The sequence below is a fragment of the Caballeronia glebae genome (assembly GCF_001545035.1).
In the GTDB taxonomy this organism is placed as follows: domain Bacteria; phylum Pseudomonadota; class Gammaproteobacteria; order Burkholderiales; family Burkholderiaceae; genus Caballeronia; species Caballeronia glebae.
Genome location: NZ_FCOJ02000007.1, coordinates 56930 through 114600, shown reverse-complemented (window position 1 = coordinate 114600; position 57671 = coordinate 56930). Strand labels below are relative to the sequence as shown.

Genomic DNA, 57671 nt, shown 5'->3' with positions numbered 1-57671 from the left:
TTATTCGCATATCCTGGCTCCGGCTACCGCTTACGGTAAGAACATTGCACCGCGTATCGCGGCGCATCTGGATGTCGCGCAAATCAGCGACATCACCGCCGTGGATTCCGCCGATACCTTCGAGCGCCCGATCTATGCGGGCAACGCAATCGCCATCGTGCAATCGAGCGATCCGATCAAGGTGATCACCGTGCGCGCGACGGGTTTCGATCCCGTTGCGGCAGAGGGCGGCAGCGCATCCGTGGAAAGGATCGAAGCCGCTGCCGACGCCGGCATTTCGCGATTCGTCAGCCGCGAGTTGACCAAGCTGGACCGTCCGGAATTGACATCGGCGAAAGTTATCGTGTCGGGCGGCCGAGGTCTCGGCAACGGCGAGAACTACACGAAAGTACTCGAACCGCTGGCAGACAAGCTTGGTGCAGCGCTGGGCGCATCGCGCGCAGCAGTCGATGCCGGTTTCGTCCCGAACGATTACCAGGTCGGACAAACCGGAAAGATCGTTGCGCCGCAGTTGTACCTCGCAGTCGGCATCTCGGGCGCGATCCAGCATCTGGCCGGGATGAAGGACTCGAAGGTCATCGTCGCGATCAACAAGGACCCCGAAGCGCCGATTTTTAGCGTCGCGGATTACGGACTGGCTCAGGACCTTTTTCAGGCCGTTCCAGAATTGACCGCGATAATCTGACCTCTCTCCAAGGACGTGCCGATGCGAAAGACACGAATCGCGATTGTCGGGGCCGGGCTGGCGGCCACGCCTCATGCGCTTGCCCTGAACGAACTGAATGACGAAGTGGACGTGGTGGGCGTGGTCGGGCGTTCACCGGAACGGCTGAAGCAGTTTGCCAGCACGCACGGCTTTCCGGTTAGCGAGTCGTTCGACGCAGTATTGAACGATCAAAGCGTCGATGCCGTTCTGGTGCTCACGCCGCCCAACACACATCTTGAGCTGGTTCAGCGGGCCGCTGCCGCAGGCAAGCACGTGCTGCTCGAAAAGCCGCTGGACATATCGATGGTTCGCGCGGAACGTGCCGTCCAGGCCTGCCGGGATGCCGGCGTAAAACTTGGGGTGGTCTTCCAGAACCGCTTCCGTCCGGCTGTCCAGCGGCTTGCAGCGTTGACCGAAAGTGGCGCACTCGGGCCGCTCGCCTATGCGGGTGTCGACTTGCGCTGGTGGCGGCCGCAGTCCTACTACGACGAGCCCGGCCGCGGCACGTATGCGCGCGACGGTGGCGGCGTGTTGATGACGCAGGCCATTCACTCGCTCGACATCCTGATGTGGCTGGCAGGCGAGGTGTCATCGGTCGTGGCGGCAACCGCAACAACCCATCTCCATTCAATGGAGGCGGAAGATTTCGCGAGCGCCGCACTCACATTCGAAAGTGGCGCCGCCGGCCAGATACTCGCGACGACGGCGGCGTTCCCCGGCTTTCCTGAGCGCGTTGAACTGATTGGCGCAAACGGGACGGCGGTGCTCGAAGGCGGACATCTGCGCGTGTTCTTCCATGATGGCCGTGTCGATGAGTTCAATGACCCATCGTCGTCCGGCTTCGGTGCGAAGCCGATGGACTTCTCTCACACGGCCCATCGTGATCTGTTGAAGGACTTTTGCGCCGCCATCCGCGAGGATCGTGCTCCATTGGTAACGGGCGATGACGCGCTGCGCGTGCAGCGACTGATCGAGCGCATCACTAACCGCAAAGGACAATGCCCGTGACGCACATAGACGGAGAAACACGAGTCGTCGCCATTCTGGGCGATCCCATCGCGCAGGCAAAGTCTCCGCAACTTTTCAACGCGCTTTTCAACCGGCACGGAGTGAATGCGGTACTCGTGCCGTTTCTTGTTCCGTCTGCGAACCTCGGGCGTGTCCTTGAGGGACTGCGCGGCGTAGCCAACCTCGCCGGCGTGATCGTGACGGTGCCGCACAAGTTGCAGGCGAGCGCTTACGCCACGCAATTATCGGAAGCCGCGCAGCAAACGGGCGCGGTCAATTGTCTGCGCCGCGAAGCCGATGGATCGTGGACAGGCGCCATGTTCGATGGCACGGGCTTCATCAAGGGTTTGCAAGGCCGCCAGCATGTCGTGCGCGGAAAATCCGCACTCATTGTCGGTACGGGCGGAGCGGGCGTGGCGGTGGCACATGCATTGATCGATGCAGGCATCGCGTCGCTCGATCTCTTCGATAAAGATACGGCGTCGTTGCAGCGGCTCGTCGGGGCGTTGCGGGCGCGTGAGAGCGGAACGGTCATCCGCGAGAGCGAGGCGTGCGCTCAGGCGACGCATGATCTTGTCGTCAATGCAACGCCTTGCGGAATGCGCGCCGACGACCCCGTGCCGATCGATCTTTCCAACGCGGGTCCACGCGCCGTCGTCGCGGATCTGATCATGAAGCCAGCAGAAACGCGCCTTTTGGCTGACGCGAAAGTGCGCAATCTGACCTCGCATCCTGGGCATCACTTGCTCGAAAACGCGGTTGAAGCGATGGCGTCGTTTCTGGGCGTCTTTCCGTCGTCGCCTGAGTACGCGATCCCGCCAGGAAGCGAAGGGCGCGAGTCAGCGGGAAGTAGCGAGATCTCGGGAAAACCCTCTTTTGATCGGTCGCGTAGCGAGGCATAGTAAACGCTATTATGTAACTATCCGGTGCGTTACAAAGGCGATCTCAATACCTGAACACGATCGCCATCGCATCAGCCATACGCACTACTAACGTCACATCGCGATCACGCTGACCATCTCCCAGCAAGCTGGCGATGGTATGGCAAAGCGCGCCTATCATCTCGGAGACACGCATGGCCAACCCAAAGACTAACGAGCCGAAAGGCAGGCATCAGTCGAAGAAAGCCGCCGCGAGTGGCTGGATCGGCTCGATGCTGGAGTACTACGACTTCTTCATCTACGCCACGGCGGCATCGTTGATTTTCCCGCAGATCTTTTTTTCGAAGAGCGATCCCAAGATCGCCATCATCGCGTCGCTGGCGACCTATGGTGTCGGCTATGTGGCGCGTCCTATCGGCGCGCTCGTGCTGGGCCATTTGGGCGACACCCACGGCCGCAAGTACGTGCTGATTCTTTGCATGTTCATGATGGGCTTTTCGACCATGGCCGTCGGCTTGCTGCCCACTTACGAGCAGGTGGGCCTTTGGGCGCCGATCGGATTGGTCGCCATGCGCCTGATTCAGGGCTTCGCGGTGGCCGGAGAAATCGCGGGTGCAAGCTCGATGGTTCTCGAACACGCCCCGTTCGGCCGGCGTGGCTTTTTCGCGAGCTTCACGCTGCAGGGCGTGCAGGCGGGCCAGCTTCTGGCTGCGGCGGTATTCTTGCCGCTCGCGCACTACATACCGACGGACGCGTTCACTTCCTGGGGCTGGCGCATACCCTTCATCCTGAGTGTTTTTATCATCGTCGCGGGCTACTTCATTCGACGCGATGTCGATGAAACTCCGGCCTTTGTCGAAGAAGATGAGCAGGGCGAGATTGCCAGGTCGCCGATCGTCCATGCCTTCACCGACAGTTGGGCCGATATTTTGCGCGTTGCCTGCATGTCGTTGACGACCGTCATTCCCGTGGTGGCGACAATCTTCGGTGCGGCGTATGCGGTGCAGCCGGCCTACGGCATCGGCTTCCATGCGGACGTCTATCTGTGGATTCCGGTGCTCGGCAACATCCTGGCGGTGTTCCTGATTCCCTATGTCGGCAATCTGTCGGACAGAATCGGCCGTAGACTCCCGGCGGTCGTCGGTGCACTCGCCTCCGGTCTGCTTTCATTCGGCTATCTCTATTCCATCAGCATCCATAGCACGCCTTTGGCGATCGTCATGGCGTTGTTGATGTGGGGCGTTGCCTACCAGGGCTTCAATGCTATCTTCCCGAGCTTTTATCCCGAGTTGTTCCGCACTCGCAATCGAGTCACGGGGGTAGCGATCGGGCATAACATCGGAATCACCATCGCGGCGCTGCTGCCTGCGCTGTTTGTCGCCGTGGCGCCCCCGGGAGGGTCGGCCAACGTTCCGCTCACAGTCGGGGCCATCACGCTCGTGGCGACGATCATCGCGGCGGTTGCGGCGCTAACTGCACGGGAAACCTACCGCATCCACCTGAACGATCTGGGCAAGCCGGGCGCCGTGCCGGTCGATCAGCGGGAATACCGGCGGATAAGAGCGCAGACGCTGGCCGGTGCGAGACTGGCCAAAGCGGAGCGATCAATAGTGCCGGTCGGAAATTCAAACTCAGCAAGAGATTGAAGCAACATGGGCGGCTTACCTTCGGCCGCCCTGGCGTGAGCTGAGCGCCTGCGCCATCTAGCCGAATACGGGCTGGTGGCGCTGACGGCAGTGCCCGAATTGCACGACCTGATGCTTCGATCCATCCATGCACGGACTCAAGCGAAGGCACAAGGTTAACGGTTGCAGCGATAAGCAGCGCGCACGCGATACATGCCCGAAATCGGTGCACCCATGACACCTTCGAGTGCGCAACATCCCCGCCGAAGGGCGCAAAAGCGCGCATCATAAGGCCCAAAGCCTCGATAACCCCCTGGCACATTTCCCGCTTAAGGAGACGGGCAAGGAGCCGGCGCATCATCCGGTTCGAGACAATCTGGAAAATGGACGGCTAGGGTTCCGGTCTGCATCGCGCAGACGCTGGTCCGAGAGCTGTCGACCTCAGGCGAGGTTACACGGCGGGATAAAAGCCCGGGAGAGAACGCGATGTGTCGCGCTGCTCCCTGCCGTCGATAACCGCCCCTTCCGAGGTCAACCTCATGCGCAAGTTTGCTCGCTGTCTTGGCATCGCCGCTCTCTCCCTCGCCGCACTTGCCTCCCAGTCCGCCATCGCCGCGGGCCGCACCGACTTCAAGGTCTGCTGGACCATCTACGCGGGCTGGATGCCGTGGGGTCAGGCCAAGACTCAAGGCATCGTCTCCAAGTGGGCGAAGAAGTACGGCATCAATGTCGATGTCGTGCAACTGAACGATTACGTCGAGTCCATCAATCAGTACACGGCCGGCAAGTTCGACGGCTGCGCGATGACCAACATGGACGCGCTCACCATTCCCGCCTCGGGCGGCGTGGATTCGACGGCGCTCATCGTGAGCGATTATTCGAACGGCAACGACGGCGTGCTGATGAAGGGCAAGGGCAAGCAGATCGCCGATCTGAAGGGCCAGCAGATCAACCTCGTGCAGTTCTCCGTCTCGCACTATCTACTCGCGCGCGCGCTCGACAGCGCGCATATGAGCGAGCGCGACCTGAAAGTCGTGAATACGTCGGACGCCGATATCTCCGGCGCATTCGCCGCGCCTGCCGTGCATAACGCCGTCACGTGGAACCCGATGCTCGCCGACCTCAAGGCGCAACCGAACGTCACCGAAGTCTTCGATTCGAGCAAGATCCCCGGCGAGATCATGGACATGATGGTCGTCAACACGAAGACCCTGCAGGAGAATCCGGCGCTCGGCAAGGCACTGACCGGCGCATGGTTCGAGATGGTCGCGCTGATGCACGGCGACTCGCCCGACACGACCACGGCATTGACCGCGATGGCCAAGGCGTCCGGCACCGATCTCGCCAACTTCAAGGGCCAGTTGTCGACGACCGCGCTCTTCTATACGCCCAAAGCCGCGCTCGATTTCGTCACCAGCCCCGACATGCCGAAGATCATGACGCGCGTCGCGAAGTTCTCCTTCGATCACGGTCTGCTCGGACAGGACGCGAAAAGCGCGGACGCAATCGGCATGGCGTTCGGCAACGGCGTCGTGATCGGCAGCAAGAACAACGTGAAGCTGCGCTTCGATCCGACCTACGTCGCGATGGCGGCGGCGGGCAAGCTCTGAGCCGAATTTTCAGGCCTCGAAACCAGGCGGTCACCATGCGACTCATCAATCGACATCCGAGCCGGATCGGCGGCCTCATGCTGCTCCTGCTGCCGTTCGTCGTGCTGTGCGCGGTCTATTTCACCGGATCGTCGATGCGGCTCGCCGTCAATCCCGACGACAAGCTACTTCCCAGCGCGACGCAAATGAGCGATGCGGTGAAGTCCGTCGCCTTCACCGAAGACAGGCGCACCGGCGAGTATCTGTTGTGGGCCGACACGCTTTCGAGTTTACGGCGGCTGGGCATCGGGCTCGTCGTGAGCGCGGCGATCGCGCTGGTGGCGGCCATCGCGACCGGTTCGCTTCCGCTCGTCAGCGCGACGCTTTCGCCCTTCATCACGGTGATTTCGATGGTGCCGCCGCTCGCGGTGCTGCCGATTCTCTTCATCGTGTTCGGGCTCGACGAGTTGTCGAAGGTCGTGCTCATCGTCATCGGCATCACGCCGATGATCATCCGCGATCTGCATGCGCGCGCCAGCGAGATTCCCGCCGAGTTGTGGGTCAAGGCGCAAACGCTCGGCGCGACGAGCTGGACGCTGATTCTGCGTCTGGTTCTGCCGCAGCTTCTGCCGCGTCTGCTCGTAGCGATGCGTCTGTCACTCGGCGCCGCGTGGCTGTTCCTCATCGCGGCCGAAGCGATCGCCTCCACCGATGGTCTCGGCTACCGCATCTTCCTCGTGCGCCGTTATCTCTCGATGGACCTGATTCTTCCGTACGTCGCGTGGATAACTCTGCTGGCGTGGCTTACCGACGAACTGCTCCGGCGCATCACGCTGTGGTGCTTCCCCTGGTACGGCGGAGGCGCGCGATGATCGAAGTCCGCAATGTCTGGAAGGAATATGGCGATCAGGTCGTGCTCGAACGCTTGAATCTCACCGTAAAAGAAGGCGAGTTCTGTTCGATGGTCGGCGCATCGGGCTGCGGCAAGTCGACGTTTCTGCGCCTGCTGCTGGGTCAGGAACGCGTGACGCGCGGCGAGATTCTGCTCGACGGCGAGCCGCTGCCCGGCGAACCGGACGCGCATCGCGGCGTCGTGTTTCAGCGCTATTCCGTGTTCGACCATCTGAGCGTGCTACGCAACGTGATGCTCGGCCTCGAACTGCCGCGCGCGCGATTCACGGGCCGTCTCTTCGGCGCACAGCGGCGTAACGCCCGCGACGAAGCCGTCGCGATGCTCGAACGCGTCGGCCTCGGCGCAGCGTTGAACAAGTATCCGCAACAACTCTCGGGCGGCATGCAGCAACGGCTCGCCATCGCGCAGGCATTGATGATGAAGCCGCGCGTTCTGCTGCTCGACGAACCTTTCGGCGCGCTCGATCCCGGCATCCGCCGCGACATGCACGTGCTGCTCTCGGAGTTATGGCGCGAGTCGAAGCTCACGATCTTCATGGTCACGCACGACCTGAAGGAGGGCTTCACGCTCGGAAGCCGCGTGCTCGTGTTCGACAAAGTGCGCGTCGATCCTCAAGCGCCCGGTGCATACGGCGCGCGCATCACCTACAACATTCCGCTCGATCGCAGCCGCGATTCCGTCTCCGCCGTTCATCTGGCGCGGGCGGCCGTGCAAGGCGCATCGGCCATCGAACTGGTCTCCGACTGAAGGAACATTCACTCATGACAATACTGCTCGAAGAATCCGTGCCCGGAGGCGGTCATACCTCGCTCATCGTCAAACGCGGACAGTCGCTGCGCGTGACGGACCTGCGCGGCGGCGCGAACGTCAGCGTGATGATGGTCAACGCGAGCGAGAAAAGCGAAAGGCTCAATCTGCCGGATTCGCTCAAGTGCCAGCACACGGCGAAGCTCACCGTCGGCCACTGCCTCTACTCCGACATGGGACGCGTGCTCGCCGCGATCATCGCGGACACGTGCGGCTGGCATGACAGCATCGGCGGCGTATCGAACGCGCGGGAAGTTCTCGAACGCTATGGCGCGGGACGTTACCAGGAACTGCGCAATGGCTTTTATCGCAACGGCGCGGACAACCTGCTCGTCGAGATGGGCAAATGGGGTCTCGGCATCTCGGACCTGATGATGACGCTCAATCTCTTCAGCCGTGTCGATGTCACGAATGAAGGCGCGCTTAGCTTCGTCGCGGGCAATTCCGGCGCGGGCGATTACATCGATCTTTATGCGCCGATGAACACGCTATTCGTGCTCACCGCTATTCAGCATCCGCTCGACCCGAATCCGGAATATGCGCCGAGGCCTGTGAAGCTCGAACTCAGCGAAGCGCGGCCCGAAATAGCCGAAATCTGCCGCACCGCATGCGAGGAGAACGTGCGCGGCTTCATCAACACCGAACGATTTTTTCTTTAAGCGGACATCGCGCCATGAACATAACGACACTTACCGTCAGCGATAAACATCCTGCAAGCGCGGTGTATCGCGAGACGCTCGGCGCGGGCGAGCCCTGGCTTCACGAGTTGAAGGCCGGGCAGACGCTGCGTATCGTCGATCTGGAAGGTAATCAGGCTGTCGATACGCTGTTCTACAGCGTCGCCGATACACGCGAACGCTTCGACCCGCAGCGCACGCTGCGGCATCAAAAAAGCCTTTATCTCACGACGGGTTCCGTGCTGTATTCGAACCTCGGCAATCCGATGCTGACCATCGTCGCCGATACATGCGGACGTCACGACACGCTCGGCGGCGCGTGCGCGCAGGAGAGCAACACGGTGCGCTATGCGCTGGAGAAGCGCTACATGCATAGCTGTCGCGACAACTTCCTGCGGGCATGTCTGCACGACGGACGACTCTCGAAGAAAGACATCGGCGCGAACGTCAACTTCTTCATGAACGTGCCGGTAACGGCCGAGGGCGGCCTCACCTTCGAAGACGGCATTTCCGCGCCCGGAAAGTACGTCGAAATGCGCGCGGAAATGGACGTCATCGTGCTGATTTCGAACTGCCCGCAATTGAACAATCCGTGCAATGCCTATAACCCGACGCCCGCGGAGTTGCTGATATGGAACTGAAGCGCATGCGCCACTGGATCTACTTTCTCTTCCTGGTCCGCGCGGGACGATGCTGCACGCTCACGCGCGAACAACTGACTCGGACCTATCGCTGACGCGATGCGGCCGCGGACGACCGTGGCCGCCATTCTCACGGCGGGACGGCCCGCCTCCGAAAAGACCCTTTCCATGTTCGAGAAGATCCTGATTGCCAATCGCGGCGCAATCGCGTGCCGCATTCTCAGAACGCTGCGCGAACTCGACGTAACCGGGGTCGCGGTTTTCGCGGAAGCCGACCGGGCGAGCCGTCACGTGAGCGAAGCGCCCATCGCGCATGAACTGGGCGACGGTCCCGCCGCCACGACCTATCTCGACGCCGCGAAGATCCTCGACATCGCGCGGCGCGAGGGCGTGCAGGCGATTCATCCCGGCTACGGCTTTCTGTCGGAGAACGCGTCGTTCGGCGATGCATGCGAAGCTGCGGGCATCGCGTTCATCGGGCCGACGCCCGCGCAGTTGCGCGCATTCGGCCTCAAGCATACGGCGCGGGAAATCGCGGCGCGAGAAGGCGTGCCGATGCTCGAAGGCACCGGCCTGCTCGCGGACGTCGCGGCGGCGCTCGACGCCGCGCAGTCGATCGGCTATCCCGTGATGCTGAAGAGCACGGCAGGCGGCGGCGGCATCGGCATGCGCGTGTGCTGGAACATCGATGAACTGAGCGCGCATTTCGATGCCGTCAAGCGCCTCGGCGAAAACAACTTCAGCGATGCGGGCGTGTTTCTGGAGAAGTACATCGAACGCGCGCGACACCTCGAAGTGCAGGTGTTCGGCGATGGCCGCGGCAACGCGATCGCGCTCGGCGTGCGCGATTGTTCGGTGCAGCGTCGCAATCAGAAAGTGCTGGAGGAAACGCCCGCGCCTTGCCTGCCCGAAGGCATCGCGCAGGCGCTGTGCGATGCGGCGGTGAAGCTTGCGAAGGCGGTCGATTACCGTTCCGCCGGCACCGTCGAATTCGTGTACGACAGTGCCGCCCGCCAGTTCTATTTTCTCGAAGTGAACACGCGTCTTCAGGTCGAGCACGGCGTGACGGAACAGGTATGGGGCGTCGATCTCGTTCGCTGGATGATCGAACTCGCGGCGGGCACGCTCGCGCCGCTCGACGAACTCTTCGCGAAGCTGACGCCGCGCGGCCACGCGATTCAGGCGCGCCTCTATGCGGAAGATCCCGGGCGCGACTTCAAGCCGAGTCCTGGTCTGCTGACCGATGTCGCGTTCCCGCAGACGGATGGCCGCGCGTTGCGCATCGACACGTGGATCGAAGCGGGTTGCGAAGTGCCGCCTTACTTCGATCCGATGCTCGCGAAGCTTATCGCGTGGTCGCCGACGCGCGATGAAGCGCGGCATGCGCTCGACGAAGCGCTCGGGCGCACGCGCATCTACGGCGTCGAAACGAATCGCGCTTATCTGCAGCAGATTCTCGGCGACGCGCCGTTCGCAACCGGCGAACCGTGGACGCGCTGTCTCGAAGGGCTCGTCTATCGCGCCAGCACGATCGAAGTCGTCAGCGGCGGCACGCAGACGACCGTGCAGGATTTTCCGGGGCGGCTCGGTTACTGGGCCGTCGGCATTCCGCCATCGGGTCCGATGGACGACCGCGCGATGCAACTCGGCAACCGTCTGCTCGGCAATGCCGCCGACGCCGCCGCGCTCGAAGTGACGATGAGCGGCCCGACACTGCGCTTCAACACGGATGCCGTCGTCGCCGTCACGGGCGCGGACATTCCCGTGTTTCTCGACGGCCGCGCGCAGCCGATAAACACGAGCATTCACTTGAGCGCCGGCTCGACGCTCGCGCTCGGCACGATTCGCGGCGCAGGCGCGCGCGCCTATCTGTGCGTGCGCGGCGGCTTCGATGTCGCGCTGTATCTCGGCAGCCGCAGCACGTTCACGCTCGGCCAGTTCGGCGGACATGGCGGACGCGCGCTGCGCGCCGGCGACGTGCTGCATCTCCATCCGCTCGACGATGCACAGGCCGGCGCGTCGCTCGTGAACGTGCCGCCGCTCGACAGCGGTCGCACCATCCGCGTGATCTATGGTCCGCATGGCGCGCCGGAATATTTCAGCCCGGCGTATATCGAGCGCTTCCTCGACACGGAATGGGAGATCCACTTCAATTCCAGCCGAACCGGCGTGCGTCTCATCGGTCCCAAGCCGGGATGGGCGCGCGAGGACGGCGGCGAAGCGGGACTGCATCCGTCGAACATTCACGACAATCCTTACGCGGTGGGCGCGATCGACTTCACCGGAGACATGCCCGTGATACTCGGGCCCGACGGACCGAGCCTCGGCGGATTCGTGTGTCCGGTGACGATCATCGAAGCGGACCTCTGGCAGATCGGCCAGCTCAAGGCGGGTGACAAGGTTCGCTTCGTGCCCGTCGAAATCGATGCGGCGCGTGCGGCCATGCATCGACGCCGGCGCGAACTGGAAAGCCTCGATATCAAGCCATGCGCGACGCCTGAAAGAACGAAGCCGCTGACATCGCCCGTGGTGCTCGACATCGGCGCGCAAGGTGAACGGCTCGTCGCGCGTCTGTCGGGCGATACGCATCTGCTGCTCGAAATCGGACCGGCCGAACTCGATCTCGTCGCGCGCTTTCGCGGCCACGCGCTGATGCAGTCGCTCGAAGCGCAGGCGCTGCCCGGCGTGATCGATCTGACGCCCGGCATTCGCTCGCTGCAGGTGCATTACCGGCCCGACGATCTGCCGCTCGCGCGACTGCTCGATATCGTCGCGCGGACATGGAAGGACGTTCTGCTGCAACGGGATTTGCGCGTGCCGTCGCGCGTGGTGCATCTGCCGCTGTCGTGGGACGACCCTGCATGTCAGCTCGCGATCGACAAGTACATGACCACCGTGCGCAAGGACGCGCCGTGGTGTCCGAGCAATCTGGAATTCATCCGGCGCATCAACGAACTCGGTTCGATCGAGGCGGTCAGGCAGATCGTCTTCGAAGCGAGCTATCTCGTGATGGGTCTCGGCGATGTGTATCTGGGCGCGCCCGTCGCGACGCCGCTCGATCCGCGTCACCGGCTGGTGACGACGAAGTACAACCCGGCGCGCACGTGGACCGCGGAAAATTCGGTGGGCATCGGCGGCGCGTATCTGTGTGTGTATGGCATGGAGGGTCCTGGCGGCTATCAGTTCGTCGGACGCACCTTGCAGATGTGGAACCGCTATCGTCAGACCGCGGACTTCGCGGGACAGCACCACTTGCTGCGCTTCTTCGATCAGATCCGTTTCTACGAGGTATCGTCGCACGAGCTGCTGCGCATTCGTGCGGACTTTCCGCTGGGACGTTATCCGTTGCGTATCGACGAGGCCGAATTGTCGCTGTCGGACTATCAGGCATTTCTCGACAGGGAAGCCGTCAGCATCGATGCGTTTCGCACGCATCAGCGCGCGGCGTTTCAGGCGGAACGCGAGCGCTGGCGCGAATCGGGCGCATCCGAGGACGCGCTCGAAGCGCCCGCCGCCGAGGAAGCCGGACTGGCGCCGCTGGCCGACGGCGAGACGGCCGTGGACAGCGAGATCGCCGGCAGTCTGTGGCAGGTGAAAGTCGCGACGGGCGACGTGGTTGCGGCAGGCGATGTGCTGCTCGTCATCGAGTCGATGAAGATGGAAATCTCGGTCTGCGCGCCGTGCGCCGGCACGGTCGGCGCGATCCACGTGGCGCCGGGTTCGCCGGTGCGCGCGGGACAGCGCGTCGCGGTCATCGAACATCACTGAACTTACTGGACCTGGACATGCTGTCATTCGATCTGCGTCTGTCGACGCTCAACGCAGCTTATTCGGCGGGAACGCTCACGCCGCGCGCGCTCATCGCGGAACTGCGCGAGAAGGCTGCCGCGCTGAATTCCGAGTTCAACCTCTTCATTCATTTGCTGAGCGAAGAAGAACTCGCGCCCTATCTCGACCGGCTCGAACGGCTCGAACAGCGCGATATCGCAAGCCTGCCGCTGTACGGCATTCCGTTCGCGATCAAGGACAACATCGACCTCGCCGGCATACCGACGACCGCCGCGTGCCCCGCGTTCGCCTATACGCCTTCCGAGTCGGCGACGCTCGTCGCGCAACTCATCGAACTCGGCGCGATACCGCTCGGCAAGACCAACCTCGATCAGTTCGCGACGGGTCTCAACGGCACACGCTCGCCCTTTGGAAAATGCCGCAACAGCGTGCATCCCGACTATCCGTCCGGCGGATCGAGCGCGGGCTCGTCGCTGGCCGTGGCGCTCGGCGTCGCCAGTTTTTCGCTTGGCACGGATACAGCCGGATCGGGGCGCGTGCCCGCCGGGCTGAACAACCTCGTCGGACTCAAACCGACCAAAGGCCTGCTGTCGACGGCGGGCGTCGTGCCGGCCTGCCGCACGCTCGATTGCGTGACGTTCTTCACCGCGACGGCGGAAGAAGCGAGCACGCTGCTCGCGCTGACCGCGAAGGCCGATCCGCGCGATGCCTACAGCCGCGGCAATCCGCAATGGAACACGGCGCGCGCGTTCGGCACGCCCGCCGCGTTCCGCTTCGGCGTGCCGTCGCAACTGGAATTCGCGGGATGTAGCGAAGGGCCTGCGTTGTTCGCCGAGGCCCGCACGATGCTCGAAGCAGCGGGGGGAGCCGCCGTGGAGATCGATTTCGCGCCGTTCGTCGAAGCCGCGCAATTGCTCTATCAAGGTCCGTGGGTCGCGGAGCGCTATAGCGTCGTGGGCGATCTGATCGGCACGACGCCGGATGCGGTGTTGCCCGTCATCCGCGATGTGCTGGCGAAGGCGCCGGGCGCGACCGCCGTCGAACTTTTTCGGGCGCAGTATCGCCTGCAGGCGCTGAAAGCGACCTGCGACGCCGTGCTCGATTCGCTCGACTTCGTGCTCACGCCGACGTATCCGCGCCCGGTCACGCTCGCCGAACTCGAACGCGATCCGATCGGGCCGAATTCATTGCTCGGCTATTACACGAACTTCATGAATCTGCTCGACTATGCCGCCGTCGCCGCGCCCACCGCGATCATGAAGAACGGCCTTCCGTGGGGCGTGACGGTGTTCGGTCGCGCGTTCACGGATCAATATCTGCTCGGCGTCGCCGATCTGCTTCAGCGTGCGAGCGGCGTGGATTGCGTCGGCAACAACGCGCTCGTCGCGATGGAGCGAAGCGCGGCGAGCAACGACCGCATGCGCGTGGTCGTGTGCGGCGCGCATATGCAGGGCTTGCCTTTGAATCGCGATCTGAGCTCGCGCGGCGCGCGGCTCGTGCACGCGACGCACACCGCGCCGTCGTATCGGCTGTGCGCGTTGCGGCCGTCGACGGACGGCGTGCGGCGTCCGGGCATGTGGCGCGTCGAGGAAGGCGGCGTGGGCATCGCGGTCGAAGTCTGGGACATGCCGAGCGCCGAGTTCGGTTCGTTCGCCGCGACCGTTGCGTCGCCGCTTGCGCTGGGAAAAGTGGAACTGTCGGACGGCGCGTGGGCGACGGGCTTCCTCTGCGAGCCTTACGGTGTGCAGTCGGGTGAAGAAATTTCGGAGTTCGGCGGATGGCGCGCATGGCTTCGCCGCTCGTCGTAACGATCGACAGATCGATGGCGTAAGGCGTTCGCAAGACAGCGGCACAGCTTCTGCTCATGTTGCCGACAACCTACCGCGGACGCCTATGAGCAAGAACAGCAAAGCAAAACAGAAGATGCCTGCGCCCGATGACCGGCAGGCGATTCTGACCGAACTGCGCCGCTGCAAGATGGCGCGCTCGCCGCACGCTTATGTCAGAGGCAACACAGAACGTTTCTATGAATGGGTGGTTGAGGCAAACGGCGATTCGCTACCGCGCGGCCCCGCGATCTGGATTTGCGGCGACTGCCATACGGGCAATCTCGGACCGATAGCCAATGCGAAAGGGGACGTGGAAATACAGATTCGCGACCTTGATCAGACGGTGATCGGCAACCCCGTGCATGACGTCGTCCGCCTGGGATTGTCACTCGCGACCGCTGCACGCGGGTCTTCATTGTCGGGGCTGAACGTCGTGCGAATGATCGAGGCGCTGGCGTCCGGATATGAATCCGCGTTTTCGGATACGAGCGTCGAGATCGAACGTCCTGAACCCGTTCACCTGACGATGAAGGAGGCCTTGCGTCGATCGTGGCAGCAACTCGCGCGCGAGCGCATCGAGGACTTGCATCCGACGATTCCCTTGGGCAGACGCTTCTGGCCCCTTGCCCGCGACGAGCGAAAATCGATCGAGGCGCTCTTTGGCGATGAGGACATCGCGAGCCTGCCGACGAGCCTGAAGAACCGCGACGATGCGGGTGAAGTCGTCGTGCTGGACGCGGCATATTGGGTAAAGGGATGCAGCTCGCTTGGCCGTCTGCGCTATGCCGTCCTGCTCGACGTCGATGGTGGCGTGGTCGAGGGCGACGACCTGTGTCTCATGGACATCAAGGAAAGCGTGAAGGCGGCAGCGCCCCGCTACGACGACGTGGCGATGCCGCGCGACAACGCCTTGCGCGTTCTCGAAGGTGCGCGGCACCTCTCGCCTCACCTTGGCGAACGCATGCGCGCAGCACGCCTGCTCGATCGCGGGGTGGTCATTCGCGAATTATTGCCGCAGGACATGAAGCTAGAGATCGAGCAACTGGACAAGGACGACGCGATGCACGTCGCGCAGTATCTCGCTGCCGTGGTCGGCAAGGCGCACGCGCGCCAGATGGACGACGCGACAAAGCGAGAGTGGCGTATCGAACTCGGTCGCAATCGATCGAAGACCATCGACGCGCCGCTGTGGCTTTGGAACAGCATCGTCCAGTTGGTGAGTAGCCATGAAGCGGGATACCTTGAGCATTGCCGGCGTTACGCGACGGGGGCTTGAGTGTGGCGACAGCGCTTGGGCGGCCAGGCTTTCGCTTCAACGAGGCGTCAGTTCAACCGGCGTATCGGCGCGATAACCGCCTCCTAATGCCTTCCTCAAGCCGATTTCCTGGCTGAGCATTTGTCCATCGAGCGCGACGGTCTTGCTGCTGAGTCCGCGCCGATACAACGCCTCGACGCGATCTCTCGCGAACCCCAGCGAACGGATGCGTTGCTCCTGCAGCCGGGTCTGCGCGTCCAGTTCCTGCAGGCGGCTGCCCGTCCGCGCGACATCGCGCACTGCGTTGAGCACGGCCTCGTTGTATTGCTCGATGAGCAGATTGCTTTCGGCGCGCACACCGGCAAGATTTGCGTTGAGCCGGCCGCCTTTTCGAGCGCTTTCCCTCCGACGCCATATTCGGCCTTCACAATCACCCCGGCGTGGCGGCGGGAACGTTCATGTTTCGCTCCGGGCCCAATATGACTGCGCCGACGAGCATCTCGTCACCGGTGCGGCTTTTTTGGGTGCGACTGATCGAGCGATTTCTCAGACGCGAATGATCAACGATCGACAGGGAGGGTCGGAAGTGCTTGGAACGCGCGATGCTGGATGTTCGCTGTGGCTTCGACCGAGCGAAGCCGTAGGGGACGATCATGCGCGCAGCTTTCTCGCACCACCCGCCGACGCTCGAAGGAAAAATTTCCGCGCTAGTGAAGGCAGACCTCCACATTGTTGCCGGTGAGAGGCGCATCGCCGATCTGAAAACACTTGCCGGCCGCGCCCACAGCGCGGAAGGTCTAAAGACGAACGTGAGGCTGATCGAGGCGATCATCCAATCCGTTACATGCTTGCGCGCCTATCGTGCCGTGATTGTCGACGCGGTGCTGCACGATCAAAAAATCGGTGAATGCTGCCCCGGCACGCGCGATCCCGTCTTCCAGAATCCCGGTCCGGCCGGTCAACTAGCCAGAGCCATCGACAACGCCCTATGCAGGCTCGTTTTATGCCACGGTGCGCAGACTGCCGCTGAAGGTCATGAGCGGCGCACCTATTGTTATTCGGAGATCGAGGCCCTCCGTCGCGAACTCGATTCCCTCGGCGTCGATCGATTGGCAGTGCTGCCGTACATAGAGCGCTCGCCGTAACGAGAACGACTGTTCGCATTGCGCGAGCCGCGCCGAAGCGAGAGGTTCCACAGCGCGCTACTACCTTGTCTGACGCGGGCGCTAGCAGACCCGCTCAATCCTCGGCAGCGTTCTGCCGCCTGCGGTGCTGGTCTGATTCGATTGTCGATGCGAACGAATGGACGACCTGAATGGCGACACGCGCGGCATCCATGCCGGCGGTATCGCCATTCGTGGCACCGCGCGCATCAGAACCGCATGCGCACTCCGGCGAAAGCCGCGACTTGCCGGTTCGTCGACGAGGCCGTGCCAACGTCGGCGATTGCCGCGATCTTCTGATAACCGCCGCCTACGCTCGTCGAAGCGTCTCCCGAGGCAAGCTGATACACGCCTGACAGATACAGGTCCGTGCGCTTCGAGAGGCTATAGTCGACGCCGAGCGTGAACTGGTGCCAGCGCGGCTTGAGCGTCGCGCCGCCGGTGCCGGGAAGGCTGTTGGCGCGGCCGTCGGTGAATGTGTAGACGCCGATGAGCTTCGTCGCCGGTGTGAGGTTGTAGCGGCCGTTGACGTCGTAGTTGTTGAACTTGCGCGAGGAGCCGTCGTTGTAGTCGAGCTGCGTGTGACTCCACGCGAAGCCGAGCGTCGCCAGCGTGCCGAACGCGTAGTTCGCGCCCGCCACCGCGATCTGCTGACGCGTCACGCCGCCGTTCAAACCATTGAAGAACGCGCCGCTGTAGTCATCGCCGGTCGTGGTCGATGCACCGCCTACCGCGCCGCCCGTGTTCGATGCCGCGTTCGGATGATCGAGCAGCACGTAGCCGCCGCCGATCGAAAGCGGGCCGTTCACATAGTTCGCCGCCACGCCCCATGCACGGTTGTTGCCGAAGCCCGTGCCCGCGCCGCTGTTCGGACCGGCCTGATTGCTGAATGCATAGAGGGCGTCGACGGTGAAGCCCTCGAACGGATCGCTGCGGAACTTCACGGCATTGTTGATGCGGAAGGTCTGGTTCAGGTTGTCGTTGTCGCCGACGTGCGTGGACGGCGACCAGAAGCCCGGTCCCGCATAAGCCGCGAGCAGATCCGCGTTCGGATCGTACTGACGGCCGAAGGTGAGCGTGCCCACGCCGGTCTTCGCAACGCCCACGAACGCTTGCCGGCCGAATTCGCGGCCGCCCTGGCCAGCGGTGCCGTCGTTCACCCGAAAGCCATTTTCGAGCGTGAAGACAGCCTTGTAGCCGCCGCCGAGATCCTCGACGCCTTTCAGACCCCAGCGGCTGCCGTTGAACTTGCCGCTCGTCGCTTGAAAGTTAGGCGCGCCACGCTGATTGTTCGTATAGGCAACGCCTGCATCGATGATGCCGTACAGCGTAACCGAGCTTTGTGCCTGCACGATGCCCGGAAGGGCGATCAGAAGGCCGGCAGTGCCGGCGAGTGCGACGCGTTTCATTGGATTCCTTGAAGTGCGTGTTTACCGCGAGTTTTTGGGGAAGCCGATCTTACGATTGCCTTGATGCCGAACGATCGATTTCTCATGTGGAATTTTGTCGTGCGCTACTTCGTAATCCGACTGAACTTTGCAATGGAATGAAAGACCTCGGGCGCGATGCGATGACCATGTGAGTCCGCCGCTGATTTGCTTTCGTCAAAGCGTTCGTTGGCGATATGCGAAGCGGCCTTTAGGATCGGGCGCCAGAGGTGATTTCATCCTCGAAGGTCTTTCTGGAAACTGCTCATGCGATACAAGGGATACGACGTGGCGCCGACCGCGCATGCATTGCCGAGCGGCCTGTTCGCGGCGAACCTGATTATCGAAAGCAGTGCAGCGGCGAGCCGGGCATCGTTCGCGTTCGATGCGCTCGACTATTTTTTCGAGGCGGATCATGCCGTCGCGTATGCGGCGCGCTGGGCCCGGCTATGGATCGATCAGCGCACCACGTCCGCGCGCGGCTTTAAGTCATCCTGAACTGAAAGCAGCGACCCATTCCGTGATTCCTCGCATCCTTTCTTGATCGCTCGACGCGTCGAGCGAGCGCCGCTCGCTGCCCGAGGCCGGTTGCACGATGAACGCATGCGCATGCGTGACGCCTCGCCGCGAAGTTCGCGGATGTGCGCGAGCGCGCCGCGGCCGCAAGGTGCGCTTCGGTGTGCGTCTGCATGCGATCGTGCGCGAGACGAACGACGAGGCGTGGGCGGCCGCCGACTCGCCGATCAGCCGTCTCACCGATTAGGACATCGCGCAATCGCAGCAGAACTTAGCGCAGATTGATTCGGTCGGACCACGCCGCTTGGCCGAACTTCACGGCGGACGGCGCGACCGGCTTGAGATCGCCCCGAACCTGTGGGCGCGCGTCGGACGCGTGCGCGGCGGCGCCGGCACGGCTCTGGTCGGCGACGCACAGACAGTGGCGGCGCGTGTGCAGGAATATGTGGAGGCGGGCGCGGACGGCGTCGTGCTGTCGGGCTATCCGCATCTGGAAGAGGCGTATCGCTTCGTGGAACTCGTGTTCCCGCTCCTTCCGGACAAGGGGCGCGTAACGACCGGCGCGCGGCAGACGGGCGGCGCATTCGATATTCGCGCGGCCGGCGGCCCACGGTCATGACCGCGCGCCATCGCAAGAGAGGCTCAGATGAAGATGACTCACCGGATCACGTCGTCAACGAGCGGGCCCGCATGGGGACTGGCGTTCGGCTTGATGATGACCGCTATCGGCGTGGCGCTGTGGTGGCGCGGCATGTCTTCCTTTCCCGACACGGTGGACGAGTCGCTCGGCATCGCGGCCCTGCTCGTGGGCATATTCATGTCTGTCTATGCCGGCCGCGAGATCCTTCACGGCAGACGGCGCAAGTAGCGAGACGTGCGGCACTCTCGACGTATCGAACCGACAAGCGAAGCGATGCTCCTGCAAACATCGCATCGCTTCGCCGTCGTTCAATGCGACAGCAAAAAAGGAAGGGTGGATGTTTCCAGCAGAGTACGCGTGACGCCCCCGAGCACGCGTTCCAGTCCACGCGAATGTGCATACGCGCCCGCGACAAGCATGTCCGCGTGCACACTGTTCGCTCTGTCCATCAACGTCAGTCCCGTGTTTTCGCCGCGAATGCGAGGCGTCGATGAAAAGCTCGCACTCACGCCCTGACGATCCAGATAAGCCGAAATCTCGATACCTACAGGCGATTTTTCGTCTCGATGCCGCTCGACGGTCATGATCTCGACGAAGCGAGCGCGACGCAAGATGGGCAGCGCATCGGCCACGGCTCGCGTGGCTTCACGACTGTCGTCCCACGCGATGACCACACTCTCGCCGAGCGTCTTGATGTCGCCGGAACGCGGTACGAGCAGCACGGGGCGCCCCAACCCCATCACGACATCCTCGACGAACCGGCGAGCGATGAAGGCCCCCGGATCGTCGGGATCGTCCTGGCCGAGCACGACCACATCGGCATGACGGCCATGCAGGGTGGCCGCATCGAGCACGGAACCTGTCGGCGCGCGCCACTCGCCGTTGACACCCGCCAACCGCGCAGCCTGCTCGAACGCTTCGCGTGCGTTGTCGAGCGAGGTACGACGTTGTTCTCCGTAGGCGCCGCGTTGCAGGCTCAACCCGGGATCGAACAGAGGATGGCCGAGGTCCTGACAAACAAGATAAAGCCCGATGACGTGCGCATCGAACCGACGCGCGAACTCCATCGCGAACTGCATGCGCGTCGCGCAACGGCGACTGTCGTCGAGATGTACGAGAATGGTTTTCCAGTTCACGATGCCGTTTCCTTTGAAAGCAGTACGCGCTGAGGCTGACAGGCATCGAGTCTAGGGACGCGGCATGACTACGCGGTTGACTCAGGTCAACGGCGCGGTGCTTTGGTCGATTTCCTTCGAGCAAGAGTCAATGACGCAGCACCCATACGACGAGCGTATGCGCGTCTTCCGGCGAGAGCGGGCCGCCACGTTCCGCGGGCGAGGGCATGGCCATGTTGCCCCAGTGCGCTCGACCGCCGACGCGGAGCTTATGTTCGAGCATGACCTGGGCACGCGGGTCGTCGCGGTAACGGTTGGCGATCTCCTGGAAAGACGGCGCAAGGAACGGCGCGTCGTTCGTGTGGCAGAACATGCAATGCTGCTGATCGATCAGTGCGCTCGGCTCGGGCTGGGCGAGCGCTCGCGAGGCGAGCAGCAGCAGCGATGCAAGAATCGCTGCGAGTGCGACGTGCCGAGGGCGGACAGGGACGACATCGCGTCGCGCGCGAACGCCGCCGGCAAGGCGAGTGAACATGACTGATCAACCGGAAGGAGCACACCGTCATGATGCGAATCCGTTCGTCTCACTCGTTGATCTGAATCAACGCTGGTCACGACGTCAACGCAAACACTGGAGGCGTGTACAAGCCTCTGTCTGCCAGGACCCCGCGACCATGGACATCAAGTTCCCACCGCAAGCACCGGAGTACATCGGCGAGGAGCCCGCGCTCATGTTCCTCGCTCTGGTGGACGACCGCGGTATCGAATGCAAGATTTCGGCTGAAGCGCTGGAAGATCACTTCGGTGCGTCGTCCCGGCGAGAGGACGACTTGCAACGCGCGTTCGAGAACAACCGCGCGGTCATAGAAGGCGCAGCCGAACAATTGCTGACCAGCGTCGGATGCAAACCAGTGATCCTTCGAAGCGGTTATTTCCGATTCAGTGGAGGAGGCACGGCTGCGGGCATCGATTCCAGGCATGCGCGCATGTCGAAACGAGAGCGTGCGGCTGAAGCTGGAAATCGCCGCGAAACCGATGCGCAAGGAGGTGAATGATGCGTGCCATGCTCTACGATGGAGCCGCTCCGATACTGCGGGCAGCGGAAGTCGGCGATCCCGTCGCGGGTCCGGGGCAGTTGCTTATCAACGTGACCGCGTGCGGTGTATGCCGGACGGACCTGCATCTCGTCGACGGCGAGCTGCCGCAATCGAAACGCCCAGTTATTCCCGGACACGAAGTCGTCGGGCGCGTCGCTGCCGTCGGTCCTGGCGTGGGCGAGTTCTTTTCTGTGGGCGACCGGGTCGGGGTTCCGTGGCTGGGACATACGTGTGGCGAATGTCCGTATTGCATCGACGAACGCGAGAATCTGTGCGACGCGCCGGGCTTCACCGGTTATACCCTCGACGGCGGCTATGCCGAGCGCATGGTCGCCGAGAGTCACTTTTGCCTGCATATTCCGCGACGCTACAGCGACATCGAAGCGGCCCCATTGCTGTGCGCGGGACTCATCGGCTATCGAACGCTGCGCATGGCAGGGCACGCAAGACGGCTCGGCATCTATGGCTTTGGCGCTGCCGCGCACATCGTCGCGCAAGTGGCGCACCATCAAGGTCGCACGGTCTTTGCGTTCACTCGTCCGGGAGACACCGCGGCACAGCAACTTGCATTGCAACTCGGCGCCGACTGGGCCGGCAGCAGCGCCGAGCGTGCGCCGGATGAGCTCGACGCCGCGCTGATCTTTGCGCCCGCAGGCGAACTCGTGCCCGTCGCGTTGCGTGCGGTTTGCAGGGGGGGCGTGGTCGTGTGCGGCGGCATCCATATGAGCGACGTTCCGTCTTTTCCCTACTCGCTGCTCTGGGGCGAGCGGCGCATCGTCTCGGTCGCCAATCTGACGCGCGCGGACGGCGTGGACTTCATGCGCTATGCGACCGAGATTCCATTGCGCATGCAGACGCAGGTCTATCCGCTCGCCGAGGCGAATCGGGCGCTCGCCGATTTGCGCGGAGGGCGAGTGCTGGGCGCGGCAGTGCTGCGCGTGGCCGAATGACGACGCGCGCGTAATTCACGGCTCATATGCTTTCGAGTTCAGACTGATCGGGAATACTAATGTTATTGCCACGTGCATGCACCGATGAAAGCCGATCTTCCCGATCTCGTCGCTCGCTCTGGTGCCGTCATGAATGCGCCTGTTGCGTATCTTCTGGAACGGTAAGGGCGTTCGCGCGGCAACGAATATCTGCGTCGATCGAGGGAGAACCGACATGTCACTCAAGGGATCTGTAGACGATGCCGATTGGACCGTCACGTGCAGCACGGAGCAAACGCCGCGCGGCGTCGAATGCTCGATCAGCGTCGAGCAGCGCAACGTGGAAGGCGGACGCTTCATGCATCGGTTCAGGCATGCGCATACCTTCGCCAACGAACGCGAGGCGGTACTCGCGGGGCTGCACGAAGGAATGAACTGGATCCGGCTGAAGGCCGCGAATACGATCGATGTCTAACGGGACTCGCGAGCCGCGGACGCCAGAATGTGCGTGTCTCGAATGCATCGAAATCGACGTCCGTCTGAACCGTTTCCGTGATGCGTTGCTCGTCCGGACTCAAAGCGGACGGCGCGATCTTTCTCCAGGGAGATGAACATGCGAGCATCCGAGAACATCGAAGGCGTCAAGCAAGTCGTCTCGCACGTAGAGTTCCGCGTGGTGATGCCGACTGCGTAGGGAAAGGGAAGAGGAAGGGACCTGCGGCGAGATTTGCCACTTTCTCCGGCGGTATAAACGAATACGTCGATACTTGCCGGCCATCGCCGCTCAGGGCGCGACGTCCTCGATCAAGGTCCATTGCAACGCGCGGATCCTTCTATCGACGAAATAACCGCCGCCTTCAACGTAGCGCAGATAAAGCCGTCCACATGACGAACACTCCCACACGCCGCAGCGGTTGTACGGAAAATAATGCGGCGCGATAGGCGCTTGCGCGGACCAATAGTTGATCTTCCCGGGCAGATATTCCGCAAAGGTCGGTTCCGGATCGTCTTCCGGCATCAGCGTGCCGATTTCGCGCAACTGGGTTTCATCGAGGGAAAGCGGCTGGGATTGCCAGCCTTCGAGCGGCGTCTTCGTGCAAGCGCATGGACCGGGCGCGCGGGCTTGCGCACGGCGCGCGAGGTCCAGGAGCGAGGATGCGTTCAGATGGTCGGGCATAACGTTTGATCGAAGAAGCGAACGCGCCATCATGCGCGCGTCCGCCGTGGTTCGGCAAGGTGTCAGCCGTTCATCATGCGCTCGCGCTGCACGGCGACCCACGAACGGTCGAAGCGTCTTTCCACGATCGATTGGAGCGCCGCCGCTTCCTTCGCCGCCGTTTTGCGCGCGCCTTCGATCACCGCATCGACATCAGCGGGCGCGATGGCGAGCACGCCGTCTTCATCGCCGACGACGATATCGCCCGGATGCACCACCATGCCGCCGACCGTCACCGGCACGTTGATTTCGCCCGGCCCGTTCTTGTACGGCCCGCGATGCGTGACGCCGCGCGCATACACCGGAAAATCGCGCTGACTCAGCGCGCCCACATCGCGGATCGCGCCGTCGATCACGAGCCCTTGCACGCCGAGGCTTTCGGCATAGCTGGTCATGATCTCGCCCATCAGCGCCTGCGTGAGTTCGCCCGCGCCGTCGATCACGAGCACGTCGCCCGGACGGCAGAAGTCGAACGCGCGATGGATCGCGAGGTTGTCGCCGCCGCGCGTGCGCACCGTGACAGCGGTGCCCGCCATCGGCTTCGGGCGATGAAACGGACGCAGGCCGGTCGCGCCGCTCACGCGCGCCATGTTGTCGCTCAACAGCGAGACCGCGAGTTCGCGCAACGCGGCGAGCGTCGCGGGGCTCGCCTGCGCCGCCGATTCGTATTCACGCCATCCGACCTGATTCATATCGAAGCTCCTTCAGTGGATCTTTGTTGTTCGAGTTGCGCGGACAGACGCCCGTACACCGCACGCGCGTTGCCTTCGAAAATAAGCTCGCGGTCCGCGTCGCCGAGCCAGTCGATGGCGTCGATATAGCGGCGCGTGTCGTCGAAGTAATGACCCGTTTCGGGATCGATGCCCTGCACCGCGCCGATCGTCTCCGACGCGAACAGGATGTTCTTCGCCGGAATGACCTTGGCGAGCAGTTCCGCGCCCGGCTGGTGATAGACGCAGGTATCGAAGAACACGTTGTCCAGCAGATATTCTGTGAGCAGCGGCCGCTTCATGTCCTGCGCGAGCCCGCGATAACGTCCCCAGTGATACGGCACCGCGCCGCCGCCATGCGGAATGATGAACTTGAGCGTCGGAAAATCGGCGAACAGGTCGGCCTGCAGCAGTTGCATGAACGCGGACGTATCGCCATTGATGTAATGCGCGCCCGTCGCGTGGAAGTTCGGATTGCACGACGACGACACGTGGATCATCGCGGGCACGTCGAGCTCGACCATCGCTTCGTAGAGCGGATACCACGAGCGGTCGGTCAGCGGCAGCCCGGACCAGTGGCCGCCCGACGGATCGGGATTCAGATTGCAGCCGATGAAGCCCAGTTCCTCCACGCAGCGCCGCAATTCGGCGATGCAGTTTTCCGGCGCCGCGCCCGGCGCCTGCGGCAACTGGCAGACGCCCACGAAGTTGCGCGGAAAGAGTTCGACGACGCGATGCACGAGGTCGTTGCATGCTTCCGACCAGACCGCGTTGGCTTCGGCCGTCGCGAGATGATGGCCCATGCCGGCGGCGCGCGGCGAGAAGATCGTGAGGTCGGTGCCGCGCTCGCGCTGGATGCGCAACTGGCCGCTTTCGATGCTTGCGCGAATCTCGTCGTCGGAGATGGCGGGGCGCGGCGGCGGCGACACGCCATCCGCGAGCGCGGCGATCTGCTGCGTGCGCCATGCTTCGTGCTGCGGCGGCGAGGTCGTGTAGTGACCGTGACAATCGATGATCATGCGTGAGGTCCGTAGCGTTGTATGCGGGGTTCAGGTGCCCGGGGCCGGATTCGCCGTGGGCAGCGAGGCGTCGTCATCGTCGGCGGGACTGACGCGCATCACGAGCGCGATCACGGTCGCGACCACCAGAAACGCCGCGATGGTCAGCAGCGCGAGCTTGAAATTTCCCGTCGCGTTGCGCACGAGGCCGATGCTCCACGGCCCCACCAGTCCGCCGAACTGCGCAATCGTATTGATGAGCGCGATGGTCGCCGCGCCCGCAGCGCCGGTTCTGAACGACGAAGCGAGGCTCCAGAACAGCGGATTGCCCGCATAGATGAAGAGGCCGGTCACGCACAGCAGCGCGTAGGCGATGACCGGATTCGGCGCGTAGGCGCTGCCCGCGATCGCGATGGCGCTCATGCCGTAGACGAAGGCCAGATGCTTCTTGCGGTCGCCGGTGCGATCCGAGCTGCGGCTGATGATGAACGTGCCCAGCACGCCCAGGAGCGGCGGCGCGGCCGAAAGAAAGCCGACTTCGATATTGCTCAGATGACCGAGACTCTTGACGATCTGCGGCAGCCACAGAAACAGCCCGTAGATGCCGACCAGCGCGCATCCGAACAGGCACGCGAGACTCCACACGCGGATATCGGCCGCCACGCGCAACAGCGGATAGTGCGTGTTGCCGCCGACGGCTTCGCGTTCGGCCGCGAGCGTCGTTTCGAGCCATTGCTTTTCGTCGTCGGCGAGCCAGTCGGCGTCGGCGGGGCGCTCGGTCATGATGCGCAGCGTGAGCAGGCCGAGCAGCATCGCGGGAACGCCTTCGAGGATGAACATCCATTGCCATCCTTGCAGGCCGAGAATGCCGTTGGCGTAGGTCATCAGCGCCGTCGAGATCGGGCCGCCGAGCACCGCCGAAAACGATCCCGCGATGATGTAGCCACCCACCGCGCGCGCCCGGTAGCGCTCCGGGAACCACTTCGTCAGATACACCGCGACGCCCGGCAGGAAACCCGCTTCCATCACGCCGAGCAGAAAGCGCAGCACGTAGAAGCTCTTGTCGTCGAAAACGAAGGCCGTCACGGCCGCGACCGCGCCCCACGTGAGCAGAATCCGCGCGATCCAGCGGCGCGCGCCCACGCGATGCAGCAGCAGGTTGCTCGGCACTTCGAGCACCATGTAGCCCACGAAGAAGATGCTGCCCGCGAAGCCGAACACGGCGGGCGAAAAGCCCAGCGCCTTGTTCATGTCGAGCGCCGCAAAGCCGATGTTGATGCGGTCGAGGTAGTTGAAAAACATCATCGCGAAGAGCAGGGGCATGAGCCGCCCGTACACCTTTCGCATGGTTGCCGCTTCGTTGAATGGCGTCATGCCGTCTCCACGTACTTTTCGTCGGGTCACGAGGGCTCTGCGGCCCTGCTTTACAAACGGCCTTCGCCGCCTGCCTGCTCACATCGGTTCGCGCATGCAGCGTGCCGGATCGGAGCAGGAAAACCGATGATAAGAAGCGCGGCGGCCCGCGTCCAAGACGCGTTCCTTATGCTTCTATAGGACTTTGCTTATAGTGCGGCGTCGGCGAGCGGCGGGGGCAGACAGCCGAGAAAGGCGCGCAGATGAGCCGAGGCGTCGTCCGTGCGGAAGGTGGCGGCGAGCGTCGACCATTGGGACGCGCCCGGACCCGTAAGCGGGCGGAACACGACATCCGTGCGCCCGTGCCGCGCCACCGATTCGCCGACGAAGGTTACGCCGAGTCCCGCTGCGACGAGCGCGATCGCCGTCTGGATTTCGTAAGCCTGATGCGCGACGAACGGCGTCACGCCCGCATCGCGATACAAGGACTGCACGGTGCGCTTGAACTGCGCGTTCTGATGTTTCGGATAGAGAATGAGCGGCGTGTCTTCGAGTTCGGCGATGCGCACTTTCTTCTTTCCCGCGAGCGGATGATCCGGCGAGAGCACGGCCACGATATGTTCGCGCAGCAGCGGATACGACGTGCAGCCGGCGATCGCGAGAGGCTGCCGTCCGATGCCGACGTGAATGCGCATGTCGCGCAGCGCGTCGGTCTGCTCCTCGGTGAGCATCTCGAAGAGCTTCAGTTCGACTTCCGGAAACGCGTGATGAAACGCCTTCAGCGCGGGCGGCAGGATGCTGTACATCGCTGATCGCGTGAACCCGATCGACAGCCAGCCGCGCCGCCCGATGCCGATTTCCTGCGCGCCGAGACTCGCCTGTTCCCATGCGCCGAGAATCTGACGCGCCTCGGTGCAGAGATAGTGGCCGGCTTCGGTGAGCCGCAGCGGCCGTCGCGCGCGATCGACGAGCTGAGCGCCGAGGCGCTCCTCCAGCAGCCGAATTTGCTGGCTTAGCGCCGGTTGCGCAATATGCAGGCGCTCGGCCGCGCGGCTGAAGTTGAGTTCCTCGGCAAGAATGATGAAGCACTGCAAGGATCTGAAATTCATGTCGACGTTCCTGGAATCCGGTGATCAACGTCACAGATCCTACGACGATGGAAACTGTAGTTATGCGTTTGGGCGGTAATGATGGCATACGCGAGAAGAATTGATTCTCGCGAAGCGGTGCCGGCGGACGGCCACTCGTCGCGCGGTTGGCCTTGCAAGGCCGCAGAGTCCTGCGCCCTATCAGATCCATTTTCTTGTAGAACGGTGCACGAATCGATAGCCATGTCCGATGCCCTGTTTTCCGTTTCACCCCGTAGTTCAGTGGCCGATAGGGCGAACAGCGACCCACGCTGACTGGCATCGCATCGCGATTTGTCTTTTCTACAGATGATTGTGTGCCGGCGTACGTCCGCTCGGCGGGCATAGAGTTAAGTTAGCGTTTCCAAAACTGATGCGTCCCGGCGCAAGCGGCGGCAACGGACATGGCACTCGTTAAGATAATCGCCCAGGAATTGGCAATCGGTTCGCCGCTTCCATTCGCCGTCTACTCTGCGAGTGGCAAGCTCCTTCTGGCACGCGGCTACTTCGTTCAGTCGGAGAGTCAGCGGGACAAGATTCTCGCGGCCGGCGGATTGCGCAGCGAAGATGCGGCGGCAAGTCCATCCGGCAGAAGTGCGGCCCATCCGAACGGAATGCTCATCTCGACGGCGAGACACGACGAGAGATCGGGCGGGGCAATCGCCGATCAGGTGTTAGCCAGCACCGAAACACTTCCAAAGACGATAGACAGCATACAGGTGACGGTTGTCGGCAGTGACCCTCTGCCTGTTCAAACCGATTTCGTCGGCTCAATTTCCGGCCGCGCGCTGCTCGTGACGACTTCGAACGGTCATGAGTTGCTCAAGACCGGCGCTGAAGTATCTTGTAATGCTCTTCGAGGGCGCAACGTCTATCAGTTTCGCAGCACCGTGCTCGGACAAAGCGAGACGCCGGTCAGGGTAACTTACCTCGCTTGGCCGGAGTGCGTGCAGACTCAGGTCGTGCGCAACCACGTGCGAGTCTCAACGGAAATGCCAGGGCGGCTGATCAGGAACGACTGTGTCGCCGCGGGCTTCGACGTAACGGCTACAAACGTGAGCCTGGGCGGCGTCGCGTTCCGGGCTTCCAACGCCCTCGTCAACGTCGCCGAGCACTTCAGATTGGGATTACGGCTGCGCGCCGGCGGCAAGCTTCACGCAGTCGTGTTCAACTGCATAGCGCGCAATGTGAGGCGCGTTGACAGTGGCGTCCTGATTGGTGCCGAGTTCAGCGGCCAAACCGCGGATACCCTGGCTCTTCTGCGGCTACACATGTTTGAGACCGCAACGGGCAGCACAGCTCAGTGACGCTGAACGACTGATTCGCGGCCGCTGCGGGTAGATGGGAAGGAGCGCGCGCTCGCAGCAGACGGGTTCGGGGCAGAAAGGCGGCTTGTCATGGATTGCCATAAGCTCCCCGACGAGCCCCGTGGCCACCTCGTGAACCTCGCTTGAATTCAGCCGCTCAAGCGTCTTCCAGACTCTCCCCCCGCTCGGAAATCAACTTGCCAAGTTCGCGAGTCGACAGCACGCGTCTCATGGGATTCGTCGAGCCGGACTCGTCGTCGGCCAGATTTTCAATGATCGTGAGTAGCACTTTGCGCGCGACTTTGATGTCGCGTTCGCTCAGGCCCGTCACGCTGATGTCGTTGACTTCCTCCGCAAGCGGCACGAGCTTGTCTTTCAGCGCGCGGCCCTCGGCGGTCAGATACACGTGCGTGTTCTTTTTGTTCTCGGGACGCTGCTGACGCTCGACCAGACCGAGCTTTTCCATCGCAGTCACGGCGGCGAACGTGGTGGGCGCCATCACGCCCGCCTGCTCGCTCAGTTCGCGCTGCGTGAGGCCGTCGGATTCCCACAGGATACGCAGGAACGTCCAATGTCCGAACGACACCGCATGCTCCGCCAGCCGCATCTGCAATGCACGGACCATTGAACGGGTGGCGTCCTTGACGAGGTGCGCGAGACGGTCGTTCGGCACGGATTCGTGCCAGTGGCGCAGCATTTCCGCGGTTTCTCGCGGCGCACTTTCCACAGTCTTTTTTCGTGTCATGACAGTGTCTTTTCCGTAGAGCGATTCTTTCCCCGACATGATAGCCGGTGGGTCGGTCGTCCTGCTGCCCGGCGGCCGGACATGCGTCTCGGTGCAAACCCGAGCTTGTTCGCGTCTCGCCGCCTCTCTACCATTATGATTAGATATCGAATAAAAATCTGATGCCCAAGGCCTGCGGTCGAACTCGCACGCGCTGGCGCATCGTCCTCATGAGCACGGGAATCGGAGACGTTTGGTGGCCAAATCCACAGTCACGCAATTCTTATCGGAGTCGGACGCGGCGGCAGCGCGCGTCGAGGCCACGTATCACAAGGTCACCTGGCGGCTGATGTCGTTCATCTTCGTCTGCTGGGTGCTGAACTATCTGGACCGCGTGAACGTCAGCTTCGCGCAGTTTCATCTGAAGCAGGATCTCGGCTTGTCGGATGCCGCATATGGCCTCGGCGTGAGCCTGTTTTTCATCGGCTATATCTTGCTGGAAGTGCCGAGCACGCTGTGGCTCAAGAAGATCGGCGCGCGCCTGACGATCTCGCGCATCATGATCCTGTGGGGCGGCATTTCCACCGCAATGGCGTTCATGACCACGCCGACGCAGTTCTATGTCGCGCGAATCCTGCTCGGCGCGGCCGAGGCGGGTTTCTGGCCCGGCATCATCCTGTATCTGACGTACTGGTATCCGGGCGCGCGGCGCGCGCGCATCACGTCGCGCTTTCTGTTGGCGATTGCCGCGGCGGGCATCATCGGCGGTCCGTTGTCGGGCTGGATCTTGCATAACTTCGTCGATGTGCTCGGCTACAAGAACTGGCAGTGGCTATTTTTCCTCGAAGGCATTCCCGCGCTCGTGATGGGCGTCGTCGCGTTCTTCTATCTCGTCGATCGCCCGCAGGAGGCGCGCTGGCTCGACGACGAGCAGAAGAGAATCATCCTCGATGCCCTCGCCGCCGACCGCGCCGAAAAGAAGCCGGCGAAGCACACGCGTCACCAGCTTCTGGTCGCGCTGAAGGACCCGCGCGTATATGTCCTCGCGGCGGGCTGGGGAACGGTGCCCTTGTGCGGCACGATCCTCAACTACTGGACGCCGACCATCATCCGTCAGGCGGGCGTGTCGGACGTGCTCAACGTGGGCCTGCTGTCGGCGCTGCCGTACATCATCGGTGCGCTCGGCATGTTCGCGGTCGCGCGCAGTTCCGACGTGAGGCTGGAACGGCGCTGGCACTTCTTCCTGTGTACCGCGGTCGGCGCGCTGGGCGGCTTTCTGCTGCCCGTGCTGTCGGGCAACACGGCGGCGGCCATCATTTGTCTGGGCATGATCTCCATCTCGTACTTCGGGGCGGCGGCCATCATCTGGTCGATTCCGCCCGCGTATCTCTCCGATGACGCCGCCGCAGCGGGCATCGGCGCGATCAGCAGTCTGGGGCAGGTGGGCGCGTTTTGCGGGCCGATCGCGCTCGGCTGGATCAAGACGATGACGGGCAGTCTCGCGATCGGTCTGTCCGCGATCGCCGCCATCGTGATGCTCGGCGGCCTCGCCGTGCTGATCGGCGTGCCGGCCAACACACTGCGCGAGCACGCGGAGGAGCACTCTTAACCATCGGTTCTCGCAGCAGGGACGGCGCCTTCGTCATGGAGGCGCCGTTTTTTATGTGCGGCATCGACGGCGCTCATCGAAGCACTTCAGGGAAAACCCGCTTGCTTATAAATGATTAGATATCTAATATAAACGGCATGGTGATCGACGCTGAGACATGCACGATCGAGTGAGATGACGAGAAGGGGAGCAGGTGCAATGAACGACGAACTGTCATTCAGGACGCTCGTGGTGACGAAGAAGGATCAGGTGGCGGAAGGCATCTTCTGTTTCGAATTGCGCGATGAGGCAGGACGCGAGCTGCCGCCTTTCACGGCCGGCGCGCATCTGACGGTGCGCGTGCCGAGCGGCGCGAATCGCAACTACTCGCTCTGCAATGACCCGGACGAAACTGACCGCTACGTGATCGCCGTCAAGCGCGACCCGGCGGGCCGCGGCGGCTCGATGAGCATGACGGGCGACGTGGCGCAGGGCGACCGTATCGACGTCTCCGAGCCACGCAACGAGTTCTGCCTGAGCGAACGCGCGCGCAGCTTCGTGTTCGTCGCGGGCGGCATCGGCATCACGCCGATTCTGTCGATGATGCGTCACCTCAAGACCACCGCCGGCCCGCGCTTCAAGCTCTATTACGTCTCGCGCAGCCCCGAGACGACGGCATTCATCGATGAACTGTCGAGCGCGGAGTGGAAGCCGAATGTGGTCATTCATCACGATCACGGCGACCTCGCCAACGCGTTCGATTTCTGGCCGGTCTTCGAAAAGTCCGGCAGTGGCGCGCACGTCTACTGCTGCGGCCCGCGCGCGCTGATGGACGGCGTGCGCGACATGACCGGCCACTGGCCGACGGGCAGCGTGCATTTCGAAAGCTTCGGCGTGGACCAGTCGCGCGCCGCAGAGAACACGCCGTTCAGCGTGAAGCTTGAGCGCTCGGGCCGCTCGTTCGATATTCCTAAGGACCGCTCGATTCTCGAAATTCTGCGCGACAACGGCATCCGCGCACCGAGCTCATGCGAGAGCGGTACATGCGGATCGTGCCGCACGACGCTGTGCGCAGGCGAGGCGGACCATCGCGACATGGTGCTCGGCGAAGACGAGAAGCGTGACCAGATCATGATCTGCGTGTCGCGTGCGAAGAGCGAAGAACTCGTGCTGGACCTCTGAAATTTCCCCATTGAATACGTTGGTCAGGAGAAGCGCAAATGCTCACGCATGAAGAGAACGAATTGCTGTGCCGTGTCGAAGGCGATGCCCCGATGGGCCAACTGATGCGCCGTCACTGGACGCCCGTGTGCCTCATCGAGGAAGTCAGCGAGCCGGACGGCGCGCCCGTCAAGGCGCGCGTGTTCGGGGAAGACCTCGTCGTATTCCGCGACACCGACGGCAACGTCGGCGTGATGGACGAGTATTGCCCGCATCGGCGCGTGTCGCTCGTGTATGGGCGCAACGAGGATTGCGGCCTGCGCTGCCTCTATCACGGATGGAAGATGGACGTGAAGGGCAACGTCATCGAGATGGTCTCCGAGCCTTCGTGCAGCGACATGACGAAGAAGGTGAAGCACAAGGCCTATGAAACCAAGGAATGGGGCGGATTCGTATGGGCGTACATGGGCCCGCAGGACGCGATTCCCGAGTTCGTACCGCCCGCGTGGGCGCCATCCGAAGATACGCGCGTGAGCATTGCGAAGGCGATCCTGCCGTGCAACTGGGCGCAGATTCTCGAAGGCGCGATCGATTCGGCGCACAGTTCGAGTCTGCACTCGTCGGACTTCGTGCCGGCGCGCGTTGGCGGCGCGGAAGCGACATCGAAGAACTGGCTGCGTCCGTCGACGGACAAGGCGCCTCGCCTGCAGGTGCATCGCACGAGTTATGGCTTCCGCTATGCCGCGCTGCGCCGCCCGATACAAAACGCCGCCACCCACGACTACGTGCGCTCGACCGTGTTCGTCGCGCCGGCCACCGCGCTGATTCCGCCGAACAACCTGTACAACGTCGCCAACATCAACGTGCCGTGCGACGACACCAGCACCGCGTTCTACTTCATGGCATGGGGACATCCCGCCAAGACGCCGGAGACCGAAACGTGGCGCAAGTTTCTCGGTCAGCAGGTCGGCATCGATCTCGATGCGTTCTACCGGCCGCTGCGCAATCACGACAACCGCTTCTGGCAGGATCGCGAAGCCATGAAGGCGGGCAACTTCACCGGCATCAAGGGCTTTCCGAATCAGGACATCGCAATGTGGGTCACGATGGGTACGGTTGCCGATCGCACCGAGGAGCGGCTCGGCGCGAGCGATGTGGCGGTCGTCGAATTCCGCCGCCGCATGCTCGATGCGCTGACGGAGTTCCAGTCGGGCGAAGGGGCGATCGGCACCGGCGACAAGGCGATTGCGCGCAGCGTGTGCTCTTTCCAGGCGATGGTGCCGAAAGATACCGACTGGAAGCAGTACGCCGCGCAGCCAGTGTGGGTCGAGCCTTCTGAAGCGACTGCGCCGGAACTCGATTCGAACTATCAGGTTCAGGTCTGATGGAGAAAATTCGACTCGGCATCGCGGGACTGGGCCGCGCATTCTCGCTGATGCTGCCGACGTTTCTCGCCGATACTCGCGTGCAACTCGTCGCGGCCTGCGATCCTCGCGAGACGGCGCGCACGCAATTCGAAGCCGACTTCGATGCGCCGGCTTATCCCGACATCGACGCGCTCGCGCGCAGGCCGGACATCGATGCGATCTATATCGCGAGCCCGCATCAGTTTCATGCGGCGCATACGCGGATCGCGGCTTCGCACGGCAAGCATGTGCTCGTCGAAAAGCCGATGGCGCTGTCGCTCGCCGAATGCGACGACATGATCGACGCATGCCGCGACGCGAACGTGTATCTGATCGTGGGGCACTGCCACAGCTTCGATACGCCGTATCTGCGTACGCGCGAACTGATTGCGTCAGGCGCGTTCGGCGACGTAAAGATGATCCACGCGCTCAACTACACCGACTATCTGTACCGGCCGCGCCGGCCCGAGGAACTGAAGACCGAAGAGGGCGGCGGCGCGGTGTTCAGTCAGGCGGCGCATCAGGTGGATATCGTGCGGATGCTGGCGGGAAGCCGCGCGACGCGCATCCGCGCCGCGGTCGGCAACTGGGATGCGGCGCGTCCTACCGAAGGCGCGTACACCGCCACGCTGTGGTTCGAAAACGGCGCGTTCGCGACGCTTTCATACAATGGCTATGCGCATTTCGATTCCGACGAGTGGACCGGGTGGATCGGCGAGATGGGTCAGCCGCGCAGCGCCGACGAGTATGGCGCTGCCCGTCGAAGGCTGTCTCACGTTGCGTCGGGAGAAGAAGAGGCACGGCTCAAGGCCGCTGGAACCTACGGTGGAAACGCATACACGCCTGCCTCGAAAGCACCCGTCGTGCGAAGGCACCAGCACTTCGGTCCGCTGATCGTATCGTGCGAGCGCGGCGATTTGCGGCCGATGGCGGACGGCATCGTCGTGTACGGAAATGAACGGCGCGAATGCATCGAACTCGAAGCGCCGGCGGTTCCACGCGCCGAAGTCATCGACGAACTCATCGCGGCCGTGCACGGCGACGTTGCTCCGCTGCACGATGGCGCATGGGCGCGCGGCACGCTGGAAATCTGCCTCGCGATCCTGCGTTCGAGCGCGCAACAGCGCGATGTGCTCGTCGGCGGCGAAACGTAAATCACAAAGGAATGCTGAATATTGGCAAGCTCGATCTGTCGGTCGCGGCAGGCAACTACGAGCGTGCGGCCGCTGGTCGACGGTGAAGTGCAGATCGACGGTGTGGATACGCTCTTCATGCTGCTGGACCCGACGGCATAAGCCCCGGCGACTAGTCAACCTGATACCAGCGACCGGTTTCTGGCCGCACAGCGGCGGGTGCGCCGTTCAACCAGACTTGTTCTTCATCCAGTCGCGGTGCGGCTGAACGGGCGACGTCGAAGACCACCTCAAGTGCTCGCCCGACATGGACGTCTTCGATAGGAAGTTCCCAGGTCAGGAATATCTGAACGCAATCCCGATCCGGCGCGAAGTCGGCCGCGCTGAAACTGTCGCTGTGGCGCTGAATGACGCCATGAGGCTGGGCAGTATCGAATATCACAGCGGTTCCTCGTGTGAGGGGAATGCGATGTCCCGTTGTGGGAAAATGCACGTCCAGACCCTTGTCCTCGCTTAGGAAGAGATTGCAAAAGGCCGCACCGCCATATTGTGCGGCGTCGTGATGGTATCTCGCGCCACGACAGGCCATGAGCGCCACGTCGCTGGAGGCAAATACGGCAGGGGTGATTCCAAGCGCACACGTCCAGTCGGAAACTGCCTGCACGCAGCGCCTGTAGTCCGGCCAGCGCACGCGCGCCCGCGCCAGAGGCATTTCCTCGACATCCCCGGGTTCCAGATCGAGTCGCGACGATGTCTCTCTTTGCCAATCCGCGAGCAGGCGCGCGGAGGGCGCCGGCACGTCGAGCATGCCCGATAAAACGGTGTCACTTACGCAACGACTGCGGATGGCATCGCCGCTCCAGAAAAAAGAAGTTAGCGTGTCTCGCATCGATGCTGTCGAAGAGGAATTCATCTGGGTCATTGTATCGATTCAGGCTCAGCCCTTCTTCGGCGTCTAGTCACCGCGCCGAAGCTGCTCGTCGCGCTTCTCTTTGCATAACTCGATGAACTTCTGTACCGGCGCCGTCGCCGTGGCGCCGCGCCGCGTTGCGATGCCGTATGGCGCGCCGCGTCGTTCTATCCGAATCGGCAGCACCGCCATCATTGCGTGCGCCTGAAAGTACTGCGCGACTTTCAGCGGCATGAGCGCGACGGTCCCCGCGCTGGCTCGCAGCAACGACAACGTCGCGAACGTCGAAGACGTCTCGATGGCGTAACGCGGAAAGGGCACGTCGGCGTCGTCGAAAAGCTGTTCGAGCAGCGAGCGCATTGGCAGGGCGGCTTGCGGCACGATCCACGGATTGTCCGCAAGCTCTTCGAGCGTCAGGCGCTGCGCGCTCGCCAGCGGATCGGCGCCGTCCACCACCAGACACACTTCCTCCACCTCAAGGGGAATGAAATCGTAAGCTTCCGGATGGACGCTGATGCTCGGCCGCCCGATGACGAGATCGAGCAGACGCTGATCGAGCATCGATAGCAGGCGCGCGCTGTTGTCCTCCCAGACCTCGACGGACACGTCCGGCTGCACTTGCCGCAACGCGCGCAGGATGGGCGCGAGCCACTCGGGCATCGAGCCCATCACGGCGCCGATGGCGAGCATGCCGCCGCCGCCGCGCATGATGGCCGCAAGCTCGTCGCGCAGCGCGCCGATCTCGGAGCGCACTGCGCGCGCATGACGAATCACGCAGCGTCCGAGTTCGTTCGGCACGATGCCGCGCGGCGAGCGCGCGAACAGTTCCGTGCCGAACATCGCCTCGATTTCGCGCAGCGACTTGGTCGTCGCGGGCTGCGAGAGCGACACCTGCTGCGCCGCCTTGCGCAGCGACCCGTGGTCGTCCAGCGCGATCAAAAGCGCGACGTGGTTGCCGCGCAGCCGCCTCAATATCGCATCGATACTGGTTATCACCGATATAACTCCAACGTCTCACCTGATCGGAAGGTTTCATTATCTGGCCGCGCCGATGCCTCTTTAAACTGGTTCGGTCGACGTTCATCACAGCCGGGCGCTCGACGGCGCGGCTCGATCATGCCGGAACACACGCGGCCTCGGCAAGCGAAGCAGAAATCACGCATTCACAGGAGAGACGCAAATTGAAAAGAATCGGACTCGATGTCGGCGGCACCTTCACCGATGTCGTGATGGTGGACGACGAAGAAGGGCGCATCTGGTCGACCAAGGTGCCGACGACGCCGAAGGATCGCGTCATCGGCACCATTGAAGGCTTTCGCAAGATTCTCGAATTGTCGGGCACCAATAGCGCCGACGTGTCGTTCATCGGCCACGGCACGACGATGGCGACCAACATGGTCGTCGAAGGCACTGGAGCCAGGACCGCGCTCGTCACCACGCGCGGCTTTCGCGACATCCTCGAACTCCGGCGCGTGTCGCGTCACGACCGCGCCGATCTCTACGATCTGCTGTTCGACAATCCGCGACCGCTCGTCGAGCGCCGCTGGCGGCTCGAAGTGAACGAGCGCATGCGCCATGACGGCAGCATCGAAACGCCGCTCGATCACGCGCAGCTCGAAGCGCTCGCCGAACAGATCCGCGCGTCGGATATCGAGGCCGTCGCCGTGTGCTTCCTGCACGCGCACGTTAATCCGCAGCACGAACGCGAAGCCGTCGATACGCTGCGCCGCCTGTTGCCGGAGCGCTTCGTGTGCGCGTCGCACGAAGTGAATCCCGAATCGATGGAATACGAGCGCGCGAGTTCGACCGTCATCAACGCGATGCTCGGCCCGGTCTGCGGGCGGTACATCGGCCGGCTCATCGGCGCGCTGGCGCAGCACGGCTTCGCGGGCAAGTTTCTCTTCATGCAGTCGAACGGCGGGCTCGCGAGTCCGGCGATGGTCGCGGACAAGCCGATCGTGCTGCTCGAATCCGGGCCGGCGGGCGGCGTCTCGGCGGCGATCCGCAATTGCGAGAAGAGCGAACTGAAGAACGCGATCCTCGGCGATATGGGCGGCACGACCTTCGACGTCTCGCTGATCCGCGACTCGCGCCCCGAACTGCGCAACAAGAGCCTGCTGCACACCTACACCGTGCGCTCGCCCAGCATCGACATCGATTCGGTCGGCGCGGGCGGCGGCTCGATCGTGTGGATCGACGCGGGCGGCGGCGTGCGCATCGGACCGGAGAGCGCGGGCGCCGATCCCGGGCCGGCATGTTACGGGCGAGGCGGCACGGCGCCGACCGTCACGGACTGCAATCTGGTGCTCGGCTATATCGATCCGGACAGCTTCCTCGGTGGCGAATTCAAGCTCGATGCGCAGGCCGCATGGCGCGTCGTCGACGAAGTCATCGCGCAGCCGCTCGGCGTCTCCGTGCCCGAAGCCGCGCAAGTCGTGCGCTCGGTCGCGAACGCATTGATGGCGCAGGCCATCCGCATCATGACGGTGGAGCGCGGCTACGATCCGCGTGAGTTCTCCTACATCTGCTACGGCGGCGCGGGGCCGGTGCACGCGGTCGATCTCGCGCATGAAATGGGCATCCGGCGCGTGGTGATTCCGCCGCTGCCGGGTCTTTTCAGCGCGTTCGGCATGACGGTCGCGGACCAGCAATACGACTATCAGCGTCCGCTTGAGAGCGATCTCGCGATGATCGACGACGCGACCCTGCACGCCGCGCTCGACGAACTGGCCGCGCAAGGCATGGAGGAGCTGGAACGTCACGGTGTCGAAGCGCAGGGCGTGAAGGTCGTGCGTCTCGCCGATTGCCGCTATGCCGGCCAGCCCGACGTGATCACCGTCGAAGTGCAGGCCGACGCACAGGGCATTCGCGCCGCGCTCGCGCAGGCCTTCGAGGATGCGCATCTGCGGCAATGGAACTTCATCAGCAAGGACAAGCCCGTGGTGGTCGCCAACGTGCGGCTGCAACTCGTGACGACGACCGGCTGGCGCGGCTCGGTCGCGAGCGCCGACGGCGGCGCGCTGCCGCAGCCGGTGCGCACCCGCGAAGTGTATTTCGACGGCCACGCGCGCACGCTGCCGGTGTTCGCGCGCACGCAGATTCCGGTCGGCGCGACTATCGTCGGGCCGGCGGTCATCGAAGAGCACAGCAGTTGCGCGGTGCTGAAGGCGTCGCATGTCGCGCGCGTCGATCCCGATCTCAATCTCGTCATCGAACTGGCAGCCTGAATTCATGGACATCGTCACTTACGAAATCATCCGCAGCAGTCTCTTCGCGATCGCCCGTGAAATGAAGATCGCGATGATGCGCACCGCCGGCAGCCCGCTCATGCACGCGAGCGGCGATTCGTCGGCGGCCATTTTCGACGCCGACATGCAGCTCGTCGCGCAAGGCAACGACATTCCGACGATGCTCGGCTCGGCCGTCATCTCGACGCGCGTGTCGGTGGAAGCGGTCGGGCGCGACAACCTGCGCCCCGGCGACGTGATCGTCAGCAACGACGCCTACGTGGGCGGCGGCAATCATCAGCCGGACGTGCAGTTCACGCGGCCGGTGTTCGCGGGCGGCCGGATCGTCGCGTTCGTGATGACGCGCGGCCACTGGACCGACATCGGCGGACAGTCGCCGGGCAGCTATACCGTCACGACGTGGGACGTTTTTGCCGAAGGCATCCGCATTCCGCCGGTGTTTCTGTATCGCAACGACGAGCCGGTGCCGGACATGATCAACCTGCTCACGAGAAACAGCCGCAACGCGCACGAACTGCTGCTCGACATCCAGGCGCAATACGCGGGCACGTTCGTCGGCGACCGGCGCATCGGCGAACTGGTGGCGAAGTACGGCGCCGATGCGCTGCGCGACGTGATGAGCCAGAGCCTCGATCACTCGGAAAAGCTGATTCGCGCGGAGATCGCGCGCATTCCGGATGGCGTCTACGAAGCGCAGGAGTATCTCGATCCGATCGAGGCGCCGGGCTGGAAACAGGAGCGTCCGCTGCTCAAGGTGAAGATCACCAAGACGGGCGATCACATCACTTTCGACTACACCGGCACCGGGCCGCAGGCGCGCGGCGGCATCAACTGTCCGCTTTCGGTGACGTGCAACAGCACGTGGTTCACGGTGAAGGCGCTGACCGATCCGGGCATTCCGACTAACCAGGGTTGCTACCGGCCGGTGACGATCATCGCGCCCGAGGGCAGCGTGCTGAACTGCCGCTATCCGGCGTCGGTGGTGTCGGGCAACACAGAGACTTCGCCGCGCGTGATCGATCTGCTGCTCAAGGCGCTCGCGCCCGCGGTGCCCGAGCGCATCACCGGACAAAGCAACTGCGCGTCGTGCGCGGGCATTTTCAGCGGACGCGATACCGATGCGGCGCGAGTCTCCCGTACCGGCCAGGAATTCGTCACCATGCACGACGTTCACGCGGGCGGCATGGGCGCGCGCGCGGCCAAGGACGGCGTGAGCGGCGTGCGCGTCTACGTGGGCAACGCGGGCAGTCAGTCGATCGAGATGATCGAAGCGACTTCGCCGCTGATGGTCGAGGAATGGTCGCTCGTCACCGACAGTGGCGGCGCGGGCCGTCAGCGCGGCGGGTTGACATCGCGGCGCGTATATCGCGTCGATTACGACGAGGCCACGTTCACCGTGTCCGGCGAACGCGGACGTTCGGCGCCCGAAGGCCACTTCGGCGGCGAGGCAGGGACGCGCTTTCTGTGCGTCGTCGAACGCGCGGACGGCAGCGAGCACGAGGTCGCCGCGAAGGGCGGGCAGACGGTCGTGTATCGAGGCGATCGCGTGACAGTGCAGCCTGCCGGCAGCGGCGGCTACGGCGATCCGCGCGAACGCGAACAGGCGCGCGTCGATGCCGATGTCGCCGATGGCTACATCAGCGCGGACGCGGCTGCGCAACGCTACGGTCGCACGCGGGAAACCGCCGACGCACCGCTCGAAGTCACCGCCGAATGAGCGCGAACGAAGCCATGAACCAGCCCCTGCCGCTCGCTGGCGTGTGCGTGGTCGAGATCGGCCACAGTCTCGCCGCGCCGTATGCGGGCATGATTCTCGGGTCGCTCGGCGCGGACGTCATCAAGATCGAAAGCGCGGAACACGGCGACTACGCGCGCGACTGGGGCCCGCCCTTCGTCGATGGAGCGGCCGCGCTGTTTCATGCGGTGAATCACGGCAAGCAGAGCATCGCGATGTCGCTGTCGAACCCGGACGAAGCGCAGGCGTTGCGCGAGCTGATCGCGCGCCGCGCCGATGTCGTGCTGCAGAACCTGAAGGCGGGCGGGACGGAGAAATACGGTCTCGGCGGCGAGGCGATGCTGCGCATGAAGCCGTCGCTCGTCTACTGCAATCTCGGCGCGTTCGGCACGGCGGGGCCGCTGCGCGACAAGCCGGGCTACGATCCGCTCGTGCAGGCGCTCTCGGGTCTCATGAGCTTTCTCGGCCAGCCGGGCGAGCCGCTGTCGCGTATTCCGGTGTCGGTGAACGACATGGGCACGGGACTATGGGCCGCGATCGGCGTGCTCGCCGCGCTCTTCAGACGCCAGGCGACGGGCGCGGGCGAGATCGTATCCGTGTCGCTATACGAGACCGCGATCAGCTGGGCGGGCATCCAGATCGCCGACTATCTGGCGTCCGGCGTGCTGCCGGGGCGCTGGGGATCGGGGACGGCCGCGATCGTGCCGCATCAGGCCTTCGAATGCGCGGACGGCACCGTCATGGTCGCCGCGGGCAACGACCGCCTGTTCCGCCGCCTGTGCAGCGTGCTCGATAGCGCCGCGCTCGCCGACGACGCGCGCTTCGTCACCAACGGCGCGCGCGTTACCAATCGCGTCGCGCTGATCGACTTGCTGCACGTCGAGTTCCGCAAGCACGGCACCGCGCACTGGCTCGATGCGCTCGATAAGGCCGGCATTCCGTGCGGACCGATTCAGACGATCGATCAGGTCGTCGAGCACGAGCAGACCAAGGCGCTCGATCTGCTGCGCACCACCGACGACGGCGCGGCGACGGTCGTCGGCGTGCCGATTTCGTTCGGCGGCGCGCGGCCCGCGCGCACGGGCGTCACGCCGAAGCTCGGCGAACACAATCATCTGTTGACGAAGACACCACTGGAGACATCGTGAAACTTGCATCGCAACTGGTCGGCGCGTTCGACACGCTGACGCTCGAAGAAATCGACGAACAAATTCTCATCGTCAAACTGAACCGTCCGGAAGTCTCGAACGCGATCAGCACGACGACGGGAGAGGAGATCATCCGCGTATTCGGCGCGCTCGAAGCGAACCCCGCGCTGTATCGCTGCGTGATCCTGACGGGCGCAGGCGAGCGCGCGTTCTGCGGCGGCGCGGACCTCAAGCAGCGCGAAGGCATGACCGACGAACAGTTCGGCGTGCAGCACTATTTGTTCGAGCGCATGAACCGCGCGCTCACGTATTGCCCGGTGCCGGTCATTTGCGCGGCCAACGGCGCGGCGGTCGCGGGCGGACTCGAACTGCTGCTCGCCTGCGACTTCGCCTATGCCGCAAGCCACGCGACGTTCGGCTTCACCGAAGTGAAGCGCGGCATCATGCCGGGTGGCGGCGGAACGCAGCAACTGCCGCGCGCGATCGGCGCGCGGCGGGCGAAGGAGTTGATCCTGCGCGGCGGAAAGTTCACGGCGCAGGAAGCGCTCGCGTGGGGCGTCGTCAACCGGCTGTGCGAGCCGGGTCGTGTGCTTGCCGACGCCATCGACGCCGCGCGGGACATCTGCACGAGTGCGCCGCTTTCGGTCGCGCAGGCGAAGAAGGCGATCGACCTCGGCATGCAGGGCGATCTGCGCACCGGGCTCTATCTGGAAATCGAAGCGTACAACCGGCTGATTCCGACCGAGGATCGTCTCGAAGGCATCAGCGCCTACAACGAGAAACGCTCACCGCGATTCAAAGGCCGTTAGACCATAACGGCACGGCCGACCCGAAAACCGGATTCACCGGAGGAGACAGACATGACACCCGACCTCGGCAGCTTCGACAGGCCCACGGCCGAAGCGACCTACGGCAAGATCACGCGCAGGCTCATCCCGTTCCTGTTCCTGTGCTACGTGTTCGCGTTTCTCGATCGCATCAACATCGGCATTGCGCAGCTCGACATGAAGCACGACGTGGGCTTCAGCGATTTCACCTACAGCATCGGCGCGGGCATCTTCTTTCTCGGCTACGTGCTGATGGAAGTGCCAAGCAATCTGCTGCTCGCGCGCATCGGCGTAAAGCGCACGTTCTCGCGCATCATGATCCTGTGGGGTTTGATCGCGGCGGGCACGGCGTTCGTCACGCTGCCTTCGCATCTCTACACCGTGCGCTTCTTTCTCGGACTCGCGGAGGCGGGGCTTTATCCGGGCGTGATCTTCTATCTCACGCGCTGGTATCCGGTCGAGCGGCGCGCGAAGGTGATCGCCATCTTCACCTGCGCGACGGGCATCGCGGGCCTGTTCGGCGGGCCGCTGTCGGGCGCGCTGATGACGTACTTCAACGGCTATTTCGGCCTGCACGGCTGGCAGTGGATGTTCATCGTGCAGGGTCTGCCCGCGAGCGTGCTCGGCGTGATCGCGTTCTTCTTTCTCGATGACGGCCCGCAGCAGGCGAAGTGGCTCACCGAGAGCGAGAAGGCGATCGTGCTCGACGACATCCGCAGGAGTTCGAGCGTCTCGACCAGGCACGCAGAGCACACGTTCGGCCGTGCGCTGAAGGATTTTCGCGTCTACGTGATGGGTTTCGTGTGGTTCACGCAGATCGCCGGCGTGTTCGCGATCGGCTTCTGGCTGCCGACGCTCATCAAGAGCGCGGGCGTGTCGAGCGCGTTGCAGATCGGCTGCTATTCGGCGATCCCGTACTTCGTGAGCTGGATCGCGTTGATCGCGCTGAACCGTCATTCGGATCGCACGATGGAGCGGCGCTGGCACTGCGCGATCGCGATGATGTTCGGCGCGGCCGGCCTCGTCGTCGCGGGGTTCACGACGGGCAACCTCGCGCTGTCGCTCGCGGCATTGTCGGTGGCGACGGCGGGCATTCTCGCGCCCAATCCGCTGATCTGGGCGATCTCGACCGATTACATTCGCGGCAGCGGCGCGGCGGGCGGCGTCGCGCTGATCAATTGCGTGGGCCTGCTCGGCGGCTTCGTGAGCCCGATGATCATCGGCTCGATCAAGACCATGACGAACAGCATGACGGGCGGACTCGGCGCGATCGCGCTGCTGATGGTGCTCGGCGCGATCGCCGCCGTGGTGCTGGCGCCGTCGACTTCGGCGGCGCCGATCGCGGCGGGACATACGAATGAAGGCAGCGATGCAGTCGCGGACGCGACGATCTGAACCGGAGCAGACATGAACGAAAGAGACGTGCAGATTCGCGAAGTTGGCTTGCGCGATGGCTTGCAGATGGTGCACACGATCCTCGCGAGCGAGCAGAAGCTCGAATGGTGCGCGCGCATGGTCGATGCGGGCGTGATCGATATCGAAGTGACGTCGTTCGTGCCGCCGAAAGTCGTGCCGCAATTCGCGGACGCGGCCGAGGTCGCGACAGGCGCGCTCGCGATCGCCGGTCTTCACGCGGCGGCGCTGGTGCCCAACCTGAAGGGCGCGCAACGCGCATTCGATGTGGGGCTGAACAAGGTGCATTACGTGCTGTCCGCGAGCAACGAGCACAACCTGAAGAACGTGCGGCGCAGCACGGCGGAATCGGTCGAGGACTTCGCACGCATCGCGGCGGCGCGCGACGAACTGGGCCGCGATGTCGTGCTCGGCGCGGGCGTGGCGACCGCGTTCGGCTGCACGATCGCGGGCAAGGTCGACGAACGCACGGTGCTCGGACTCGTCGAGACGCTCATCGAAGCCGGCGCGCAGGAGATCACGATCGCCGATACGGTCGGCTACGCGAATCCCGCGCAGGTGCGTGCGCTCATGCGGCAGGTCGTGGCGCTCGCGGGGGCGGTGCCCGTCGCCTGTCACTTTCACGATACGCGCGGCCTGGGACTCGCCAACGTCATGGCCGCGCTCGATGCGGGCGTGCGCGCATTCGATGCATCGCTCGGCGGACTCGGCGGCTGTCCGTTCGCGCCCAACGCGACCGGCAACATCAATACCGAGGACACCGTGTTCATGCTCGAAGCGCAGGGCCTGCGCACGGGCATCGATATCGGCAAGCTGCTGGCGATTCGGGAGACGATCGCCGTGTGGCTGCCGGGCGAGCCGTTCACGGGCGCGATCGCGCGCGCTGGATTGCCGGCGACCTTCGCCGCTCCGGAGGCCGTCGCGGCGTGACTTCGGTTAGCGGCTCAAGCTGCCGCCGCGAGCCGTTCCAGCAGATCGACGAGTAGCTCGGGTGCGAGCACCATCGCGTCATGGCCTGTGTCGATGCTCTCCCAGCCCCATTCCGGGCGTTGCGACCGGACATGCTCGCGCACGGGCGCGAGCGTGTCGTATGAAGGATTCGCGCAGTGCACGTAAGTGCAAAGCAGCCCGTTGCCGAGCGGCGATTCGAGCTTGAGCGGCGTGGTGTAGGTCGCGAGCGGATGCGGCGTGAGTCGCCGGCGGACCCATTGCGCTTGCGGATGATCGTCCGGAATGCCGGTGCCCTTCAGGTCGTTGACGGGCATCGCAATTGCCTGGCCGCTTGCCCCCACCGATGCCATGCGCTCATCGACGACGCTTGCGGGCAGCACATCGAACGCGGATTGGCCGCTTTGCGCGAGCAGGCTGTCGAGGAAGACGATCGTGCGCAGTGTGTGCGCGATACGGTCGGCGACGCCTGACGCGACGAGTCCACCGTAGCTGTGGCCGACCAGCACGACCTCGCTCAATTCCTCCGCCTCGATGACATTGACGATATCGGCGATGTTCACGTCGAGCGACGTGACCGATGCAATCAGATGATGGCGCTCGCCGAGTCCGGTCATGGTCGGCGCAACGACGCGATGTCCACGCGCGATCAATTCATCCGCCACGAAGCGCCAGGCCCAGCCGCCATGCCAGGCGCCGTGAATCAGCACGAAATTGAACCGCGTGTCGTTCTGTGGGCTGCTTTTCAAGTCGGTCTCCTGATCGATGTGCGTACATTGTTGAGTGGGCAAATCGTCTCAGAGATGAAGCCGCCATGCAACCAATTGCACGTGCCGCGAACATCGCTACTTACTGGTTATCACCGATATAACTCGCGCATCTCACCTGATCTGATCTTTTCAATATCTTCATCCGCCGATGTTTCCTAGACTGGCTCAATTGCTCGAATCATGTCCCACGCCGTCAATCTTGGAGAGCGCGAGTGAACCCGTCCGTTCTGGAATCCGATCCGGCGTCAGCCGATTCTTCGCACGCTACTTCGACCGCAGACGCGCATGAGCGAGCGCTCTATTGGCGCGTCACGCTTCGGATCGTGCCGTTGCTTTTCGTGTGCTACGTCGTCGCGTTTCTGGATCGAATCAATGTCGGCTTTGCGAAGCTGCAGATGCAGGACGCGCTCGGTTTCAGCGACAGCGTCTATGGTCTGGGCGCCGGAATCTTCTTTCTCTCCTACTGTCTGCTCGAAGTGCCGAGCGCAATGCTGCTCAGGCGCATGGGCGCGAAGAAAACGATCGCGCGCATCATGATCTGCTGGGGAATCGTCGGGGCCTGCTCCGCGTTCGTCACGAACGTCACGCAGTTCTATATCGTGCGTCTGCTGCTGGGCGTGTTCGAAGCAGGCTTCTTTCCCGGCGTGATCTTCTATCTGAGCTCATGGTTTCCGGAAAGACGGCGCGGTGTGATTATCGCGTGCTTCATGGTCGGATTTCCGGTCGCGGGTCTTGTCGGCGGACCGGTCTCGGGATGGGCGATGACGAGTCTCGCGCACGTCGCCAATCTCGCCGGATGGCAATGGCTTTATATCGTCGAGGCGTTGCCGGCGGTCGTGCTCGGTCTGGTCACGCTCATGCTGCTGGACGACAACATCGAAAAGGCCAAATGGCTCACCGAAGCGGAGAAGGGCGTGCTTCGCCAGGGCTTCGATGTCGAGACGGAACGAAAGCGTCGAGCCGGGCAACACGGTCACGCGAAACTTGCCGAGGCGCTCGCGGACCCGAAAGTCTATATGCTCGCGTTCATCGACTTTGCCTTTGTCTGCGGAACCTATTCAGTGACGTTCTGGCTTCCGACTGTCATGAAAGACTCGGGCATTACGAATCTTTCGCTGCTCGGATGGCTTTCCGTCATACCGTACGGAATGGGCGCTATCGGCATGATCGCGATAAGCCGAAGCTCGGATCGAATGCTCGAACGCCGGTGGCATGCGGCGATCGCGGGTTTCATCGGCGCTGTCGCCTTGTTGCTGGTTTCGCGTCCGACCAACTCGCCCGCGTTGACCGTCGCGTTGTTGACGGTGGCCTGCGTTGGCATCTTCGCGACCAACGTGTTGATCTGGTCCCTCGCAGCGGACTATCTGAACGGATCGCCGGCGGCGGCGACAAGCATCGCTTTCGTCAATTGCATCGGCTTGCTCAGCGGCTTTTGCAGTCCGTTCGTTATCGGATGGCTGAAGACCGCGACGGGAACGCTCGTCAGCGGCCTTTACGTGATGACGGCAATACTCGTGGCGGGCATTCTGGTAATGCTGCTTGGCTTCAGGCGTCATACCGAAGCGCAGGCGCGTTCCGCACTGACAACAGGGACAGAGTGAGACTTATGCATAACATTGCCATTCTCGATGATTTCCAGAACACTGCGCTTCGCTTCGGAGACTGGAACAGCTTGCGCGAACACGCCGACATCACTGTCTTCACAGACCACATCCGCGACGAGAACGAACTGGTCGAACGTCTGCAACCCTACGACGTCCTTTGCGTGATGCGCGAGCGCACATGGTTCACGCACAGTGTTCTTTCGCGTTTGCCGAATCTGAAGTTGCTGGCAAGCACGGGGCCGTGGAACGCAGCCATCGATATCGAAGCGGCCGATGAATTCGGCATTACCGTTACCGGGACCGCATCGTCGCCGACGGCCGCGGCGGAACTCGCCTGGGCGCTCATTCTCGCCGCGACGCGACACATCCCGAGCGAAGTTGCATCGTTCAGAAAGGGAGGCTGGCAGGTATCGGTGGGCGGCGACCTGCATGGCAAAACCATCGGACTGCTAGGACTGGGCTACACCGGCGGCGCGACTGCACGCGTCGCCCAGGCTTTCGGCATGCGCACGATCGCATGGAGCCAGAACATGACGCACGAGTCCGCCGCAAAGTGCGGCGCGCTCTACGTGTCGAAGGAAGAATTGCTTGCATCGAGCGATATTCTTTCGATTCACGTGCGGCTATCGGACCGCACGCGCGACTTGATCGGCGAGAAGGAACTGAGGATGATGCAACGGCACGCGCTGCTCGTGAACACTGCACGCGGACCGATCGTCAATGAGCGAGCGCTTATCGATGCGTTGACCGAGAAGCGAATCGCGGGCGCAGCGCTCGATGTTTTCGGTCAGGAGCCGTTGCCTGCGGATCATCCGTTCCGGTCGCTCGATAACGTGATCGCGACATCGCACATCGGTTACGTAACCGATGCGTCTTATCGGATCTACTACGGCGAGTCGGTCGAGAACATTCGAGCTTGGATCGCGGGCAAGCCGATTCGTGTGCTGACGTCCGAGAAACGCGAGATCAGCTACATCGGCGGAGTCGCATAGCGGGTTCCTGGAACCCATACAACTCCGCGGGATTATCGACGAGTATCTTGCTGCGAATCGCTTCGCTCTCTACGAGTCGCATAGTCCATTCGAGCATGCGCGCGTCGTCCGGCACGGGCGTGACGTTCGGGTGCGGCCAGTTCGACGCCCACACGCCGCGCTCGGGAAAACGCGCCGACAACGTGCGCACGATCCAGGACACGTCGTCGAAATCCGGCGCGCCGGTGCGCGAGCTTTCATACGGCGCGGACAGCTTGATCCAGCAACGCGGCCCGTCGAGCAGGCGGCACAGCGACGCGAATCCTTCGCTTTGCGACGTGACCGGCGCGAGAAACTTGCCGAGATGATCGATGACGAGATTCGACCGCAGGCGCGCGAGCATCGGTTCGTGCTGCGGCAGCGTGTGACCGTCGAGTTGAAGGTCGATATTCCAGCCGAGCGGTGCAATGCGCGCCGACATGTCCGCGAGTTCGTCCCACGGCAGCACGCCGCCTGGCAGCATCATGAAGCGCACGCCGCGAATACCGGCATCGTGCAGGCGCTGCAGTTCGTCATCGCCGATATCCGGCGCGACGACCGCAATGCCGCGCGCGCCGTCGCCCAGTTGCGCGATGGCCGCGAGCGTGCAGCGGTTGTCGAAGCCATAGCCTGTCGGCTGCACGACGATCGCCCGCGAAAAGCCCAGCGCGCGCTGCACCTCCCGATACGCCGATGCGGGCGCGGGCGGCGGCGCGAACGTCGCGGTCTTCGCGAGCGGATAGCCTTCGTCGTAGACGTGAATGTGGCAGTCGCAAGCGCCTTCGACGTTCATCGCGCGTCCGCCTGCATGTCGAAACCGACGAGACGGAACGCGTGCGCCGCGTTCACCGCGCCCGCGGGCACGAGGCCGTCGAACAGCGCTCGCGTTTGCGCGACCGTTTCCATCGACTGATGCTCGATCGCGCCCGGCGTCAGCCCGCCGACATGCGGCGCCGCGATGACGCGCGGATGCGCCGCGAGCGCCGGCGCAGGCATCTGATCCGCCGCGCGTCCGACATCGAGCGCGCATCCCGCGAGATGACCGCGATCCAGCGCGGCCAGCAATGCGTCGTCGTCGACGAGTTCGCCGCGAGCGGCGTTGATGAAGTACGCGCCGCGCTTCATCGCGGAGAAGGCGCGCGCGTTCATGAGATTCGCCGTCTGCGCATTGGCGGGCGCGAGACACACGACGAAATCCGACTGCGCGAGCAAGTCGTCGAGACCGGTTCGATGAAGGCGCGTATCGTCGATCGTCGCGTATGGATCGGACACGACGACGCGCATGCCGAATGCCAGCGCGAGATCGCACAGATAGCGCGAAATTTGCCCGTAGCCGATCACGCCGAACGTGCTGCCGCGCAGCTCGCGGCCCATGATCGGCGCGGGCGCTTCATGGCGATGATAAGCCTCTGCATACGCAGTCGTGCCGCGCGCGAGATCGAGCATCGCGCCGATCACCCACTCCGACACGGACGGCACGAAGCCCGCGCTCGTCTGCGTGACGAGCACGCCGAGCTCGCTGGCGGCATCGACATCGACGGTGCGGATATCCACCGCGCAGCGCACGAACGCCGCGAGTTTCGGCAGCGCCTCGAACAATGCGCGCGGCGCGGGCGTTTGCCGGTACGCGATGAAGACGTCGGCATCGCGCGCGGCGTCGGCGAGTTCGGCTGTCGTCAGCTCGCGATCTTCGGCGTTGTATGCGACGTCCGCGAACGCCGCGAGCGCAGCCGATGCGCGTGCGCCGAAGTAATGATCCAGCATGTGCCGGGGATGACTCACGAATACCTTGTTCATGTCCTCGTCCTGATTTGTTTCGCGGGCGCGGCGACCGACTCGCGCTCCACCAGCGTGATATCCGTGAACAGCGCCTGCTCCGATGCAGGCATGGGTTCGTCGTGCGGACGCATCGCGCGCTCGACCATCGCGGCGGCCATGGCGGGCACGGGAAGCTGCACGGTCGTGAGCGCGGGGTTCGAGATCGCCGCAAGAAAATGCCCGTCCATGCCGACGATCGACACGTCTTCCGGCACGCGCAACCCGCACTCGCGCATCCCGGCCATCAGGCCGAGCGCCATCAGATCGTTCACGGCGACGATGCCCGTCGGGCGCGCGTCGTCCTTCGCGAGCAGACGCGCGAGCGCGCGGCCGTTTTCGGCGATCATCGAATCGCCGTATTCGTTCACCGTGCCGCTGTCGAGCACGCGCGCCGTCTGCGCGAGACCGGCCTCGTTCGCGGCGGAAAGAAAGCCGTCGATCTTGTCGCGCCGGCTCATCGTCACGCCGGTCAGCGTGGCGAAGGCGAGCCGCGTGTGGCCGTGCGCGATCAGATGCCGCGTCGCGATGCGCGCCGCTTCGAAGTTGTCCGGCGTGACGTGCTCGACGCGCGTCGCTTCGCCTTCGGTCGCGCGGCGGTCGTAGCTCACGACGACCATGCCGCGTTCGACGGCGGTTTCCAGATGCCGTTCGTTCGCGAGCGACGAGATCACGATCACGCGCCGCACGCCTTGCGACAGCAGATCCTCGAAGAACGACGCCTCCTTCGCCGGATCGCGATACGTGTTGCCGATCATCACGCGATAGCCGTATCGCTCCTGCGCACAGGTTTCGACTTCGCGCGCGATATAGCCGTACATCGGATTGGCGATCGACGGCACGAGCAGTCCGATCAGTGGCGTCTGCCCCGTCTTCAACTGACGCGCGAGCGTGCTCGGCCGGTATTGCAGCGCGTTCATCGCCGCCTGCACGCGCGCGAGCGTTTCCTGGCGCATCTGGTCGGTGCGGCCGTTCAGCACGTTGGATACCGTGCTCACGGACACACCGGCCTCGCGGGCGACATCTTGAATGGTGCTCATAAGGTTTGACTTCTGCGGGCTACAGGCCGAGCCGGGTCGGCAACCACAACGAAAACGACGGCACCAGAATCAGCGCCACCAGTGCGATAAAAAGCACCAGCAGATATTTGAGCATAGGACGCGCGACGGCTTTCATTTCCGTGCCGGTGATGGCGCAGGTCGCGAAGAGCCCGAGTCCGACCGGCGGCGCAAAGAGGCCCAGGCCCATCGCGACGACGATCACCGTGCCGAAGTGCAGCGGGTTGATGCCGAGCTGCGTCGCGATCGGCGTGAGCAGCGGCCCGAAGATGATGAGCGCGGGCGCGCCTTCCAGCACCGCGCCGAACACGATCATGATGAGCACGGACAGCAGCAGGAACATCGTCGGGCCGTACTGATGCGCGAAGGCGATCATCGAATCGGACACGAGCGCGGGAATCTGCTCGATGGTCAGCGCGAACGACACGCTGGAGGCCGCCGCCACGATGAACAGAATGCTGCTTGCCATCGACGCCGAACGCACGAACACGCGCGCGACCGACTTCGGCGTGAGTTCGCGAAACGCGAGCCATCCGACGATCAACGCATAGACCACGGCGAACGCCGACACTTCCGTCGATGTCGCGATGCCCGAGGTCACGCCTTTGCCGATCATCGTGATCATGACGAGCGCGACCAGCGCGCCGCCGGCGAGCGGCAGCCATGCTCGCGGATTCGTGAGCGCATCGGCAAGATTGATGCGTCGGCCGAAAATCACCGCGACGATCGCGAGCGCCGCCGCCAGCACCGCCGCCGGCACGACGCCCGCGAGAAACAGCCCCGCAATCGAAATATTCGCGACGAAGCCCATGATGATCATGTTCACGCACGGCGGAATGGTTTCCGCCATCACGGCGCTGCAGGCGAGCAGCGCCGCCGCCTCGTTGGGATCTTCCTTGCTCTGGCGCACGGCGGGCATGACGACGCCGCCGACCGCCGCGATATCCGCGAGCTTGGAACCGGACACGCCGGAGAAGAACGCCGTCGCCATGATCGTGATGAGGCCGAGTCCGCCGCGCACGCGGCCGAAGATGCGCAGCAGCAGTTCGATCAGGCGCGACGACATGCCGTTGGTTTCCATCAGCAAGCCCGCCAGCACGAAGAACGGAATGGCGAGCAGTACGAAGTGGTCGGTGCCGGCCATCACTTGCTGCGAGTAGACGAGCATCGGCAGGGTAGGTTCGGCGAGGAAGTAGAGCAGGGCCGAGAACGCGAGCACGAAGCCGATCGGCACGCCGAGCACGAGTCCGCCGATGAAGCCGGCCATCAGCAGAAAGCCGGGCTTGAGCGCGTGAGCCGGCACGAACGCGTTCCACGCGAACACGGCCGCCGCGAGCAGCACGCAGCCGGCGAAGGTGCCGAGCACTGTCTTGCGCGCGCCGTTCAGCGCGTTGGCGAGCGCGAAGACCGTCATGAACATGCCGCCGATCACGAGCGGATACACGTTGATCCAGGCGGGCAGGCCGCTCGGCGTCATCTGGCCATAAGAATCGACGAGCAGGAGACACGACGACACGCACAGATTGCCCGCGACGCCCGCGACCACCCAATGCCCGACATGCACGAGCGCGGGTTGCCAGCGCCTCGGCAACATGCCGCGAAACAAATCGACGCCGACGTGCTGGCTGCGTCCGAGCACGGTGGCCGCGCCGAAGAACACCAGCACGATCATCAGCGCGCCTGCGACTTCCTCGGCCCAGTCGAACGGATCGTGCAGAAAATAGCGGTAGATCACGGAGAGGAACACCACGATCACATCGGCCGCGAGGACGGCCGCGCAGAAGTATTCGATCCAGTGCATGAGGCGCGCGAGGCCGCGCGCGAGCACGGTCTCATGGCCGAAGCCGGGCGCGGCGAGTTGCGCCTCCGGTCCGGGCGTCGCGGAGAAAGTGGTCATGATGGCGGCCTCTTTGGCGTCGTTGGCGTCGTGGCGTGGCTCAGCCCCGCGCGGCGGCGATGGCGGTGAAAAGCGGCGCGGTCGCCGGATACTGCTTCGCGAAACTCGCATACAACTGCGAGTGCATTTCAGCGCGCGCGGTGTCGCGATCGGCCTTCGACATCGGGTAGAAGGTCATGCCTTTTTTCTTCAGTTCCTGCTCGGCGCCGGCGGCTGTCTGAATGGCGGCAGCGCGCTGCTTCGCGGTCGCGTCCTGCGCCGCTTTCTGAAACGCGGGGCGCAGATTCTCCGGAATCTTCGCGAGCGCGCGGCGGCCCATCACGACGACGAGCGGGCTGAACACGTGCTGCGTCTGCCAGCACGATTTCACGACTTCGTCGTACTTGCTCGCGAGGACCGTCGCGCAATCGTGCTCGAAGCCGTCGACGACACCGGTCTGCGCGGCCATATACAACTCGCCGATGGGAATCGGCGTCGGCACTGCGCCCATCAGCTTGAAGGTTTCCATGAAGGCGGGCGTGGGCAGCACGCGCAGCTTCACGCCCTTGATATCGGCGAGCGATTGCGTGGGCTTCTTGGTGAACACGTTGCGCGCGCCGAAGGAATAGCCCCACGTGAGCACCGAGCAGCCCGCACGTTGTTGCAGAAGCGTGTCGAACGACTTGCCGACGGTGCCGTCCATCGCGCGGCCCACGTGATCGAAGCTGTCGAACACATAGCCGAGATCGAGCATGCCGAACTCGGGAAGCGCGGTTGCCCAGATGGACGAGCCCGTCACCATCATGTCGACCGCGCCGACTTTCACCTGCTGGACGACGTCGCTTTCCTTGCCGAGCTGGTTGTTCGGGAAATAGTCGAGGCGAATCTGATCGCCGACGCTCGCCTTCAGGTTCGCGGCGAGGTTCTGATACCACACGTAATGCGCGGCGTTTTCGTTCGGCGGCATCGAAGAGGACAGCCGCAACGTGGCCGCGGGCTGGGCGCGCACGATCGCGGGGAAGCCCGCGCCCGCCGCCGCGAGCGTCGCCGCCGAGGCCGTCTGAAGGAAGCGTCGGCGGGAAATGCCTGAAGCGAAATGCATGGTGTTGTCTCCTGGATGCCGCTCTGAGCGCGGGCGGAAATATGCAGCGCGACACGATAGGAGTGACGCGGCTGTATCGATTTAGTGTATCGATACAGTAAATTGAAGCGCGGGCGGTTTATATGGGCGTATACCCGCGAGGTGGATAGATGAACGCCCCCATCTGGTCGCTCAGGACGTGTTGTCGGGTCATTGGTAAGCACGGAGACAATAGAGGTCGTGAATCGGGCGATCAAACAAGCGGCCTTCCTTGAGTATTTCGCGAACCTAGAAAGATGCCCTATAGGGGTGGAGTCATGCAGCGGATGACTATGGGCCATCGGGTAAAACTGATGCCGGCAAAGTTCGTCAAAGCCTTCAACATCCGGAACAAGAACGATGCCGCAGATGCACGGGCGATCTGGATGGCGAACTACTGGCGCAAGCGGGGCGTTCATGTGGGCAGATCGGGTAGGACCTGGGACTACCGGTTTCGGCCAAGACGGGGCGCTCGCCTGTCCCGCAGGTTTGTCGTTCGAATGGCTGCTTCTGTCCAAGGACCAGTCCGGCAGGCGCAGCGTCTGACTCGCATAGTCTTCCGAAACAGTAAGCGTGATTGGTGATCGAGTCGCGGACGTAGGCCTTTCTCCGTCCCATATGGCGAAATGTCGAGACACCAGATTTGCAGTCGCCGCATAACCGTGCCTATCCTTGCAATGCTGCGCCTGCTGCTGACTTTCGGCGTGTCGCGTTTCGACCATGAAATAACTCTCAGGGAAACAGTCATGCAGCTCGCACACGGGACCATCACCCGACTCGGGGTCGCGGCAATAGCAATCGTCGTATCGATTGCTTCACAGGCTCAGACTTCGCGTTACGACGCACTCGTCAATGCCCAGTTCGACAAGGACTATCCAACGACCGAGACCGCACGCAGCCTGCGCGATGAGCTCATCTTCCAGCGCGCGACGCAGGCGTACCTGTGGGCGCTGCCTGCCATCAACATCTGGGCGATGAAGGAAGGCTCCGAGAAGGTATTTGGTGGCGGATACAACGTGCTGCCCGTCTGGAAAGAGCGGATAACGGCATCCACACTTGTCACGACGCCCAATTCCGATGTTGTCTACGCAATGGGCTACCTCGATCTGCACGAGGATGGTCCGCTTGTCGTCGAAGCGCCGCAGGGCGTGCAAGGCATGTTCGATGACTTTTTCCAGCGTCCGCTCGTTGGCCCAACCACTGGTGGCCGCACTTGGATTGGCGACGTCGGTCTTGCCGGTCCCGACAAAGGCCGGGGCGGCACTTACGTTCTCCTGCCACCGGACTACAAGGGCGAGCCGCCGAAAGGCAGCATGCCCAGAGGCGCTTTCGTTTATCGCTCACGTACCTACAATGTGTTTCTTTTCTGGCGCACGTTCTTCACCGACCCAAAGGATCTGACGAAGCCGAACGCACAGATCGCCGCGACGCGGATCTATCCCTTGGGCAAGAAGGCGAGCGCGAAGCCCATGCAGTTTCCTGACGCGAACCAGCAGCCTGCCGACCTGCTCTTCCCACGCGACATCCGGTACTTCGAAATGATGTCGCGCTTCATCGATAGCGAATACGTCGATCCGTCCGACCTCGATATGCGCGGCTTCCTGCATACGATCGGCATCGAGAAAGGCAAGCCGTTCGCGCCGACGCCCGAGATGCACGCGCTACTGGATAGCGCTGCGCAGGCCGGATTCAAGATGAGCAAGGTCGTGATTACCGAGATGCTCCCGCAGGAGCCGGGCGGCAAGTATTATCCTGATCGCCAGTGGGTTAACGTCTTCGCGGGCGAGGACACGGCGTTCCAGTCGAGCCACACCTTTACCAACCTCGAACAACGCTCCGGGTACTTTACAAGCGCCTATTCGGCAAGCCCGGGCATGGTGAAGAATCTCATCGACGCTGGCGCGAAGTACCCCGTGACTTTCCGCGACAAGGACGGCAATTTCCTGGATGGCGGACAGTCATACACACTGCATCTGCCTCCGAATATCCCCGCAAAAAACTTCTGGTCCGCCACCGTCTATGACGCGACGACGGCATCTGGCCTCGACAACGGACAGACGCACCCATCGCTGAACAAAATGGATCAGCCGGTGCAAAACGCCGACGGCTCCCTCGATCTTTACTTCGGCCCGAACGCACCCGCCGGCAGCGAGAAGAACTGGCTGAGGACGGTGCCCGGCAAGGGCTATTTTGTGATCTTCAGGCTCTACTCGCCGGAGAAGGCTTTCTTCGATCAGACCTGGAAACCCGGCGACCTCGAAAAGAAAGGTTGATGCGCCCGAATCTATAACGGAGCTTCTTCACGGTGAGGCAAACTTGGCTGATCAAGACGATGTGAACTCCACGCGCAGGCTCGTCACCGCGATGAGCGCGGCGTTACCGCTCGCCTACGCATCGTTAGTGGCTGCGCCGGGATCAGCCGAGGCCGCTGCCGCGAAAGACAGTGGGTCGGGGAGCGCGAACCCGGCAACAAAGACATCGGCGAAAGACACGCTCCCGCCAGCGGGCATCCTGATGCATCCGGAGTACGCGCAGGTCATCGCGCGTACGGCCTACGTGTGGGGATGGCCGATGGTCAACATGTTGAACCGCAACGCGCGTATCACGAAGGCGCCGTATCCGGGTTTGCTGGCCGGCGTGTTGCCAGCCGCTCCGCGCGGGCAGGTTGGCATGCTTCACGACTACATCGATCCGGCCGAGACCTTCGTGACATGCCCTAACCAGGACGTGGTCTATGGTCTGGGTTTCTTCTCGCTCGACGAAGAACCTGTCATCGCTCAGGTGCCTGACTTCGGCGACCGGTTCTGGGTCTATGCACTGTACGACGCGCGAACCAATCAGTTCGGTCATCTCGGCAAG

General features: G+C 63.4%; 51 protein-coding genes, 4 pseudogenes and 1 riboswitch (2 of these 56 running past the window's edge). Of the genes and pseudogenes, 37 read left to right on the top strand and 18 right to left on the bottom strand.

The features are described 5' to 3' along the window. The 12 genes from AWB82_RS07020 to AWB82_RS06965 all read left to right on the top strand — a co-directional run. Positions 1 to 685: the 3' portion of an electron transfer flavoprotein subunit alpha/FixB family protein gene (locus AWB82_RS07020; protein ID WP_086966429.1), read on the top strand. Its footprint begins 248 nt before the window's first position; only the last 685 of its 933 coding nucleotides appear in the window; the start codon falls outside the window, past its left edge; its stop codon occupies positions 683 to 685. Between the two features lie 21 nt (positions 686 to 706). After that, complete coding sequence (locus AWB82_RS07015; protein ID WP_086966428.1) at positions 707 to 1714, top strand: Gfo/Idh/MocA family protein; 1008 nt, start codon at positions 707 to 709, stop codon at positions 1712 to 1714. Further along, a complete protein-coding gene (locus AWB82_RS07010) occupies positions 1711 to 2616 on the top strand; it encodes a shikimate dehydrogenase family protein (RefSeq protein WP_159462564.1) in 906 nt (301 codons plus the stop codon). Before AWB82_RS07015 ends, AWB82_RS07010 begins: the two co-directional genes overlap by 4 nt. Before the next feature lie 173 nt (positions 2617 to 2789). Then, the gene (locus AWB82_RS07005; protein WP_086966426.1) at positions 2790 to 4241 is read left to right on the top strand and encodes an MFS transporter; all 1452 of its coding nucleotides are present in this window, start codon (positions 2790 to 2792) and stop codon (positions 4239 to 4241) included. A gap of 359 nt (positions 4242 to 4600) precedes the next feature. After that, positions 4601 to 4700, top strand: a riboswitch (guanidine-I (ykkC/yxkD leader). Between the two features lie 59 nt (positions 4701 to 4759). Beyond that, on the top strand, positions 4760 to 5830 hold the full coding sequence (locus AWB82_RS07000) for a putative urea ABC transporter substrate-binding protein (RefSeq protein WP_086966425.1): 1071 nt from the start codon (positions 4760 to 4762) through the stop codon (positions 5828 to 5830). Between the two features lie 35 nt (positions 5831 to 5865). Next, positions 5866 to 6681 carry an ABC transporter permease gene (locus tag AWB82_RS06995; protein ID WP_086966424.1) on the top strand — a complete coding sequence of 272 codons (816 nt, stop codon included), beginning with the start codon at positions 5866 to 5868 and terminating at the stop codon, positions 6679 to 6681. Then, positions 6678 to 7469 (top strand): ABC transporter ATP-binding protein, encoded by a 792-nt coding sequence (locus AWB82_RS06990; protein ID WP_086966423.1) that lies wholly within the window; start codon positions 6678 to 6680, stop codon positions 7467 to 7469. Before AWB82_RS06995 ends, AWB82_RS06990 begins: the two co-directional genes overlap by 4 nt. 14 nt (positions 7470 to 7483) lie before the next feature. Next, complete coding sequence (locus AWB82_RS06985) at positions 7484 to 8188, top strand: urea amidolyase associated protein UAAP1 (protein ID WP_086966422.1); 705 nt, start codon at positions 7484 to 7486, stop codon at positions 8186 to 8188. Positions 8189 to 8202: 14 nt separating this feature from the next. Continuing rightward, complete coding sequence (locus tag AWB82_RS06980; RefSeq protein WP_086966421.1) at positions 8203 to 8847, top strand: urea amidolyase associated protein UAAP2; 645 nt, start codon at positions 8203 to 8205, stop codon at positions 8845 to 8847. Between the two features lie 168 nt (positions 8848 to 9015). Beyond that, complete coding sequence (uca, locus tag AWB82_RS06975; protein ID WP_086966420.1) at positions 9016 to 12615, top strand: urea carboxylase; 3600 nt, start codon at positions 9016 to 9018, stop codon at positions 12613 to 12615. 17 nt (positions 12616 to 12632) lie between these two features. Then, entirely contained in the window at positions 12633 to 14444 is a 1812-nt protein-coding gene (gene atzF / locus AWB82_RS06970) for an allophanate hydrolase (RefSeq protein ID WP_086966419.1), read from the top strand. An 85-nt stretch (positions 14445 to 14529) separates the two neighbouring features. Continuing rightward, positions 14530 to 15741 (top strand): DUF2252 family protein, encoded by a 1212-nt coding sequence (locus AWB82_RS06965; RefSeq protein ID WP_086966418.1) that lies wholly within the window; start codon positions 14530 to 14532, stop codon positions 15739 to 15741. Positions 15742 to 15777: 36 nt separating this feature from the next. On the opposite strand, the gene AWB82_RS06960 is transcribed toward AWB82_RS06965, so the two are convergent. Beyond that, the gene (locus AWB82_RS06960; RefSeq protein ID WP_200818059.1) at positions 15778 to 16077 is read right to left on the bottom strand and encodes a hypothetical protein; all 300 of its coding nucleotides are present in this window, start codon (positions 16075 to 16077) and stop codon (positions 15778 to 15780) included. Between the two features lie 20 nt (positions 16078 to 16097). Between AWB82_RS06960 and AWB82_RS38215 the strand changes: the two are divergent. Together AWB82_RS38215 and AWB82_RS06955 are read left to right on the top strand one after the other, a co-directional pair. Continuing rightward, positions 16098 to 16235, top strand: a pseudogene (locus AWB82_RS38215) (amidohydrolase); the annotation flags it as partial. 138 nt (positions 16236 to 16373) lie between these two features. Next, on the top strand, positions 16374 to 16865 hold the full coding sequence (locus AWB82_RS06955; RefSeq protein WP_086966417.1) for a hypothetical protein: 492 nt from the start codon (positions 16374 to 16376) through the stop codon (positions 16863 to 16865). 227 nt (positions 16866 to 17092) lie between these two features. On the opposite strand, the gene AWB82_RS06950 is transcribed toward AWB82_RS06955, so the two are convergent. Next, positions 17093 to 18292: a porin gene (locus AWB82_RS06950; protein WP_086966416.1), complete on the bottom strand. Its 1200-nt coding sequence runs from the start codon at positions 18290 to 18292 to the stop codon at positions 17093 to 17095. Positions 18293 to 18577: 285 nt separating this feature from the next. Between AWB82_RS06950 and AWB82_RS06945 the strand changes: the two genes are divergently transcribed. The 3 genes and pseudogenes from AWB82_RS06945 to AWB82_RS06935 all read left to right on the top strand — a co-directional run bounded on the left by AWB82_RS06945 (position 18578) and on the right by AWB82_RS06935 (position 19694). Beyond that, positions 18578 to 18808, top strand: a complete 231-nt coding sequence (locus tag AWB82_RS06945; RefSeq protein WP_086966415.1) for a hypothetical protein — start codon at positions 18578 to 18580, stop codon at positions 18806 to 18808. 151 nt (positions 18809 to 18959) lie between these two features. Further along, positions 18960 to 19445, top strand: a pseudogene (locus tag AWB82_RS06940) (LLM class flavin-dependent oxidoreductase); the annotation flags it as partial. Between the two features lie 27 nt (positions 19446 to 19472). Further along, positions 19473 to 19694, top strand: a complete 222-nt coding sequence (locus tag AWB82_RS06935; protein WP_086966414.1) for a hypothetical protein — start codon at positions 19473 to 19475, stop codon at positions 19692 to 19694. Positions 19695 to 19774: 80 nt separating this feature from the next. Here the strand turns inward: AWB82_RS06935 and AWB82_RS06930 are convergent, their stop codons facing one another. Then, complete coding sequence (locus AWB82_RS06930; protein WP_086966413.1) at positions 19775 to 20602, bottom strand: universal stress protein; 828 nt, start codon at positions 20600 to 20602, stop codon at positions 19775 to 19777. Positions 20603 to 20729: 127 nt separating this feature from the next. Continuing rightward, a complete protein-coding gene (locus tag AWB82_RS06925) occupies positions 20730 to 21116 on the bottom strand; it encodes a c-type cytochrome (protein ID WP_235023203.1) in 387 nt (128 codons plus the stop codon). 139 nt (positions 21117 to 21255) lie between these two features. On the opposite strand from AWB82_RS06925, the gene AWB82_RS06920 reads away from it, so the two are divergent. The 3 genes from AWB82_RS06920 (at position 21256) to AWB82_RS06910 (ending at position 23082) form a co-directional block, all read left to right on the top strand. After that, positions 21256 to 21636: a DUF1488 family protein gene (locus AWB82_RS06920; protein ID WP_086966412.1), complete on the top strand. Its 381-nt coding sequence runs from the start codon at positions 21256 to 21258 to the stop codon at positions 21634 to 21636. After that, positions 21636 to 22628, top strand: a complete 993-nt coding sequence (locus AWB82_RS06915; RefSeq protein ID WP_086966496.1) for a zinc-dependent alcohol dehydrogenase family protein — start codon at positions 21636 to 21638, stop codon at positions 22626 to 22628. Before AWB82_RS06920 ends, AWB82_RS06915 begins: the two co-directional genes overlap by 1 nt. 214 nt (positions 22629 to 22842) lie before the next feature. Beyond that, complete coding sequence (locus tag AWB82_RS06910; protein WP_086966411.1) at positions 22843 to 23082, top strand: hypothetical protein; 240 nt, start codon at positions 22843 to 22845, stop codon at positions 23080 to 23082. A gap of 309 nt (positions 23083 to 23391) precedes the next feature. On the opposite strand, the gene AWB82_RS06905 is transcribed toward AWB82_RS06910, so the two are convergent. The 5 genes from AWB82_RS06905 to AWB82_RS06885 all read right to left on the bottom strand — a co-directional run bounded on the left by AWB82_RS06905 (position 23392) and on the right by AWB82_RS06885 (position 27993). Next, positions 23392 to 23784: a hypothetical protein gene (locus AWB82_RS06905; protein WP_086966410.1), complete on the bottom strand. Its 393-nt coding sequence runs from the start codon at positions 23782 to 23784 to the stop codon at positions 23392 to 23394. Between the two features lie 62 nt (positions 23785 to 23846). Continuing rightward, on the bottom strand, positions 23847 to 24515 hold the full coding sequence (locus AWB82_RS06900) for an RraA family protein (RefSeq protein WP_086966409.1): 669 nt from the start codon (positions 24513 to 24515) through the stop codon (positions 23847 to 23849). Next, positions 24512 to 25552 carry an amidohydrolase family protein gene (locus AWB82_RS06895; RefSeq protein WP_086966408.1) on the bottom strand — a complete coding sequence of 347 codons (1041 nt, stop codon included), beginning with the start codon at positions 25550 to 25552 and terminating at the stop codon, positions 24512 to 24514. Before AWB82_RS06895 ends, AWB82_RS06900 begins: the two co-directional genes overlap by 4 nt. Positions 25553 to 25582: 30 nt before the next feature. Beyond that, entirely contained in the window at positions 25583 to 26905 is a 1323-nt protein-coding gene (locus AWB82_RS06890) for an MFS transporter (protein ID WP_086966407.1), read from the bottom strand. Positions 26906 to 27093: 188 nt separating this feature from the next. Next, positions 27094 to 27993: a LysR family transcriptional regulator gene (locus AWB82_RS06885; RefSeq protein ID WP_086966406.1), complete on the bottom strand. Its 900-nt coding sequence runs from the start codon at positions 27991 to 27993 to the stop codon at positions 27094 to 27096. A gap of 422 nt (positions 27994 to 28415) precedes the next feature. Between AWB82_RS06885 and AWB82_RS06880 the strand changes: the two genes are divergently transcribed. Continuing rightward, the gene (locus AWB82_RS06880; protein WP_086966405.1) at positions 28416 to 29318 is read left to right on the top strand and encodes a PilZ domain-containing protein; all 903 of its coding nucleotides are present in this window, start codon (positions 28416 to 28418) and stop codon (positions 29316 to 29318) included. Positions 29319 to 29475: 157 nt separating this feature from the next. Here the strand turns inward: AWB82_RS06880 and AWB82_RS06875 are convergent, their stop codons facing one another. After that, complete coding sequence (locus tag AWB82_RS06875) at positions 29476 to 30063, bottom strand: MarR family winged helix-turn-helix transcriptional regulator (RefSeq protein ID WP_086966404.1); 588 nt, start codon at positions 30061 to 30063, stop codon at positions 29476 to 29478. Between the two features lie 235 nt (positions 30064 to 30298). Here AWB82_RS06875 and AWB82_RS06870 point away from each other — a divergent pair, with 235 nt between their 5' ends. The 5 genes and pseudogenes from AWB82_RS06870 to AWB82_RS38210 form a co-directional block, all read left to right on the top strand. Further along, positions 30299 to 31651, top strand: coding sequence for an MFS transporter (locus tag AWB82_RS06870; RefSeq protein ID WP_086966403.1), 1353 nt, complete (start codon positions 30299 to 30301; stop codon positions 31649 to 31651). A gap of 198 nt (positions 31652 to 31849) precedes the next feature. Then, complete coding sequence (locus AWB82_RS06865) at positions 31850 to 32812, top strand: PDR/VanB family oxidoreductase (RefSeq protein ID WP_086966402.1); 963 nt, start codon at positions 31850 to 31852, stop codon at positions 32810 to 32812. 38 nt (positions 32813 to 32850) lie between these two features. Continuing rightward, complete coding sequence (locus AWB82_RS06860; RefSeq protein ID WP_086966401.1) at positions 32851 to 34176, top strand: Rieske 2Fe-2S domain-containing protein; 1326 nt, start codon at positions 32851 to 32853, stop codon at positions 34174 to 34176. Beyond that, the gene (locus tag AWB82_RS06855) at positions 34176 to 35351 is read left to right on the top strand and encodes a Gfo/Idh/MocA family protein (protein ID WP_086966400.1); all 1176 of its coding nucleotides are present in this window, start codon (positions 34176 to 34178) and stop codon (positions 35349 to 35351) included. The genes AWB82_RS06860 and AWB82_RS06855 overlap by 1 nt, the downstream gene beginning before the upstream one ends. A gap of 20 nt (positions 35352 to 35371) precedes the next feature. Then, a pseudogene (locus AWB82_RS38210) lies at positions 35372 to 35483 on the top strand (ABC transporter substrate-binding protein); the annotation flags it as partial. Positions 35484 to 35502: 19 nt separating this feature from the next. Here AWB82_RS38210 and AWB82_RS06850 read toward each other — a convergent pair. Then, the gene (locus AWB82_RS06850; RefSeq protein ID WP_235023202.1) at positions 35503 to 36252 is read right to left on the bottom strand and encodes a hypothetical protein; all 750 of its coding nucleotides are present in this window, start codon (positions 36250 to 36252) and stop codon (positions 35503 to 35505) included. 33 nt (positions 36253 to 36285) lie between these two features. Then, positions 36286 to 37236, bottom strand: coding sequence for a LysR family transcriptional regulator (locus AWB82_RS06845; protein ID WP_086966399.1), 951 nt, complete (start codon positions 37234 to 37236; stop codon positions 36286 to 36288). A 185-nt stretch (positions 37237 to 37421) separates the two neighbouring features. Between AWB82_RS06845 and AWB82_RS06840 the strand changes: the two genes are divergently transcribed. The 6 genes from AWB82_RS06840 to AWB82_RS06815 are packed head-to-tail and all read left to right on the top strand — an operon-like array spanning position 37422 to position 45541. Continuing rightward, on the top strand, positions 37422 to 39467 hold the full coding sequence (locus AWB82_RS06840; RefSeq protein ID WP_086966398.1) for a hydantoinase/oxoprolinase family protein: 2046 nt from the start codon (positions 37422 to 37424) through the stop codon (positions 39465 to 39467). Positions 39468 to 39471: 4 nt separating this feature from the next. Further along, on the top strand, positions 39472 to 41205 hold the full coding sequence (locus tag AWB82_RS06835; RefSeq protein WP_086966494.1) for a hydantoinase B/oxoprolinase family protein: 1734 nt from the start codon (positions 39472 to 39474) through the stop codon (positions 41203 to 41205). Further along, positions 41202 to 42371 (top strand): CaiB/BaiF CoA transferase family protein, encoded by a 1170-nt coding sequence (locus AWB82_RS06830; RefSeq protein ID WP_086966397.1) that lies wholly within the window; start codon positions 41202 to 41204, stop codon positions 42369 to 42371. Before AWB82_RS06835 ends, AWB82_RS06830 begins: the two co-directional genes overlap by 4 nt. Further along, positions 42368 to 43180, top strand: coding sequence for an enoyl-CoA hydratase-related protein (locus AWB82_RS06825; protein WP_086966396.1), 813 nt, complete (start codon positions 42368 to 42370; stop codon positions 43178 to 43180). The genes AWB82_RS06830 and AWB82_RS06825 overlap by 4 nt, the downstream gene beginning before the upstream one ends. Before the next feature lie 51 nt (positions 43181 to 43231). Beyond that, the gene (locus AWB82_RS06820; RefSeq protein ID WP_086966395.1) at positions 43232 to 44593 is read left to right on the top strand and encodes an MFS transporter; all 1362 of its coding nucleotides are present in this window, start codon (positions 43232 to 43234) and stop codon (positions 44591 to 44593) included. 12 nt (positions 44594 to 44605) lie between these two features. Next, positions 44606 to 45541, top strand: a complete 936-nt coding sequence (locus AWB82_RS06815; RefSeq protein ID WP_086966394.1) for a hydroxymethylglutaryl-CoA lyase — start codon at positions 44606 to 44608, stop codon at positions 45539 to 45541. Between the two features lie 14 nt (positions 45542 to 45555). Here the strand turns inward: AWB82_RS06815 and AWB82_RS06810 are convergent, their stop codons facing one another. Then, entirely contained in the window at positions 45556 to 46308 is a 753-nt protein-coding gene (locus tag AWB82_RS06810; RefSeq protein ID WP_086966393.1) for an alpha/beta fold hydrolase, read from the bottom strand. Between the two features lie 233 nt (positions 46309 to 46541). Here AWB82_RS06810 and AWB82_RS06805 point away from each other — a divergent pair, with 233 nt between their 5' ends. Continuing rightward, positions 46542 to 47930 carry an MFS transporter gene (locus AWB82_RS06805; protein ID WP_086966392.1) on the top strand — a complete coding sequence of 463 codons (1389 nt, stop codon included), beginning with the start codon at positions 46542 to 46544 and terminating at the stop codon, positions 47928 to 47930. A gap of 5 nt (positions 47931 to 47935) precedes the next feature. After that, positions 47936 to 48925: a D-2-hydroxyacid dehydrogenase family protein gene (locus AWB82_RS06800; RefSeq protein WP_086966391.1), complete on the top strand. Its 990-nt coding sequence runs from the start codon at positions 47936 to 47938 to the stop codon at positions 48923 to 48925. Here AWB82_RS06800 and AWB82_RS06795 read toward each other — a convergent pair. The 5 genes from AWB82_RS06795 to AWB82_RS06775 are packed head-to-tail and all read right to left on the bottom strand — an operon-like array spanning position 48900 to position 54794. Continuing rightward, positions 48900 to 49736 (bottom strand): amidohydrolase family protein, encoded by an 837-nt coding sequence (locus AWB82_RS06795; protein WP_086966390.1) that lies wholly within the window; start codon positions 49734 to 49736, stop codon positions 48900 to 48902. The genes AWB82_RS06800 and AWB82_RS06795 overlap by 26 nt on opposite strands. After that, complete coding sequence (locus AWB82_RS06790; protein ID WP_086966389.1) at positions 49733 to 50740, bottom strand: NAD(P)-dependent oxidoreductase; 1008 nt, start codon at positions 50738 to 50740, stop codon at positions 49733 to 49735. The genes AWB82_RS06795 and AWB82_RS06790 overlap by 4 nt, the downstream gene beginning before the upstream one ends. Further along, positions 50737 to 51798: a LacI family DNA-binding transcriptional regulator gene (locus AWB82_RS06785; protein WP_086966388.1), complete on the bottom strand. Its 1062-nt coding sequence runs from the start codon at positions 51796 to 51798 to the stop codon at positions 50737 to 50739. The genes AWB82_RS06790 and AWB82_RS06785 overlap by 4 nt, the downstream gene beginning before the upstream one ends. A gap of 19 nt (positions 51799 to 51817) precedes the next feature. Then, positions 51818 to 53713, bottom strand: coding sequence for a TRAP transporter large permease (locus AWB82_RS06780; RefSeq protein ID WP_086966387.1), 1896 nt, complete (start codon positions 53711 to 53713; stop codon positions 51818 to 51820). Positions 53714 to 53753: 40 nt separating this feature from the next. Then, positions 53754 to 54794 (bottom strand): TRAP transporter substrate-binding protein, encoded by a 1041-nt coding sequence (locus AWB82_RS06775; RefSeq protein ID WP_086966386.1) that lies wholly within the window; start codon positions 54792 to 54794, stop codon positions 53754 to 53756. Positions 54795 to 54986: 192 nt separating this feature from the next. On the opposite strand from AWB82_RS06775, the pseudogene AWB82_RS06770 reads away from it, so the two are divergent. The 3 genes and pseudogenes from AWB82_RS06770 to AWB82_RS06760 form a co-directional block, all read left to right on the top strand. Continuing rightward, positions 54987 to 55204, top strand: a pseudogene (locus AWB82_RS06770) (IS110 family transposase); the annotation flags it as partial. 285 nt (positions 55205 to 55489) lie between these two features. After that, complete coding sequence (locus tag AWB82_RS06765; protein WP_235023201.1) at positions 55490 to 57085, top strand: DUF1254 domain-containing protein; 1596 nt, start codon at positions 55490 to 55492, stop codon at positions 57083 to 57085. Between the two features lie 43 nt (positions 57086 to 57128). After that, positions 57129 to 57671 carry the 5' end (the start) of a DUF1254 domain-containing protein gene (locus AWB82_RS06760; protein WP_327344237.1) on the top strand. Its footprint extends 1002 nt past the window's final position, so 543 of the gene's 1545 nt are visible here — the first part of the coding sequence; the start codon lies at positions 57129 to 57131; the stop codon falls past the right edge of the window.

Bases quoted from the DNA above. Each gene is read 5' to 3' on its own strand.
- AWB82_RS07015 (WP_086966428.1), top strand. From the start codon at position 707: ATGCGAAAGACACGAATCGCGATTGTCGGGGCCGGGCTGGCGGCCACG.
- AWB82_RS07005 (WP_086966426.1), top strand. From the start codon at position 2,790: ATGGCCAACCCAAAGACTAACGAGCCGAAAGGCAGGCATCAGTCGAAG.
- AWB82_RS07000 (WP_086966425.1), top strand. From the start codon at position 4,760: ATGCGCAAGTTTGCTCGCTGTCTTGGCATCGCCGCTCTCTCCCTCGCC.
- AWB82_RS06995 (WP_086966424.1), top strand. From the start codon at position 5,866: ATGCGACTCATCAATCGACATCCGAGCCGGATCGGCGGCCTCATGCTG.
- AWB82_RS06990 (WP_086966423.1), top strand. From the start codon at position 6,678: ATGATCGAAGTCCGCAATGTCTGGAAGGAATATGGCGATCAGGTCGTG.
- AWB82_RS06985 (WP_086966422.1), top strand. From the start codon at position 7,484: ATGACAATACTGCTCGAAGAATCCGTGCCCGGAGGCGGTCATACCTCG.
- AWB82_RS06980 (WP_086966421.1), top strand. From the start codon at position 8,203: ATGAACATAACGACACTTACCGTCAGCGATAAACATCCTGCAAGCGCG.
- uca (WP_086966420.1), top strand. From the start codon at position 9,016: ATGTTCGAGAAGATCCTGATTGCCAATCGCGGCGCAATCGCGTGCCGC.
- atzF (WP_086966419.1), top strand. From the start codon at position 12,633: ATGCTGTCATTCGATCTGCGTCTGTCGACGCTCAACGCAGCTTATTCG.
- AWB82_RS06965 (WP_086966418.1), top strand. From the start codon at position 14,530: ATGAGCAAGAACAGCAAAGCAAAACAGAAGATGCCTGCGCCCGATGAC.
- AWB82_RS06955 (WP_086966417.1), top strand. From the start codon at position 16,374: ATGCGCGCAGCTTTCTCGCACCACCCGCCGACGCTCGAAGGAAAAATT.
- AWB82_RS06950 (WP_086966416.1), bottom strand. From the start codon at position 18,292: ATGAAACGCGTCGCACTCGCCGGCACTGCCGGCCTTCTGATCGCCCTT.
- AWB82_RS06945 (WP_086966415.1), top strand. From the start codon at position 18,578: ATGCGATACAAGGGATACGACGTGGCGCCGACCGCGCATGCATTGCCG.
- AWB82_RS06935 (WP_086966414.1), top strand. From the start codon at position 19,473: ATGAAGATGACTCACCGGATCACGTCGTCAACGAGCGGGCCCGCATGG.
- AWB82_RS06925 (WP_235023203.1), bottom strand. From the start codon at position 21,116: ATGTTCACTCGCCTTGCCGGCGGCGTTCGCGCGCGACGCGATGTCGTC.
- AWB82_RS06920 (WP_086966412.1), top strand. From the start codon at position 21,256: ATGGACATCAAGTTCCCACCGCAAGCACCGGAGTACATCGGCGAGGAG.
- AWB82_RS06915 (WP_086966496.1), top strand. From the start codon at position 21,636: ATGCGTGCCATGCTCTACGATGGAGCCGCTCCGATACTGCGGGCAGCG.
- AWB82_RS06910 (WP_086966411.1), top strand. From the start codon at position 22,843: ATGTCACTCAAGGGATCTGTAGACGATGCCGATTGGACCGTCACGTGC.
- AWB82_RS06905 (WP_086966410.1), bottom strand. From the start codon at position 23,784: ATGCCCGACCATCTGAACGCATCCTCGCTCCTGGACCTCGCGCGCCGT.
- AWB82_RS06900 (WP_086966409.1), bottom strand. From the start codon at position 24,515: ATGAATCAGGTCGGATGGCGTGAATACGAATCGGCGGCGCAGGCGAGC.
- AWB82_RS06895 (WP_086966408.1), bottom strand. From the start codon at position 25,552: ATGATCATCGATTGTCACGGTCACTACACGACCTCGCCGCCGCAGCAC.
- AWB82_RS06890 (WP_086966407.1), bottom strand. From the start codon at position 26,905: ATGACGCCATTCAACGAAGCGGCAACCATGCGAAAGGTGTACGGGCGG.
- AWB82_RS06885 (WP_086966406.1), bottom strand. From the start codon at position 27,993: ATGAATTTCAGATCCTTGCAGTGCTTCATCATTCTTGCCGAGGAACTC.
- AWB82_RS06880 (WP_086966405.1), top strand. From the start codon at position 28,416: ATGGCACTCGTTAAGATAATCGCCCAGGAATTGGCAATCGGTTCGCCG.
- AWB82_RS06875 (WP_086966404.1), bottom strand. From the start codon at position 30,063: ATGACACGAAAAAAGACTGTGGAAAGTGCGCCGCGAGAAACCGCGGAA.
- AWB82_RS06865 (WP_086966402.1), top strand. From the start codon at position 31,850: ATGAACGACGAACTGTCATTCAGGACGCTCGTGGTGACGAAGAAGGAT.
- AWB82_RS06860 (WP_086966401.1), top strand. From the start codon at position 32,851: ATGCTCACGCATGAAGAGAACGAATTGCTGTGCCGTGTCGAAGGCGAT.
- AWB82_RS06855 (WP_086966400.1), top strand. From the start codon at position 34,176: ATGGAGAAAATTCGACTCGGCATCGCGGGACTGGGCCGCGCATTCTCG.
- AWB82_RS06850 (WP_235023202.1), bottom strand. From the start codon at position 36,252: ATGACCCAGATGAATTCCTCTTCGACAGCATCGATGCGAGACACGCTA.
- AWB82_RS06835 (WP_086966494.1), top strand. From the start codon at position 39,472: ATGGACATCGTCACTTACGAAATCATCCGCAGCAGTCTCTTCGCGATC.
- AWB82_RS06830 (WP_086966397.1), top strand. From the start codon at position 41,202: ATGAGCGCGAACGAAGCCATGAACCAGCCCCTGCCGCTCGCTGGCGTG.
- AWB82_RS06820 (WP_086966395.1), top strand. From the start codon at position 43,232: ATGACACCCGACCTCGGCAGCTTCGACAGGCCCACGGCCGAAGCGACC.
- AWB82_RS06815 (WP_086966394.1), top strand. From the start codon at position 44,606: ATGAACGAAAGAGACGTGCAGATTCGCGAAGTTGGCTTGCGCGATGGC.
- AWB82_RS06800 (WP_086966391.1), top strand. From the start codon at position 47,936: ATGCATAACATTGCCATTCTCGATGATTTCCAGAACACTGCGCTTCGC.
- AWB82_RS06795 (WP_086966390.1), bottom strand. From the start codon at position 49,736: ATGAACGTCGAAGGCGCTTGCGACTGCCACATTCACGTCTACGACGAA.
- AWB82_RS06790 (WP_086966389.1), bottom strand. From the start codon at position 50,740: ATGAACAAGGTATTCGTGAGTCATCCCCGGCACATGCTGGATCATTAC.
- AWB82_RS06785 (WP_086966388.1), bottom strand. From the start codon at position 51,798: ATGAGCACCATTCAAGATGTCGCCCGCGAGGCCGGTGTGTCCGTGAGC.
- AWB82_RS06780 (WP_086966387.1), bottom strand. From the start codon at position 53,713: ATGACCACTTTCTCCGCGACGCCCGGACCGGAGGCGCAACTCGCCGCG.
- AWB82_RS06775 (WP_086966386.1), bottom strand. From the start codon at position 54,794: ATGCATTTCGCTTCAGGCATTTCCCGCCGACGCTTCCTTCAGACGGCC.
- AWB82_RS06765 (WP_235023201.1), top strand. From the start codon at position 55,490: ATGCTGCGCCTGCTGCTGACTTTCGGCGTGTCGCGTTTCGACCATGAA.